Annotated in this window: 51 protein-coding genes; 37 read left to right on the top strand and 14 right to left on the bottom strand. The window is 45.9% G+C overall.

What is annotated here, in order from left to right; genetic code table 11:
• Positions 1-9: 9 nt before the first annotated feature.
• Positions 10-2,301: a polyphosphate kinase 1 gene (ppk1, locus tag CUS_RS18310; RefSeq protein ID WP_002853543.1), complete on the bottom strand. Its 2,292-nt coding sequence runs from the start codon at positions 2,299-2,301 to the stop codon at positions 10-12.
• Positions 2,302-2,412: 111 nt separating this feature from the next.
• Positions 2,413-3,903, bottom strand: coding sequence for a glycerol kinase GlpK (gene glpK / locus CUS_RS18305; protein WP_002853577.1), 1,491 nt, complete (start codon positions 3,901-3,903; stop codon positions 2,413-2,415).
• A gap of 305 nt (positions 3,904-4,208) precedes the next feature.
• On the opposite strand from glpK, the gene CUS_RS18300 reads away from it, so the two are divergent.
• From CUS_RS18300 to CUS_RS18225, 16 genes are all read left to right on the top strand, one after another.
• Positions 4,209-4,682, top strand: coding sequence for a TspO/MBR family protein (locus tag CUS_RS18300; protein WP_002853501.1), 474 nt, complete (start codon positions 4,209-4,211; stop codon positions 4,680-4,682).
• A 121-nt stretch (positions 4,683-4,803) separates the two neighbouring features.
• Positions 4,804-5,115: a DUF6440 family protein gene (locus tag CUS_RS20815; protein ID WP_227945497.1), complete on the top strand. Its 312-nt coding sequence runs from the start codon at positions 4,804-4,806 to the stop codon at positions 5,113-5,115.
• 196 nt (positions 5,116-5,311) lie between these two features.
• Positions 5,312-5,602 carry a Dabb family protein gene (locus tag CUS_RS18290; RefSeq protein WP_002853563.1) on the top strand — a complete coding sequence of 97 codons (291 nt, stop codon included), beginning with the start codon at positions 5,312-5,314 and terminating at the stop codon, positions 5,600-5,602.
• Positions 5,603-5,610: 8 nt separating this feature from the next.
• The gene (gene radA / locus CUS_RS18285; RefSeq protein ID WP_002853511.1) at positions 5,611-6,987 is read left to right on the top strand and encodes a DNA repair protein RadA; all 1,377 of its coding nucleotides are present in this window, start codon (positions 5,611-5,613) and stop codon (positions 6,985-6,987) included.
• 150 nt (positions 6,988-7,137) lie between these two features.
• Positions 7,138-7,449 carry a 50S ribosomal protein L21 gene (gene rplU, locus CUS_RS18280; protein WP_002853550.1) on the top strand — a complete coding sequence of 104 codons (312 nt, stop codon included), beginning with the start codon at positions 7,138-7,140 and terminating at the stop codon, positions 7,447-7,449.
• Between the two features lie 19 nt (positions 7,450-7,468).
• Positions 7,469-7,786: a ribosomal-processing cysteine protease Prp gene (locus CUS_RS18275; RefSeq protein ID WP_002853508.1), complete on the top strand. Its 318-nt coding sequence runs from the start codon at positions 7,469-7,471 to the stop codon at positions 7,784-7,786.
• Between the two features lie 30 nt (positions 7,787-7,816).
• A complete protein-coding gene (gene rpmA, locus CUS_RS18270) occupies positions 7,817-8,098 on the top strand; it encodes a 50S ribosomal protein L27 (protein ID WP_002853558.1) in 282 nt (93 codons plus the stop codon).
• Between the two features lie 102 nt (positions 8,099-8,200).
• Positions 8,201-8,944 carry a hypothetical protein gene (locus CUS_RS18265; protein ID WP_002853565.1) on the top strand — a complete coding sequence of 248 codons (744 nt, stop codon included), beginning with the start codon at positions 8,201-8,203 and terminating at the stop codon, positions 8,942-8,944.
• A gap of 17 nt (positions 8,945-8,961) precedes the next feature.
• Positions 8,962-9,693, top strand: coding sequence for a hypothetical protein (locus CUS_RS18260; protein ID WP_002853540.1), 732 nt, complete (start codon positions 8,962-8,964; stop codon positions 9,691-9,693).
• A 25-nt stretch (positions 9,694-9,718) separates the two neighbouring features.
• Complete coding sequence (locus tag CUS_RS18255; RefSeq protein ID WP_037277996.1) at positions 9,719-10,300, top strand: hypothetical protein; 582 nt, start codon at positions 9,719-9,721, stop codon at positions 10,298-10,300.
• A 15-nt stretch (positions 10,301-10,315) separates the two neighbouring features.
• Positions 10,316-11,593, top strand: coding sequence for a GTPase ObgE (gene obgE / locus CUS_RS18250; protein ID WP_002853561.1), 1,278 nt, complete (start codon positions 10,316-10,318; stop codon positions 11,591-11,593).
• Positions 11,594-11,604: 11 nt separating this feature from the next.
• Positions 11,605-12,030, top strand: coding sequence for a Mini-ribonuclease 3 (locus CUS_RS18245; RefSeq protein ID WP_002853505.1), 426 nt, complete (start codon positions 11,605-11,607; stop codon positions 12,028-12,030).
• A 6-nt stretch (positions 12,031-12,036) separates the two neighbouring features.
• Positions 12,037-12,780 carry a YebC/PmpR family DNA-binding transcriptional regulator gene (locus CUS_RS18240; protein WP_002853536.1) on the top strand — a complete coding sequence of 248 codons (744 nt, stop codon included), beginning with the start codon at positions 12,037-12,039 and terminating at the stop codon, positions 12,778-12,780.
• Positions 12,781-12,926: 146 nt separating this feature from the next.
• The gene (locus tag CUS_RS18235; protein WP_002853512.1) at positions 12,927-13,388 is read left to right on the top strand and encodes a hypothetical protein; all 462 of its coding nucleotides are present in this window, start codon (positions 12,927-12,929) and stop codon (positions 13,386-13,388) included.
• 105 nt (positions 13,389-13,493) lie between these two features.
• Positions 13,494-14,732, top strand: a complete 1,239-nt coding sequence (locus CUS_RS18230; RefSeq protein ID WP_002853574.1) for a hemolysin family protein — start codon at positions 13,494-13,496, stop codon at positions 14,730-14,732.
• Positions 14,733-15,227: a hypothetical protein gene (locus CUS_RS18225; RefSeq protein ID WP_002853538.1), complete on the top strand. Its 495-nt coding sequence runs from the start codon at positions 14,733-14,735 to the stop codon at positions 15,225-15,227. It begins immediately after the preceding gene.
• Positions 15,228-15,266: 39 nt separating this feature from the next.
• On the opposite strand, the gene CUS_RS18220 is transcribed toward CUS_RS18225, so the two are convergent.
• Positions 15,267-16,586: a transglutaminase domain-containing protein gene (locus CUS_RS18220; protein ID WP_100084632.1), complete on the bottom strand. Its 1,320-nt coding sequence runs from the start codon at positions 16,584-16,586 to the stop codon at positions 15,267-15,269.
• A 526-nt stretch (positions 16,587-17,112) separates the two neighbouring features.
• Between CUS_RS18220 and CUS_RS18215 the strand changes: the two genes are divergently transcribed.
• Positions 17,113-18,180 (top strand): branched-chain amino acid aminotransferase, encoded by a 1,068-nt coding sequence (locus CUS_RS18215; RefSeq protein ID WP_002853520.1) that lies wholly within the window; start codon positions 17,113-17,115, stop codon positions 18,178-18,180.
• Positions 18,181-18,720: 540 nt separating this feature from the next.
• On the opposite strand, the gene CUS_RS18210 is transcribed toward CUS_RS18215, so the two are convergent.
• Both CUS_RS18210 and mgtE read right to left on the bottom strand, forming a co-directional pair.
• Complete coding sequence (locus CUS_RS18210) at positions 18,721-19,446, bottom strand: hypothetical protein (RefSeq protein WP_002853514.1); 726 nt, start codon at positions 19,444-19,446, stop codon at positions 18,721-18,723.
• Between the two features lie 155 nt (positions 19,447-19,601).
• A complete protein-coding gene (gene mgtE / locus CUS_RS18205) occupies positions 19,602-20,969 on the bottom strand; it encodes a magnesium transporter (RefSeq protein ID WP_002853575.1) in 1,368 nt (455 codons plus the stop codon).
• Between the two features lie 258 nt (positions 20,970-21,227).
• Here mgtE and cdaA point away from each other — a divergent pair, with 258 nt between their 5' ends.
• From cdaA to CUS_RS18190, 3 genes are read left to right on the top strand one after another with little or no spacing between them, the layout of a single operon-like run.
• Positions 21,228-22,109 (top strand): diadenylate cyclase CdaA, encoded by an 882-nt coding sequence (cdaA, locus tag CUS_RS18200; RefSeq protein WP_037277994.1) that lies wholly within the window; start codon positions 21,228-21,230, stop codon positions 22,107-22,109.
• Positions 22,097-23,443, top strand: a complete 1,347-nt coding sequence (locus CUS_RS18195) for a CdaR family protein (RefSeq protein ID WP_002853567.1) — start codon at positions 22,097-22,099, stop codon at positions 23,441-23,443. The genes cdaA and CUS_RS18195 overlap by 13 nt, the downstream gene beginning before the upstream one ends.
• 53 nt (positions 23,444-23,496) lie before the next feature.
• Positions 23,497-25,086, top strand: a complete 1,590-nt coding sequence (locus CUS_RS18190) for an NAD(P)/FAD-dependent oxidoreductase (protein WP_002853506.1) — start codon at positions 23,497-23,499, stop codon at positions 25,084-25,086.
• A gap of 78 nt (positions 25,087-25,164) precedes the next feature.
• Here the strand turns inward: CUS_RS18190 and CUS_RS18185 are convergent, their stop codons facing one another.
• The 3 genes from CUS_RS18185 to CUS_RS18175 form a co-directional block, all read right to left on the bottom strand.
• On the bottom strand, positions 25,165-25,539 hold the full coding sequence (locus CUS_RS18185) for a metal-dependent transcriptional regulator (RefSeq protein WP_002853560.1): 375 nt from the start codon (positions 25,537-25,539) through the stop codon (positions 25,165-25,167).
• 307 nt (positions 25,540-25,846) lie between these two features.
• Positions 25,847-26,101, bottom strand: coding sequence for a hypothetical protein (locus CUS_RS18180; protein ID WP_002853584.1), 255 nt, complete (start codon positions 26,099-26,101; stop codon positions 25,847-25,849).
• A gap of 30 nt (positions 26,102-26,131) precedes the next feature.
• Positions 26,132-26,659, bottom strand: coding sequence for a helix-turn-helix domain-containing protein (locus tag CUS_RS18175; RefSeq protein WP_002853562.1), 528 nt, complete (start codon positions 26,657-26,659; stop codon positions 26,132-26,134).
• A 275-nt stretch (positions 26,660-26,934) separates the two neighbouring features.
• Between CUS_RS18175 and CUS_RS18170 the strand changes: the two genes are divergently transcribed.
• The 5 genes from CUS_RS18170 to CUS_RS18150 all read left to right on the top strand — a co-directional run bounded on the left by CUS_RS18170 (position 26,935) and on the right by CUS_RS18150 (position 32,405).
• Complete coding sequence (locus CUS_RS18170) at positions 26,935-27,678, top strand: hypothetical protein (protein WP_002853504.1); 744 nt, start codon at positions 26,935-26,937, stop codon at positions 27,676-27,678.
• A gap of 289 nt (positions 27,679-27,967) precedes the next feature.
• A complete protein-coding gene (locus CUS_RS18165; protein ID WP_002853587.1) occupies positions 27,968-28,918 on the top strand; it encodes a hypothetical protein in 951 nt (316 codons plus the stop codon).
• Between the two features lie 140 nt (positions 28,919-29,058).
• The gene (locus CUS_RS18160) at positions 29,059-30,519 is read left to right on the top strand and encodes a flotillin family protein (protein ID WP_002853522.1); all 1,461 of its coding nucleotides are present in this window, start codon (positions 29,059-29,061) and stop codon (positions 30,517-30,519) included.
• 242 nt (positions 30,520-30,761) lie between these two features.
• Positions 30,762-32,135: a transglutaminase domain-containing protein gene (locus CUS_RS18155; protein ID WP_002853582.1), complete on the top strand. Its 1,374-nt coding sequence runs from the start codon at positions 30,762-30,764 to the stop codon at positions 32,133-32,135.
• A gap of 42 nt (positions 32,136-32,177) precedes the next feature.
• Positions 32,178-32,405 (top strand): PF20097 family protein, encoded by a 228-nt coding sequence (locus CUS_RS18150; protein WP_002853510.1) that lies wholly within the window; start codon positions 32,178-32,180, stop codon positions 32,403-32,405.
• 55 nt (positions 32,406-32,460) lie between these two features.
• Here the strand turns inward: CUS_RS18150 and nrdG are convergent, their stop codons facing one another.
• The 3 genes from nrdG to CUS_RS18135 form a co-directional block, all read right to left on the bottom strand.
• A complete protein-coding gene (nrdG, locus tag CUS_RS18145; protein WP_002853545.1) occupies positions 32,461-32,982 on the bottom strand; it encodes an anaerobic ribonucleoside-triphosphate reductase activating protein in 522 nt (173 codons plus the stop codon).
• Positions 32,983-33,044: 62 nt separating this feature from the next.
• Positions 33,045-35,315, bottom strand: a complete 2,271-nt coding sequence (locus CUS_RS18140) for an anaerobic ribonucleoside triphosphate reductase (protein ID WP_002853552.1) — start codon at positions 35,313-35,315, stop codon at positions 33,045-33,047.
• Positions 35,316-35,765: 450 nt separating this feature from the next.
• Positions 35,766-35,945: a hypothetical protein gene (locus CUS_RS18135; RefSeq protein ID WP_002853509.1), complete on the bottom strand. Its 180-nt coding sequence runs from the start codon at positions 35,943-35,945 to the stop codon at positions 35,766-35,768.
• A 298-nt stretch (positions 35,946-36,243) separates the two neighbouring features.
• Between CUS_RS18135 and asnB the strand changes: the two genes are divergently transcribed.
• Positions 36,244-38,085 (top strand): asparagine synthase (glutamine-hydrolyzing), encoded by a 1,842-nt coding sequence (asnB, locus tag CUS_RS18130; protein WP_002853548.1) that lies wholly within the window; start codon positions 36,244-36,246, stop codon positions 38,083-38,085.
• On the opposite strand, the gene CUS_RS18125 is transcribed toward asnB, so the two are convergent.
• From CUS_RS18125 to CUS_RS18115, 3 genes are all read right to left on the bottom strand, one after another.
• A complete protein-coding gene (locus CUS_RS18125) occupies positions 38,042-38,545 on the bottom strand; it encodes a putative ABC transporter permease (protein WP_002853507.1) in 504 nt (167 codons plus the stop codon). The genes asnB and CUS_RS18125 overlap by 44 nt on opposite strands.
• A 91-nt stretch (positions 38,546-38,636) precedes the next feature.
• Entirely contained in the window at positions 38,637-38,849 is a 213-nt protein-coding gene (locus tag CUS_RS18120; RefSeq protein ID WP_002853528.1) for a hypothetical protein, read from the bottom strand.
• A 72-nt stretch (positions 38,850-38,921) separates the two neighbouring features.
• The gene (locus CUS_RS18115; protein ID WP_002853578.1) at positions 38,922-39,980 is read right to left on the bottom strand and encodes a hypothetical protein; all 1,059 of its coding nucleotides are present in this window, start codon (positions 39,978-39,980) and stop codon (positions 38,922-38,924) included.
• Positions 39,981-40,054: 74 nt separating this feature from the next.
• Between CUS_RS18115 and CUS_RS18110 the strand changes: the two genes are divergently transcribed.
• The 11 genes from CUS_RS18110 to CUS_RS18060 all read left to right on the top strand — a co-directional run bounded on the left by CUS_RS18110 (position 40,055) and on the right by CUS_RS18060 (position 49,182).
• Positions 40,055-40,354, top strand: a complete 300-nt coding sequence (locus CUS_RS18110; protein ID WP_002853579.1) for a YabP/YqfC family sporulation protein — start codon at positions 40,055-40,057, stop codon at positions 40,352-40,354.
• The gene (locus CUS_RS18105) at positions 40,335-41,573 is read left to right on the top strand and encodes a sporulation protein YqfD (RefSeq protein WP_002853526.1); all 1,239 of its coding nucleotides are present in this window, start codon (positions 40,335-40,337) and stop codon (positions 41,571-41,573) included. The genes CUS_RS18110 and CUS_RS18105 overlap by 20 nt, the downstream gene beginning before the upstream one ends.
• Before the next feature lie 91 nt (positions 41,574-41,664).
• Positions 41,665-42,642 carry a PhoH family protein gene (locus CUS_RS18100; RefSeq protein ID WP_002853572.1) on the top strand — a complete coding sequence of 326 codons (978 nt, stop codon included), beginning with the start codon at positions 41,665-41,667 and terminating at the stop codon, positions 42,640-42,642.
• Positions 42,629-43,141, top strand: coding sequence for an rRNA maturation RNase YbeY (gene ybeY / locus CUS_RS18095; RefSeq protein WP_002853570.1), 513 nt, complete (start codon positions 42,629-42,631; stop codon positions 43,139-43,141). Before CUS_RS18100 ends, ybeY begins: the two co-directional genes overlap by 14 nt.
• Positions 43,125-43,598: a diacylglycerol kinase family protein gene (locus CUS_RS18090; protein ID WP_002853539.1), complete on the top strand. Its 474-nt coding sequence runs from the start codon at positions 43,125-43,127 to the stop codon at positions 43,596-43,598. Before ybeY ends, CUS_RS18090 begins: the two co-directional genes overlap by 17 nt.
• Position 43,599: 1 nt before the next feature.
• The gene (locus CUS_RS18085) at positions 43,600-44,127 is read left to right on the top strand and encodes an NUDIX domain-containing protein (protein ID WP_002853559.1); all 528 of its coding nucleotides are present in this window, start codon (positions 43,600-43,602) and stop codon (positions 44,125-44,127) included.
• Positions 44,114-44,500, top strand: coding sequence for a hypothetical protein (locus CUS_RS18080; RefSeq protein WP_002853502.1), 387 nt, complete (start codon positions 44,114-44,116; stop codon positions 44,498-44,500). Before CUS_RS18085 ends, CUS_RS18080 begins: the two co-directional genes overlap by 14 nt.
• Positions 44,501-44,968, top strand: coding sequence for a GNAT family N-acetyltransferase (locus CUS_RS18075; protein WP_002853547.1), 468 nt, complete (start codon positions 44,501-44,503; stop codon positions 44,966-44,968).
• Position 44,969: 1 nt separating this feature from the next.
• The gene (gene era / locus CUS_RS18070; protein WP_002853573.1) at positions 44,970-45,866 is read left to right on the top strand and encodes a GTPase Era; all 897 of its coding nucleotides are present in this window, start codon (positions 44,970-44,972) and stop codon (positions 45,864-45,866) included.
• Positions 45,867-46,000: 134 nt separating this feature from the next.
• Positions 46,001-46,756 (top strand): DNA repair protein RecO, encoded by a 756-nt coding sequence (gene recO, locus CUS_RS18065; RefSeq protein WP_002853581.1) that lies wholly within the window; start codon positions 46,001-46,003, stop codon positions 46,754-46,756.
• A gap of 20 nt (positions 46,757-46,776) precedes the next feature.
• Positions 46,777-49,182: an endonuclease MutS2 gene (locus CUS_RS18060; protein WP_002853568.1), complete on the top strand. Its 2,406-nt coding sequence runs from the start codon at positions 46,777-46,779 to the stop codon at positions 49,180-49,182.
• Positions 49,183-49,203: the final 21 nt, after the last annotated feature.

The following is a 49,203-nucleotide window of genomic DNA, read 5'->3' as shown; positions in this document are numbered from 1 at the left end:
GTCATTGGGTCATTTTTTCTTTTTAACTTTTACTTTTACGACGGAATAACGCGATGAACCTTGACCAAAGACTTTTTTTTTTACAGGTTCTTCAACAGGTGTCGCATTCTGAACAGGCTCAGGCTTTTCTTCAACATTCGTCTGTGTCTGAGCGTTCTCTGTATTTTCCCGCACCTCCGTCTGCGCCTGTACGGGCTGAGTCACGGGTTCGGGAACAGGTTCTGCTTTCGGTTCAGGATTTGGCACAGGCTTAGACTTGGGCACATTGGCATACGCCTCAGCAAAAAGTCTGCTCTGTGCATCAACAAGAGGTTCTGACGCAGGAAGTCTGATATATGTACCGTCGGGCTGCATATCACGTGCCTTGACGTTATCTTTCATCTGCGTTTCAAACAGTTCAATAATGCGCTGTTTTATCTCATCGTTCAGCACAGGTGCTGCGACTTCCACGCGGCGGGTGGTGTTTCTTGTCATGTAATCGGCAGAAGAGATATACACATTTTTTCTGACACCGCTGCCGAATATATATATTCGGGCATGTTCGAGATACCTGCCCACTATCGAGCGAATGCGCACATTTTCGGTAACGCCCGGTATGCCTGCCACAAGACAGGATATACCTCTTATGACCATCTCGACCTTTACGCCTGCCTGCGAACATTCGATCATCTTATCGATCAGGACTTTGTCGGTCAGCGAATTGAGTTTCGCGCCCACATAGCCCTCGCCGCCCGCTTTTGCGACAGCTATCTCGTTATCCATCATTTCAAGCAAACGGTTTTGCAGACAGTGCGGCGCTACCAGCAGCAGCTTGCTGTCCTCGACAAGTTCACCTATGGAGAGTGCGCGGAACACTTCTTCCGCTTCATGTGCTATCTGCGTATTGGCAGTCATAAGGCAGAGGTCGGTATAAAGACAAGCTGTCTTTTCGTTATAGTTGCCTGTGCCTATCTGCGTGGTGTACTTTACTCCCTCTGAGGTCTTGCGGGTTATAAGGCACAGCTTTGAATGAACTTTCAGCCCCTTAGGACCGTACATTACACGACAGCCCGCTTCTTCGAGCTGTTTTGACCAGCCGATGTTATTTTCCTCGTCAAAACGCGCTCTCAGCTCCACCAGCACCGAAACTTCCTTGCCGTTTTCAGCGGCGGCACACAGAGCCTTTATGACCTTAGAATGCTTTGCCACACGGTAGAGCGTCATCTTTATGGAGACCACGCTTTCGTCCTTAGCGGCTTCATTCAGCATTCTTATAAAATGCTGTATAGTTTCGTAAGGGTAAGACAGGAACAAGTCGCGTTCATCGACCTGCTCTATCATCGGGCGGCTCTCGTCTATCATGCGCGAAAGCTGAGATGTCTGCGGCTCATAGAAAAGTTCTTTTTTATCTGCCGCCTTTTCAAACACAGCGAACACATATGACAGGTCAAGTGGAGTTTTCTCGACAAAGACCTGTTTTTTGGACAGTTCCAGTCTTGTGCAGAGTTCTTTCTGGAGAGGTTCGGACACCTGTTTTGAAAGCTGTAATCTCACCGCACAAAGGCGCTTTCTCTTGTTTATCAGCTCGGACATGTTCTGCCTGAAATCAAGTTCACGGTCAAAACTCTCATCAACATCAATATCGGCGTTGCGGGTTATGCGCATGAGGGTCTTTTCTTCGACTTTATAGCCTGAGAATATCTTATCTGTGTAGTGGAATATCAGCTCTTCCACCAGCACATAAGCTATGGAATCGTCCTGACGCGGCAGGAAGATCACCCGCTGGAATTTCTCACTGCACCCTATGATGCCCAGTGTGACACCGCTTTTAGAGGTCAGCTTTGCCGCCACGTATATGCTCTTGTTCGGCAAAAACGGGAACGGGTGGCGCTTGTCGATTATCAGCGGGCTGAGAAAAGGCTTTATCTCGTAAGCATAGTAAGCCTCCAAGAACTCCGCTTCCTGCATCGTCAGGCTCTTCATGCTCTTATGCTCTATATTTTTAGGTTCGAGCGCTTTGTGTATGGTCTTGAAGCTCTCGTCCTCCACCGCTATCAGTTCACGCACCCTTGTGAAGATAGCACTCAGCTGTTCTGAGGGCTTCATCTTCGACTTATTATCCTTGTGCGAGTCGTCCACCAGTGAAGCATCATACAGCGAACCCACCCTGACCATAAAGAACTCATCAAGGTTACTGCCGTATATCGACTGGAAAAGCAGTCTTTCAAGCAGCGGATTGCGCTCATCGCGGGCTTCTTCCAGCACACGCTCGTTAAATTTGAGCCATGAAAGCTCACGGTTATCATATACCCTGTTTTTCACGGTATTTTCTCCTATCATAAAATAAGCTATACCTATTATATTACATATTTCGGTGATTGTCAACCACCGCCGCAAACAAAAACAGCGTCCTGCGGGGGACGCTGTGATGTTCTATTTCATCAGACTCCTGCCCACTGCCTGTTTCCAGCCGTCTGTCAGGCGAGAACGTTCGCTTTCCTGCATGGCGGGGATAAACTCGCGGAATTTCTGCGATACGCGGTTAAGTTCTTCGCGGTTCTCCCAGAAGCCGCAGTGCAGTCCCGCAAGGAATGCCGCGCCTGTTGCGGTGGACTCCACATTGCGCGGGCGAATTATGCTCCTGCCCAGAATATCGGACTGGAACTGCATGAGGAAATCGTTCTGCGATGCGCCGCCGTCTACCTTGATAAGCCCCAGCGCTGAGGTGTCCTCTTCCATCGCCTTTATGACATCTGCCGTCTGGTAAGCGATGGCTTCCAGTGCCGCACGAACGATATGCGCTCTGCCCGCGCCCCTTGTCAGCCCGCAGATGACACCGCGCGCATCGCTGTCCCAGTAGGGCGTGCCCAGTCCAACAAATGCGGGGACGAAGTAGACTCCGCCGTTATCGGGGACGCTTTCGGCAAGGGCGGCTGTTTCTTCTGCCGAGTTAATAATGCAGAGTTCATCGCGAAGCCATTTCACCACAGCACCCGACACGAAAACTGAGCCTTCCAGCGCATAAGTGACTTTACCGCCGATGCCCCACGCGATAGTGGTCAGCAGACCGTTTTTGCTCTCGACACATTCATCGCCCGTATTCATAAGCAGGAAACCGCCTGTGCCGTAGGTGTTCTTGACATCGCCTTTGAGGTAACAGCACTGCCCGAAAAGCGCCGCCTGCTGGTCGCCCGCACAGCCGCATATGGGTATCTCAGCGCCAATGACATCGGCAGATGTTACCCCGAAATCGCCCGAAGAATTTCTCACCTCAGGGAGAATGCACTCGGGAATGCCCAGCAGACCCAGTATCTCTCTATCCCATTCAAGGGTGTGTATGTTGAAAAGCATCGTCCGTGAAGCGTTGGTGTAGTCGGTGGCATGCACCCTGCCGCCTGTCAAATTCCAGATGAGCCATGTGTCAACTGTGCCGAAAAGCAGTTCACCGCGCTGTGCCCTTTCGCGCACACCGTCAACATTGTCGAATATCCACTTTATCTTCGTCGCGGAAAAATAAGGGTCTATCAACAGACCTGTCTTACTGCGGAAGAACTTATCAAGTCCCTGTTCTTCAAAACGGTCGCAGGTATCGGCGGTGCGGCGGCACTGCCAGACTATCGCATTGTAGACAGGTTCGCCTGTTGACTTATCCCATATCATCGTAGTTTCACGCTGATTTGTAACGCCGATGGCGGCTATCTCGGATATGTCTTCACCGCCGGTTTTGAGAAATTCGATGCAGTCGCGCAAAGCGTGAAGCTGTGAATCGAGTATATCCTTAGGGTCATGCTCCACCCAGCCCGCTTTCGGGAATATCTGCGGAAATTCGTACTGCGCCGCAAAAACTTTAGCGCCGCTCCTGTCAAAAAGCACCGCACGCGATGATGTTGTGCCCTGATCTAAGGCAAGTATGTATTTATTCATGGAACATCGTCCTTTCATTTTAGATTATAATTATATATGCTTACCCCGCTGACACACCACAAAAAACAGCGGTCTAGCAAAACTTAAAGTGGTTGGCGGATATCTTTCCCCCGCCGCTGGCAGGGGAAAGATATCCTGCGATCAATTATCCTTTTGTTTACCGCATTTTCAGCCGGTGTGCTAAAGGGATAGTCATATAATTATATGATACTACCAAAATCGGTTATTGTCAAGATGAAATTTTGTTTAATGACTGCAATTCTTAAATCACATAAACAAACATATTATTTAGCGAGGTGATGAAAATGAAAAAATTCAGAGTGACCGAACTGCTTATCTCAATAGTCAGCGCAGAACTGGTCGGGGCGCTTTCCGCGCTGGTATCGGGCGGACAGTTCAGAGAATTCTTTGCGGCACTCGAAAAGCCGCCATTTGCTCCGCCTGCATGGCTTTTCCCTGTGGCATGGGCGATATTGTATGCGCTGATGGGCTACTCGGCATACCTTATTTATATTGCTGACAGCAATGGAAGAAACAAAGCGCTGAAAATTTACGCGGCACAGCTTTTCGTGAATTTCCTGTGGTCGCCCGTTTTCTTCGGTATGAAGAGTTTTATCGGCGGGCTGATCGTCATAATACTGCTCGATATAATGGTCGCAATGATGATATGTGCTTTCTCAAAAGTGCGTAAAAAATCAGCGCTGATAAATCTGCCGTATATGCTCTGGTGCATATATGCAACATATCTGACTGCGGGCATTTACATGCTTAACAGGTAAAATTTTCGGACATAAGCACAGCGCATTATGCCATAGTATTTCTGATGCAAAGTCAGGAGTGCTGTGGCTTTTTTCTTTGATATTGACAAAGAAGCAACGCTGTGCTATAATTTTTACTGACATGGAAAACAGGTTTGAATTTGTGGAAAAGAATGGGTCAGTGCAGGGTGCTCGTATAATTGTTGACAAAGAAACGGGTGTCCAATATTTATCGGCTCACCGGACTATAGCAATCCGCCTTAAAATTCAGACAAAATCCAGTCACAAAACCCATAAATCCCAGCTTTTGCGACCGGATTTTGTGAATTTAAAAAGTTGTATCGCTATAATGCAGGAGGACTCACTGTTCCGGTCGATAAGGACGGAAAACCTTTACTTGACCCCAAATATGCAAAGTGATAAATTCTTATCTAAGCCCCGAAGCACTTTGTAACGCTTCGGGGCAAAATTTCTGTATGGGTACCCGTCTTATCCTGTGAAGAACGCTTTTTTGAAAAAACAGGTGACAAATCTTCAAAAGTGTGCTATAATGTATAGGCTGTATTTGATGATATGACCGTCCCATTAACACAATTTTAGGAATGCGGGTATCACAAGTTTATAATGTACAGATTTCAGGAGGAATAAAAATGATAAGACATATATGTATGTTCAAGCTGAAAAACGAAAACAAGGACGCTTCGGTGAAAGAGTTCTGCGAGAGGGCTGAGAGCTTGAAAACTCTGCCCCAGCTGAAAAGATATGAGGTAGTCACCAACGACAAGCGCACACCTGACAGCAACTATGATGTTTCGCTGATATTCGACTTTGACAGCGTTGATGACCTGAACGCTTACCAGACATCGCCTACACACATCGAATTCGGCAAATTCGTTGCGACCGTCAAGGAAGAGAGAGCCTGCATAGATTACGAGTTCTGAGGCAGGATATGGCTAAGGTAAAAACTTCTTACGTATGCTCGAACTGCGGATACGAAACAAGCAAGTGGAACGGAAAATGCCCCGACTGCGGTGAGTGGAACACCTTTGAAGAGGTAGAACTTCAAGTTTCGGCAAGGACGGGCGGCAAGGCAAAGTCGGTGACTGTAAAAGATGTTTCCGACAGTATACTCAATATAAACTCGGTAGATGCCAGCCACAACGAGATACGCTACGACACGGGCATGCACGAACTGGACAGAGTGCTTGGAGGCGGTCTGGTAAAGGGTTCGCTGGTGTTGCTGGGCGGCGAGCCGGGAATCGGAAAATCGACTATGCTGTTGCAGATATGTCAGACAATGGGCGATGACCACACTATTCTTTATGTATCGGGCGAGGAATCCACAAGGCAGATAAAACTCAGGGCGAACAGGCTGGGTGTCAACAACGATAATCTCTACCTGCTGGCTGAAAATGATGCCGAGAGCATATGCGCCGCGATAACCAAAGAGAAACCTGAGATAGTCATAATCGACTCGATACAGACCATGAGCATAAGCGGGATAAGTTCTGCACAAGGCTCTGTAACACAGGTGCGCGAATGCACCAATCTCTTCATGCGCACAGCAAAAAGCGAAGAGATACCCATATTCATAGTGGGTCACGTAAACAAAGACGGTGCCATCGCGGGTCCTAAAGTCATGGAACATATCGTTGACTGCGTGCTGTATTTTGAGGGTCAGCGAAACCTGACCTACCGCATACTCAGGGCGGTCAAAAACCGTTTCGGCTCGACAAACGAGATAGGCGTTTTTGAAATGGCTGACAGCGGTCTTCTGGAGGTCGAAAACCCCTCTATGCTGATGCTTGAGGGCAGACCGGTCAATGTTTCGGGAAGCTGCGTCGCCTGCATAATGGAGGGTTCGCGCCCCATAATGGCTGAGGTGCAGGCACTTGTGTCAAAAAGCAGCTCATCACAGCCAAAGCGCACCGCAACGGGATTTGACTACTACAGAATGTCGATAATACTGGCAGTCCTAGAAAAACGGCTGGGATATTTCTTCGGGGGACTTGATGTTTTCATAAATATCGTCGGCGGTCTGAAACTGGACGATACGGCGGCTGACCTCACTGTGGCTATGGCGCTGTATTCAAGCGTTACAGATAAAGTGGTCGATGACAAGACGATAGCTTTCGGTGAGATAGGTCTGGGCGGAGAACTCAGAAACATCACCCACGCAGAACAGCGCATACAGGAAGCAGAAAGAATGGGATTTGAACGGTGCATACTCCCCTACTACACTGTAAAAAAGCTGAATACAGCAAAATACAATATGCAGATAATCGGCGCTAGGTCGATAAAGGAAGCATTTTCGCAGATAGGTTGATTGTAAAATTTTTGTGAAGCCATTCTAATCCCTTGACTTTTATATTGGATTATGGTATGATAATCATGCCGCATGTTCACGGGTCTGATAAGTGTGTCTGAAAACACCTCCGTGTGCAGCGAGTTCATGTAAAGGCAGGTGCATATTAAGATGTACGCAGTAATTGAAACAGGCGGAAAGCAGTATCAGGTAAAGGCAGGCGACGAGATCTTCGTTGAGAAGCTGGACGTAAACGCTGATGAGAACGTTACTTTTGACAAGGTAATGGCAGTTGGTTCTGATGCAGGCATCAAGGTCGGCGCTCCTTATGTTGAGGGTGCAACCGTATCCGCAAAGGTAGTCAAGAACGGCAAGTCCAAGAAGATCACAGTCTTCACTTACAAGCCCAAGAAGGGTGAGAAGAGGAAGATGGGTCACAGACAGCCCTACACTAAGGTAGTTATCGAAGCTATCAACGGTTAATTCGCAGGAGGCATCATTCATGATCGCCGCGGATTTCTACAAGAATTCGAGTGATATGCTGACAGGTTTCCGTGTTACAGGTCATGCAGGCATGGCTGATTTCGGCTATGATGTATGCTGTGCAAGTGTTTCGTCTGCTGTTATGATGACGGCGAATACCATCACAGAAGCATTCAAGATAGATGCAGATGTCGAGGTAGATGAAAACGAAATAAAGCTGACTGTCAAAAATGCAGGCAGCGATGCGGACAGGCTCATACTGGGGTTGTTTATCCATATGTATAATCTTAAGGATGAATTTCCCGGGCATATCAAGCTAAAAGTCAGCAACAGCTGACAACATCACATCAATGGAGGTGTAATTTCAATGATAAAGATCTCAATGCAGTTTTTCGCTCATAAGAAGGGTATGGGTTCTACCAAGAACGGTCGTGAATCCGAGTCTAAAAGACTGGGTGTGAAGAGAGCTGACGGTCAGTTTGTACTTGCCGGCAACATTCTCGTTCGCCAGAGAGGTACTCACATTCATCCAGGCGAGAACGTTAAGCGTGGTTCTGATGATACTCTGTTCGCTACAAGCAACGGTATCGTAAGATTTGAAAGAATGGGTAAGGACCGTAAGAAGGTTTCGGTTTATCCTCAGGCTTAATTACGCAGCGACAAGACCCTGAGCACCTTAGCTCGGGGTCTTTTTTAAAGAAAAAGAAAGATAGATACAAAGAACAAAAGACAATTTAACGGAGATACTATTATGAACATACATTCAGAACTCCACAGAAAACTGAGTCATTCATTTCTCAGGTACGGTATCATCATTCTGGCTGTGGTCGGTGGTATTTTCTTTTACAAAGACCACAACGGCTATAACGATGTTGCCAAAGTCAGGACTATCAAAAATTGCATAGTGACTACTTCGAGCACGAAAGAACCGTTCATGACAAAAAACACCTATTATTTAAGCATTTACACTCATGACGAAGTACCGACAGATACAGAAGAGGCAGACGGCGAAAAAAATGATGATAAAACCATGCTGTCTGTATGGGATCTCAGTAATGAAGAACCGATATTTCAGTGTACAACATCGCAGGCGCATTTCAAGCATTTTGTTAACTACGATGCTGAAGAGATCACCATATTCAAAAGCGAAGACGGTAAAGAGTTCCCTGTTTATGCAGCAAATGCTGATGAGGCAGAAGCTGAGCGGGAATTCAGGCATATCAAACCGCCGTATGGCTGGTACGCATTATACATCATTGGCGGAGTACTGGGCATCATATGCCTGTACAATTCCATCAGACTTGCAAAAGTCGCGGCTAATTACAGGAATGAAAACTATGAATTCAGCCCAGATCCCATGTGTACTGCGGGTGAGAGAGGCGCTTTCGCTATGATGGATCTCGCAAGACAAAGATCTGCTGATAAAACATCAAATGCAGATCTGCTCACCTCATTTCTGAGTAAAGATGCCAATGACTTCAAATGGCCTGACTGAACGTGGAGGGACATGATATGAATGAAGCGCAGAGAATAAACAACGATATCGGTCGTTCAAACACGCGGGCAGGTCTGATAGTGCTTGGGATAGTGCTGGCGGTCTTTCTTTATAACTCCTTAACGGGTTATGTAAAGGTAACAAAAGACGATACGTATGATAACTGCACAGTGAATACATGGCATGAACAGCACCGCAACAGCAAGGGCGGCACTTACAATGTCTATTATATGAAAATATATCAGGAGGTCAGCAAGCACGACGTCTTTGATTTCAGTGAACTCTACAAAAACGAAGACAAGCTGAGTGAAGATATATACGATCAAGCACAGACCATTGAGGAGAATGAACTGTTTTACGGACGAGTGCCTTATCTGTATTACAGCAAATTTAACGATTATAACTCAAATAAAGTCACAATGTTCAAGACAGATTGGGGCAGAAGTTTCCCTGTATACAAGCAGAATTGCAGTGCAGCTGAGGCTGAACGCGAATACAGAAGGCTTGATCCGCCGACATTGTGGTACACAGCCTACGGCGCAGGTATCCTGCTGGGATTGATACTTTTGAGCTGCGGAAAAAATGCTAAAAGAACAGCAAATAATTACAGTGATAATGTGCTGTATGAAAAAAAGCCTGATAATGTTGCAACAACGGAAGATGCCCTTGCGGCTATGGCTACAATGAGGATCAGACGGGAAAAAGCAGAAATGCGAAATTCTCGCAGAAACAACAGATTTCCGTTCTGACAGATTGGGCGAAAGGAACAGCATAATGGGAATAAAATTCAAGAGTTCACGCAGTTATCTGCTTAATGCGCTGTTTGCTGCTGTTTTTTGTGCGGCAATATTATTCTATCATGTTAATAATCCGAAAGTTACTAAAGTCGGTACTTATGAAGATTTTGAGGTCAATACGTGGACCGAAAGAGTTGATGACTATAACGATCATGACTCTTACACCAAATACATGATCAGCGTAAACTGTACGTTTTATGAGGACTTTGAACCTGATTTTACAGCTGAGGACAAAGATGTTTATACGGCATATGAGGAACAAAAAAATCAGGCAAAAAAGACTGAACGACTGTTCAAAGGCAGTGTTACTGAGCATGTTTTCGCGCAGTTTGAATATTACTCAAAAAGAAAGCTGACGCTGTATAAAACAAGTCAGGGTGAAGTCTTCCCTGTTTACAGCCCTGAGTGTGATGCTAAGGAAGCAAGCAGAGAGTACAGGCAGATGCACCCGACATATTTGTGGCTGTGTGCAGTGATCTTTTTAGAGGTATATATAGTGCTGCACACTTCGTTCGGGCTGGCAGCACTGCGTTATGAACATAAAATGAGAAGTATATAAAGGGAGGTCGGAGAAATGTTTGTCGATCAGGCAAAAATATATATCAAAGCGGGTGACGGCGGCGACGGCGCTGTTTCCTTCCACCGTGAAAAATATGTCGCCGCAGGAGGTCCCGACGGCGGTGACGGCGGCAAGGGCGGAGATGTTATCTTCAAGGTCGATGACAATATCTCTAACCTTATCGATTTCAGATATAAGAAAAAATATGTTGCAGAAAAGGGTCAGAACGGCGGCGCAAAAAATTCCTACGGAAGAAGCGCGGACGATCTGGTCATCAAGGTGCCGAGAGGCACTGTCATAAAGGACGCTGATACAGGCAGGATACTGGCTGATATGTCGGCTGACGAGCCTGTTGTGGTCGCTCACGGCGGCAAGGGCGGCAGAGGTAATGCGCACTTTGCAACTTCCACAAGGCAGATACCGAGATTTGCCAAGCCCGGTTTCAGAGGCGAAGAATTCAACGTTCAGCTGGAACTTAAACTGCTGGCTGATGTTGGTCTGGTGGGATTTCCGAATGTGGGCAAATCCACGCTGATATCTGTTGTATCGGCTGCTAAGCCGAAGATAGCCAACTACCACTTCACCACACTGACACCTGTGCTGGGTGTTGTTAAGGTCGGAGAGGAAAGAAGTTTCGTAATGGCGGATATACCCGGTCTTATCGAAGGTGCAAGCGAAGGTGTGGGTCTGGGTCATGAGTTTCTCAGGCATGTGGAGAGATGTCGGCTGATAGTTCATGTGGTCGATGTATCGGGCATCGAGGGGCGCGACCCCATAGAGGATTTTGAAGCCATCAACAAGGAACTTGCAAATTTCTCGGAAGAGTTGGCAGAAGCACCGCAGATAGTTGCGGCGAACAAATCCGATATGGCGACTGACGAGCAGAAGCAGAGATTCAAGGAGTATATCGACGATCTGGGACTTCCCTGCTACGAGATATCGGCTGCCACAACTCAGGGTACGCAGGAACTCATCTACGGCGTAAACGAAAAGCTGGCTGAACTGCCGCCTGTCAAGAGGTTTGAAGCACAGCCGCTCACCAAAGAAGAAGTCGAGAGGAAGAACACGAACAACCGAGAGTTCTCCATCACTGTTGAGGACGGCGTTTACTTCGTTGAAGCTGACTGGCTGTATGATATACTCAGAGTTGCGGATATGGACGACTATTCGTCACTGCAATACTTCCAGAACGTGCTGGTATCCAGCGGCATAATCAGAAAGCTGGAAGCTATGGGCATAAAAGAGGGCGACACTGTGGCAGTATTCGACTTTGAGTTTGAGTATATACCGTAAGGGTGATGCTGATGCAGATAAATATAACAGAGCGGGAAGCCAACCAGTACTCCCCTCTCGCGCTGGCTTTTCTGGGCGATTCGGTCTATGAACAGTTGGTGAGAGAGAGGATACTTCTGGCGGCGAACATGCCCGCAAACAAACTGCACAAGCTGGCTGTGAGCAGAGTTTGTGCGGAATACCAGTCGGAATGCGTTGAGATGCTGACTGAACAGGGTTCTTTTAACGAAAAGGAACTTGAGGTTTTCAAGCGAGGGCGCAACACTAAGGTCAATGCGCCAAAACATTCGACTATTGCCCAATACAGAAACGCCACAGGACTTGAATGCCTTTTCGGGTTCCTGTATCTTACGGCGCAGAATGAACGTATAGAAGAATTATTCGAAAAGTGCTGGGAACACGGCGCAGAAGAATTCAACAATAAAATCAAGGAGTGAAATAAAATGTCAGGACATTCAAAATGGGAAAACATTAAGAGGAAAAAAGGTGCTACCGATGCAGCAAGAGCCAAGATCTTCACTAAGATAGGCAGAGAGATCGCAGTAGTCGTTAAGATGGGCGGTCCCGATCCTTCCGGCAACGCGAAGCTGAGAGATCTTATCGCTAAGGCAAAGTCCAACAACGTGCCAAACGACAACATCGAGAGAATAATCAAGAAGGCTGCGGGCGACGGCGACAAGAACAACTACGAGTCGATGGTATACGAAGGCTACGGTCCCTGCGGTGTAGCTGTAATAGTTGAGTGCCTGACTGACAACAAGAACAGAACTGCGGCTGATGTGCGCAGCTACTTCAACAAGTTCGGCGGAAATATGGGCAGTACAGGCTGTGTATCCTACCTGTTCTCCGATGTCGGAACTGTTGTTATCGAAAACAACGGCGCTGATGAAGACAAGATAATGGACGATGTTTTTGAGGCCGGTGCTGACGACTTCAACGTTGAAGAAGATGTTATCGAGATAGCTTGCTCACCAAACTCTGTTGGTTCTGTAAGAGAAACCCTCGAAGGAATGGGCTACAAGGTACTTTCTGCTGAAGCTGACAAGATACCATCAACATACGTTACCATCACTGATGAAGACGCTATGAAGAAGATGGGTCTGCTGCTGGATAATCTGGAAGATAACGATGATGTTCAGAACGTTTTCCACAACTGGGAGAATATGCCTTCTGACGAGGAAGAATAATATCTCTGAAATAGCTTTAGATACCTCTCACTTTGCTGTGAGAGGTATTTTTTGTGGGAGCGGGTCATGAAAACCCGTTTATAGTATTGAATTTATTAAAGAAATGTGATATAATAAGTAAAATCACTTTTTAGGAGGACAACGAGATGCCTAAATTCTGTAACAGCTGCGGCACGACCAATAATGACAATATCACGAACTGCATCAATTGCGGCGCAGCACTTGATGACGGATCGTATATTCATCTTGGTGCGGATAATAACGCAAACAGCATAAACGGTATATACGAACCATCTTTCGGACAGAACGGATATGGTCAGCAATATGGTCAGAACTACTATCAGCCGTATCAGACACCATATTATCAGAATTATCCTGTGCCGAACGCAGACTTTTTCTCGCAGCCCACAACTACACTCGGCTGGGTCGGCTGGATAATAGTCACCAGAATTTTTCCGTTCATCGGCTGTCTGGTGATGTTTTTCATGACAAATGACAAGTCAGCCAAAAACTATGCCAAAGCAAATCTGGCGGTCACAGCAGTGGGCGCGATCATTCTGGCTATAATTTCCATCTTGTTTTTTTCAGACGGGTTGAATATCAATTAGTTGTTCAAGGAAATATTCAAACGTTGATGCACAACATACTTGCATTTTTTATTGATATATGGTATCATATTTGTATTACTGACTGAAAGGACGATCTGTTTTTATATGGACATAGCTTTGATAGCAGTATTGCTGATGCTTTCAGCGATCTGCTCGGCTACTGAAACTGCCTTTTCCTCATGCAACAGGATAAGGCTGAAAAAAATGGCTGACAGCGGCAGTAAAAGTGCAGCAAAAGCGCTGAACATCTGCGACAACTTTGACAAGGCACTGACCGCCATACTCATTGGCAACAATGTTGTAAACATTGCTTCATCAGCGCTGGCAACGGTGTTCTTCACCGAAAAGTTCGGCGCGGGCAGTGTAGGATTGGCGACTGCTGTTATGACAGTGCTGGTGCTTATCTTCGGTGAGATACTGCCTAAAAGCCTTGCAAAAGAAAGTGCGGAGAGTTTTTCTGTGTTCATGGCGGCACCGCTGGCGGCTTTCATGTTCATCATAACACCGCTTATATGGATATTCACAGGTATCAAACAGCTGGTCGTTAAGCTGGTCGGCTCAAAGAATGAAGCGCCGTCTGTCACTGAGGAAGAACTTAAATACATCATCGAAGAGATAGAAGATGAAGGCGTGCTTGAAGAGCAGGAGTCCGATCTGGTGCGCTCGGCTCTGGATTTTGATGAGATAACCATAAACAGCATTTTTGTACCGAGAGTCAGCGTGGCGGCTGTCGATGTTGAAGACGATATCGAGGAAATAAAAGATCTTTTCCTTAAGACCAAGTATTCAAGACTGCCTGTTTATGAAAAGGATATCGACCACATCATAGGCGTGATACATCAGGCTGATTTCTTTGAGATGTATGTTTCAAAAGGCAAAAAGGACATACGCAGGATACTCAATGAACCTATCTATATCACCGAAAGCAGAAAGATATCCGAAACGCTGAAGATAATGCAGAAAGAAAAGGTACACATGGCGGTGGTACTTGACCAGTACGGCGGCACTGCGGGCATCTGCACGCTTGAGGATATCATCGAAGAACTTGTGGGCGAGATATACGATGAGAGCGATGAAGAGGATACCTCTTTTATAAAGATCTCGGAGAATGAGTGCGAAGTTTCGGCTGAACTTTCGATATCGGATTTTCTCGAACGCTTCGGGCTTGAAGAAAATGCCATCGAAACCGAGCGGCATTCTGTCGGCGGCTGGATAATGGAACTGCTTGACAGGATACCCGAAGAGGGTGAGCGGATATTCTCGCCGCCTTTTGAGATGGAGATACACATGCAGGACGAACAGAAGATAGGCAGAGTAAAAATATCACTGACGGAGGAAAACTGAATGCCGATAACGATAAAAAAACCAAAGCTGAAACCGCTGGAAGAACGCTTCTGCAAAAGCACGATAGTGTGTGCGGTTATAGCTGTAGGGTTTGTGGCGATGCTGTTTATGTTTATGAACAGGATAATCGAAACAGGAAACAAATTTCTGACAACTGCTGTATTCTCAGTGTTTATACTGTATTTTCTCAGCTGTGTGATATGTGCGGTGATGGGTGCAGAAGCCTACCGAAAAGAGGACAGCATGAGTGCGCTCGGCAAGTGCATCATATACATAGTAAATATCATAATATGCCTGATGAACCTGAGATTTGCACTTATGCTGATACTTGCGGCTTTTGGACAAGAGGACACTGTAACAAGGCTAATAGGTTCACAGGGGCAGGAAGCATTCGTGAAAGCGCAGTATGTTCCCTGGTTCAGCTTACTGGTAGGTGCGATGGCAGATCTGATGATATGTGTTTTCAGTTCGCTTAAACTTATCAAAAACAAATAAAAGAACGCCTTTCGATATCTACGAAAGGCGTTTTGCATTTTATTTGGTTATATAGCCCTTGAAAGGCGCCATGAGTTTACGGTTCATGATATAGTGGGAGTTGTAAGCATATGGTGCAGTTTCGGAATATGTCGCACATACAAAGTACCAGTCGCCGTCTGTGCCGTAGTTATAGCTGTCCATAACATAATCAGTGCCGTTTATGGTGACCTCACACCAGAAGTGCTGCCATTTATTATCAAGTGAATTGCCGCGCCAGCCCTGTATGACCCTTGCATCATAGCCAAGATAACGCATTATTGCGCATATGGTGGAGTTGTACTGAATACACTGACCGACCTTGTAATTCAGGCAGTTGTCAACATGTGACCTGTTCCATATCTCACTGTACTGAGGTCCGTGAACACCGTCTGCATAGCTGATATTCTTGTTGAGCCACTGCACTGTGTAATCAAGAAACTCACCTGTAGTCATGTCAGAAGTGAAATGAGCGTCTACGAACTTTTTGATGGCAGCAAGGTCAGCATCAGATATGGTACGTACTGACTTACGATCTTCGGTATCCTGACGATCTATCTCCTCATAAGTTGTCTGTCCGGGGTTCAGCTTGGCGCTGTCAAGCCTGTCTATAAGATACTGACTGCTGCGGCGGTAAACAAAATCGGGTGCGGTCTTTACATCGACAGCATCGCTGTAATCGCCGTAAACGGTATTTCCGTCAGCATCTTTGGAGATAGCCCTTACCCTGACACTATACAGTGTTTCGGAAGTCAGCCCCTTGATATCGAACGATGTGGTATCGGCAGAACTTGTCTTACCTGCGACTTTCCATGCACCGCTGCCCTGCTTGAAGCTGACCTCGTAACCTGTGCCGGCAACTCGCGTCCAGACAACTGTGATATAGTTATTATCGGTCATATTATCGGTTATCTTCGGCTTTGAAGGAAGTGTTGCCGCAGAGATCTCATTGCTCCTGCCGCTCATTATGCGTTTTCCTCCGCTCATTTTATAAGCAACGACATAATACTTATATGATGAGCCTGAATTTACCTTTTTATCGGTATAACTTGCATTCAGATATGGTGCTGTGCCTATCTTCACCCATGCAGGCGCATTCTTGCTCCACCTGTAGATATAATAACCTGTCGCACCGCTCACCTTATCCCAGCTGATAGTTATAGAACTGTCGGTACTGGAATATCTGCTTTTAGCAGTAGGGGCTTTGCCATCTGCCACAGTTGAAGATGACGCAGCATTTGCAGAGATCTCTGCCGAGATGACAGAAGATATGCCCGAAACACCTGTGCCTAAAGTCATAAGCGCCATCAGGACTGCGGCTGTTTTATTCTTTATGCTCATAATTATCTCTCCTGTACAAAAATATATAACGTACATAAATATACACCTTATAATATACAACTTTTTCACATATTTGTCAAGCATTTTGATATTATTCCCTCCGAAACGTAGTTATGCACATATTATGGTGCAATTTTCGGTAAGTTATACCAATTTGATTTGTGGTTATCCCGCTGACACACCACAAAAACAGCGGCTATACAGAACTTAAGGTTCTTGGCGTATATTTTTCCCCCGCCTGCGGCGGGGGAAAAATATTGGGCGCTCAATTATCCTTTTGTTTACCGCATTTTTAGTTGGTGTGCTAAAGGGATAGTCACAATTTGATTTGCTCATAACCAAATTGCCGAATTAGTCATATAAAACTGCATTTTTATGATAAGCTCAGCGGAAAATTCGGATGACAAAACGTAAAAATGCAGGAAAAAAACTAAAATATTTCAAGAAATGTCGTTTTACCCCTTGAAAAATCAGATAAAAAGTATTATAATATAAGCAGATCAATTTTTAAGAAAGAAGGATCACTATGGAAATCAAAATCGAACTGACCAAGACCCCTAAGGCTAAGCCTACCGATGAAACCAAGCTGGGCTTTGGTCACGTATTCACTGACCACATGTTTGCTATGAACTATGACACAGGCAAGGGCTGGCATGATGCAAGGATCATTCCTTTTGACAACGTAACACTCTCCCCTGCTGCTATGTGCCTGCACTACGGTCAGGAGATCTTTGAGGGTCTTAAGGCATACAGAACTGCTGACGGCACTGTTCAGCTGTTCAGACCTGACGAGAACTACAAGAGAATGAACGTTTCTGCTGAGAGAATGGTAATACCTCAGATAGATGAAGAGTTCATGGTAGAAGCTACCAAGAAGCTGGTCTCAATAGAGAAGGACTGGGTACCTCATACCGATGGTGCTGCACTGTACATCAGACCTTTTATCTTCGCTACAGATCCTTTCGTAGGCGTAAGACCCGCTGACCACTATCTGTTCCTGATAATCCTTTCGCCGTCAGGCGCTTACTACTCCACAGGTCTTAACCCTGTTAAGATCTATGTTGAGCAGAAGTATGTAAGAGCAGTAAGAGGCGGTACAGGCTTTGCAAAGACTGCTGCTAACTACGCTATCTCCCTGAAGGGTCAGGATGAAGCTCACAATCAGGATTATGAGCAGGTTCTCTGGCTGGACGGCGTTGAGCAGAAGTACATCGAAGAAGTTGGTTCGATGAACATATTCTTCGTTATAGACGGCGAGGTAATTACACCTAAGCTGACAGGTTCCGTTCTGCCCGGTATCACCAGAAAGAGCGCACTGGAAGTATGTAAGAGCAAGGGCATACCATGCAGTGAGAGAAGAATAACCATCGAAGAGGTCGCTAAGGCATATGACGAGGGCAAGCTGGACGAGGTATTCGGCACAGGTACTGCCGCTGTCATCTCGCCTGTAGGTCACCTGAAGTGGGGCGACAAGGTAATGACCATCAACGACAACAAGATCGGCAAGATCTCCCAGATGCTTTATGATACCATGACAGGTATCCAGTGGGGCAAGATACCCGATACTTTCGGTTGGACAGTTAAGGTAGACTGATAACTGACAAGATAATAATACAGACCTCGAAAGGGATACTTTCGGGGTCTTTTTTTGTGACTATAAATTCTGATATGTATTGCCGAATATACGATCAGATCGGGATATATCTAAAAACAACTGCAATACAGCTGTCCATTTTTAAGAGGGTGAGCTATATTGCGGCTGCAGCAATTGTTTTATGTGGTTCTCCCGCTGACACACCACAAAAACAGCGGCTATACAGAACTTAGGGTTCTTGGCGTATATCTTTCCCCCGCCGCAGTCGGGGAAAGATATACAACGCTCAATTATCCTTTTGTTCACCGCATTTTTAGTTGGTGTGCTAAAGGGATAGTCATATAACATATTAAATATCCTTCCTGCATAAACAAAGCGAGCTGTCATTACATTACGACAACTCGCTTTTGTGACCCCACAGCCATATACGGACATTTCGGGTGCTATATTTTATATCTCTTGCTGACAGCATGCCATTAGGCTTTTTCTGATGATATATTATACCCCACAGAGCTTTATATAACAGGGATAGCCCAAAGTTCACACCTCATTGATGATAACGCTTTTGATACCTCGAACATTGTTTAGGGCGAGAAGTATGCCGTGAATGGCCTTCTTCTCATTTTTCGCCTGAACATTACCCAGATCGAGAAATATCTTTACCTTGTCATTGTCGGCAGTAATGCTTAAATAACCGCTGTATTCATCATCTGCAAGTCCAAGATCAAAGGACTCTACCGCATTCCTTACAGTCTCTGCCTTTTCTTCTCCCGCTGTATCATCGGCAAAGTAAACACTGTAATAGAAGCATTCACCCTCAATGCCTTCTGCGTGAGCGGTATAATCAAGAGCGAGCTTTGTGATACCCAGAATATCGTCCCAATAGCTTTCATCGAAAGTCTCCTGCATATCTGCCATATCGTCCTCTATATCATCATAGCTCATAAAATCGCCGTTATCGGTGATATATGCCGCCTTTATCCCCGATATGCCGTTCATGGCAGACATCACAGCCCCGAGTATCTCATCATGGCGTTCCTTTGGGAATTTTGAGAGCGGGAAATATACTGAAAATAAACCGCCGCAAAGTGAGACTCCCGGTCTCAGACCCTCAAATCTTTCGGATAATGACCTCACCTGTGCCTCGATCTCGTCATATTGTTCGCGTAAAAAATTGTCCTGCGGGAAAAAATGACAGATGGTATCTTTTTTCCCCACGCATTTAAATATCACCTCGAAATAAGTATCGTAATTATTAACTTTCATAATGACCTCCTAATTTGGATATATCTTTTTATGACTATCCCTTTAGCACACCAACTAAAAATGCGGTAAACAAAAGGATAATTGAGCGCCATACGCCAAGAAACTTAACTTCTGTATAGCCGCTGTTTTTGTGGTGTGTCAGCGGGATAACCACATTATTTTATATCGAATACCACCGTTGCCAGTGCAAAGAACATCAGCGTTGAACAGGTGTCAACAATGGTGGTGATGAGGGGTGCTGCCATGATAGCGGGGTCGAGTTTCAGCTTTTTTGCCGCCATCGGCAGCATCGCGGCTATCAGCTTTGACAGTATGACCGTCAGCAGTATAGCACCGCTGACCGTGAATGCCAGCTTGTAGCAGTCTACAGATGTGTCATTGTGATAGACAAGTATTATCCTGCCTGCATTGACTATCGAGAGGATAATGCCGCAGACCACCGCAACGCGAAGTTCCTTGAAAAGAACTTTAAAGAAATCACGCATGTTTATCTCGCCCAGTGCCATGCCGCGAATTACCAGCGTAGAGGTCTGCGAACCGCAGTTGCCGCCCGTACCGCTCAGCATAGAAAGAAACGATACCAGCACAGGCACCGCCGCAAATGCCGACTGATACTTGTTTACCACCGCACCTGTCAGCGTAGCGGAGAGCATAAGCACCAACAGCCACATTATTCGGTTTTTGGCGTGCTTCATGACTGAGGTCTTGAAATATGAATCCTCACTGGGGGCGACCGCTGCCATCTTTGAAAAGTCTTCAGTGGTCTCTACCTCAATGACGTCCATAGCATCATCGTAGGTTATGATGCCCACAAGACGCATATCCTTATCAACTACGGGCATTGCCGCAAAGTCGTACTTCGCCATTTTAGAAGCCACAAGTTCACGGTCTTCAAGGGTGCTGACAGAAATGATATTAGTTTCCATGATATCTTCTATCCTGTCAGTTTCATCAGCAGTTATAAGGTCAAGCAATGACAGAACACCTATAAGCACACGGCTCTCGGTAACGTACAGAGTGTACACAGTTTCTTTTACAACACCGATATGCCTTATCCATTCCAGAGCTTCCCTGACAGTATAGTCTTTTCTCAGGTAGACATATTCGGTGGTCATCACAGAACCCGCGCTGTCTTTCGGGTATTTGAGTATCTGATTTATCTGCTTGCGAGTTTCACTGTCAGCCGAACGAAGTATCCTCGCCACCACGTTAGCAGGCATCTCCTCAATGATATCAACGGTATCATCGACATACAGGTCATCGATGACCTCCTGCAGTTCCTTGTCGGTGAATGCGTTTATCAGCATCATCTGCATGTCGCTGTCCATATAGGAGAAAACATCTGCGGCAATATCCTTGTTGAGCAGACGGAAAAGCACTATCAGGTCGCGCTTGTCAGCCTCGTGGTCATCGTGAAATCTTTGCAGAAGTGAAGCAACATCTGCTTCGTTCATATCAATGAATATCTCACGTATGCGCTTGAAATTTCTGTCTGTCAAAAGCTGTAATACCTGTTCGTACATGATACCCCTCCTTCCCTGAAAAACAAAAGACGATACACTAATTATTATACGCTGAAACGCCCGATTTGTCAATAAAATCACTAACTTTGTTACCGTATTTTAACCGTGTGAGAAGTCTTGGGGGGTAAAAAAACGTTTGCCAAAACTTCTATAATTTGTATAAAAAAATTATTAGATGGGTATTGTACTTTTTTATGGATTATGATATAATAATATTGAATATAATTCTCATTCAAATCAACGTAAAGGGTGTGGAATATGCTTCCTACAATACAAGAAACTTTGAATTCTATCTGGGGCGTGTTTCTCAATATCCGCCTTAACGATATAGTTGATATAATCATACTCTGGTTTTTGATATATAACGGCATCAAGCTGATACGCGAAACGAGGGCGCAGCAGTTGACACAGGGCATCGCGGTACTGCTGGCATGCTATGCGCTGGCATATCTGTTCAATCTGAATACGATGCGCTTTCTGCTGAAACTGTGCTTCCAGTGGGGCTTTCTGGCGCTTATCATACTCTTCCAGCCTGAACTTCGGCGTATGCTCGAAAAAGTCGGCAGAACAAGGATAGCCGAACTGAGTTTTCTCAATCCCACCGATGCAACTGATGACGAGATGAAGTGGAACAATGCCATCGAAGCAATATGTGATGCAGCGCAGAACCTCTCTTCAAGCAAGACAGGTGCGCTGATAATCTGTGAGCGTAAGACAAAGCTGGGCGAACAGATAGCTACAGGTACGATACTCAACTGTACACCATCGGTGGCGGTATTCGGAAATATCTTTTACCCAAATACGCCGCTGCATGACGGTGCAGTCATAATGAGGGACGGCGTGATACTGGCGGCGGGCTGCTTTCTGCCTCGCCCGCAAAAAGACGAACTGATAAACAAACAGCTTGGTTCAAGGCACAGGGCTGCCATAGGTATGAGTGAGAACTCAGATGCGCTGGTAATAGTCGTTTCGGAAGAAACAGGTGCTATATCTGTAGCGGAAAACGGCGAGCTGACAAGGGGTTACTCGAAAGAGTCCCTAAAAAAACTGCTGACAAATTCGCTTATAACAGATAAGGATACTAATTCCATTAAGGAAAAATCTTTTGCAGGAAGGGTGATCTCGAGATGGAAGAAGTAAACGGAAAAAAGAACGAAAAGAACTCCAAAAGGATAAAACTGATAAAGGATAAAGGCACAGATTTCTCAATGCGGATACTCGCCTTTATCGTGGCAGTAATATCATGGTTCATAATGTCGATAACGCAGTTTCCGACCATCAACAAGACTATCACGGGTGTGCATGTCGATTTCAGCATGAACGGCACCACTGCTGAGGAAAAGGGTCTGACGGCACTGAATTACAAGGACATCACCGTTGATGTGGAGATAAAGGGCATGAACTATGAGATAGGTACCTATACCGAAAATGACCTTATTGCAACAGTCAATCTTGATGATGTTACAAAAGAGGGCAAGTACAGCCTTGATATCGATGTACGCAGCAGCCATTCGACAGACAGATGTACAGTGGTATCGGTATCACCCAGCAAGATAGATGTGGACTTCGACAGGATAACCCAGAAGACCATAGAGGTAACGCCCGAAGCACCGCTGATAACAGCACAGGAAGGCTATACACTCAAAGAAACTTCAGTTTCACCGAAGGAGATAACCGTTGAGGGTCCCAAAAACGAACTTGACCAGATAAGCAGAGTTACTGCAAGGATAGCAAAATCCAAAAAGCTGGGAGAGGACGAAACTATCGCGGCAGACGACATAGTCTTCTACGATGAGAACGACAAAAAAGTCGATATGAACAAGATAACAGTCAAGGACAGCGACAGCTTCAAGGTAAATTTTGTTATCTACAAGAAAAAACAGCTGAACTTAAAAGTGAATATCACAGGTGCGCCTGATGATTTTGATATTTCTTCACTTCCGATGATACTTTCGCAGGACAGCGTTTCGGTCATAACACCGCACCTTGACGAGCCTGAGAGCGAAGAGGTAACGCTTGGCAATATCGCACTGAGCAGTATAGATCTCAGCAAGACATTCAGCTTCAATATCCCGCTGGCAACGGGCGAAATAAACACAAGCGGTGACGATACGGTCATAGTCAGATTCGACGATAAAGGCTACAAGTCGGCAACATTCACGCTTGATGCTGACAATATAGAACTAAAGAGCGCACCGCAGAGTTTTGTAAGCGAGGTAGACAATGCAAGACTGCCGAATGTAGTGCTATACGGTCCGGAAGATGTCATTGACAGCCTGACTGACGAAGACATCCACGCAACCGTCCTGCTGAGCGATGTGAAAAGTACAGGTTCATACACAAAAGAAGCAAAGATATACGCTGAGGGTCAGGACAAGGTATGGAGTTTCGGAACTAATGAAGTACAGGTAACGGTAGCCGTACCAAAAACATCAGATGACAGCAGCGATGCAGATTCATCTGCGGCAGAATAATAACACGGCGGTTCGGCACAAGCTGTCGGACCGCTTTTTTGGAGGTAATAACTATGCCTGTCATAGTAAATCAGATAAAAGCACCGTTGGGTGCTGACAAAGATACAGTCATAAGGTCGGCAAGGAAAAGGCTGGGCGTTTCGGCGGCGGAGATAGTTTCGGCACACATTTACAAGACTTCTCTCGATGCGAGAAAGCGTGACGACATACATTATGTTCATTCGGTCATATTCTCACTGTCGGATCGCTCACTGGAAGAGAAACTTGCTGCTAAAGATGCCCGGCTGACTTACGCGGCGGGGAGCAGTTTTGAACCTGTTATCTCACAGAACAAGGCTGAGGGCAGAGTTGTCGTAACAGGCTTCGGACCTGCTGGTATGTTCTGTGCGCTGGCACTGGCTGAACAGGGTTACAGACCGCTGGTCATCGAACGGGGTGAAAGCATTGAACAGCGCGTTGAGAGCGTTGAACGCTTTATGAAATTCGGGACGCTGAATATCAGCTCGAACATACAGTTCGGTGAGGGCGGCGCAGGCACATTCTCTGACGGAAAACTGACGACACGAATAAAAGACCCGCTGTGCAGGTATGTTCTGGAACGAATGGTGGAATTTGGTGCGCCGGAAGAGATACTCACAAAGGCTAAGCCTCACATTGGAACAGACAAGCTGAGAAGTGTCGTAAAAGGCATCAGAGAGCGAATAATCAGTCTTGGCGGCGAAGTGAGGTTCAGCACCGAACTTAACGGCATCGAACTCGGTGACAGGCACATCGGACAAGTCAGCTTCACAGGCGGCAGTGAACAGACTTCTGCGCTGGTGCTGGCGATAGGTCATTCGGCAAGGGACACATTTGAGTTACTGCACAACAAAGGTATTTTCCTTGAAGCGAAGCCTTTCTCAGTGGGTGCAAGGATAGAACACAGACAGTCGGCAGTAGATGAAAGCCTGTACGGCAGTCATGCAGGCGACCCGATGCTCCCCAAAGGCGAATATCAGCTATCATACCGCGAGAACAGCGGACGGGCAGCTTACACTTTCTGCATGTGTCCCGGCGGATATGTAGTGCCTGCGGCATCGGAAGAGGGCGGCATAGTTACCAACGGAATGAGCGAGTTTGCACGAGATGGCAGAAATGCTAATTCCGCACTGGTGGTTTCGGTATCGCCTGAAGATTTCGGAAACAAACCGCTTGACGGCATGTATTTTGCACGACGGATAGAGCAGAACGCATACGCACAGTCAGGCGGCTACAAGGCATGTGCCACAAGTGTCGGAGGATTTCTTTCGGGAAAAGCTGACCTTGATACAAATATCGAACCCACCTATTCGCTGGGCATAACTGCTGCGGATTATGAAAAGATATTCCCGAAACAGGTGACTGACATGATGCGTACAGGGCTGAAAGTCTTTTCACGTAAGATGAAGTGTTTCGGTGACGGCAAGGCATTGCTCTGTGCGCCTGAAACGAGGACAAGTTCACCCGTTAGGATAACCAGAGATAAGGACAGGCTGACTTCCCTTTCCTGCGACAACCTTTACCCATGCGGTGAGGGTGCGGGCTATGCAGGCGGTATCATGAGTGCCGCAGTGGACGGTCTGAACACGGCACTTAAAATAATGGCAGAAATTGCACCGAATTAACAGTGAGCGCTTTTCTTGGAATATTGGAAAAACAGGCAAATAAAAATGGCGGAGCATCAGCTCCGCCATAGTTTTTTCTTAAATGATTCCCTGTTCGGTAATATATTTCTTAATTGCTGCAAAGGTTTCATCACTGAGGATATGCTCAACACGACAGGCATCTTTTGCGGCTGTCTTAGCATCAACACCTAATGATACAAACAGCCTTGAAAACAGCTTGTGCCGCTCATACATTTTCTCAGCGATGACCATACCCTTTTCGGTCAGAGTGATGTAGCCATCCTTATCCACAAGGATATATCCGTTTTCACGGAGATTTTTCATTGCGATGCTGACACTGGGCTTTGAAAACTCCAGTTCATTGACGATGTCGATACTTCTGACCTCGCCCTTACGCTCGCTTATCATAAGTATGCTTTCGAGATAATTCTCAGCAGATTCCTGAATTTTCATCGCGCACCTCCAATTTTGTTCTTATTATATTTTACCACATTTTATTATATTTTTCAAGTAGGTAAAGAGATTATTTATATTTTATATAATTATATCGGTTAGTCAAGACTAATGCGTTATATATACGACAAATAATCAAATAATTTTACATATATTCTATAGCAATCCGCCTTAAAATTCAGACAAAATCCAGTCACAAAACCCATAAATCCCAGCTTTTGCGACTGGATTTTGTGAATTTAAAAAGTTGGATTGCTATATGATATAAAGCGTTTCGGCAGATTTACCGAAACGTTTTTATTACACATCATCTTCCGCTAAGACCGCGCAGCGTTCTTCTGACTGTGCGAAACAGCATAAACAAGCCGAGTGCAGTACAGCATAAAGCAAGCAACACTGAGTACCTGAAACAGATGATACCGGACGCCAGCACTATCAGGCTGACTGCAAACATCAAAAGCATACGCAGGATCTTCAGCACCATTTTAACAGGTTGCGGCATACCAACTTTGTCTGTAAGTTCAAAAAGAACGGTATCTAAAATATCAAATAATAACTCCATTTTGTTATCTCCTGTCTTATCTGTCTTGGTCTACACCAGGCTGCTGTAATAAGCGCTCAGCTTGGCAGCAGCCTTTTTTATGACCGAGTCTGCACGCTCACCCGAACCGATATCGGCAAAAATGCCCTGCGTTGACAATTCTTTTGATTCACGCGCCAGTTCGACCGCCCGCTGATATGCGGTTATATCTTCATTTTCGGTGAGCTGTTCGGCAAGATGCAGACAAGCCCTTGCCTTAAGCGCTGTGAACTCGTCAACATAACCCGCAGGCGGGTCAGCACGGATAACTTCCTCATAAACACCTGCGGCGTAAAGATTTCTGAGTTCTATATAGCCCATCATGCCGCCGTCAGCCACGGGGGAACTGTCATACGCCTCTATCTGTATATCCAGCACCTTACAAAGATACTCCAGCGTTTTCACTGATGGCATTGCAGAGCCGCTCTCTATCTGGCTGAGCATGTTACGGGTTATAAAATCACCCACCACCTCATTCTGTGTCATCTTTTTGGCAAGGCGGGCTTCTTTTATTATGCGTCCTATATTTTTAGCGTCCATACGTTAGCCTCCTTTACTCCGTCAATTTGATTTACATATACTATACCACATATTTACGCGAATTGCAAGTGGTTAACAAAAAATTAACATTTATGTTTACTATTTCGAGAAAGCACAGCTTACCTTATTAAAGAATATCACATATGACCTCCCTATATGTTGACAGGCTAAAAATTATTTTCAAAAAACTATTGACAAAACGAAAAAGACAGTGTATAATGTAGTAAATCAGATTTACATAGCTGATTTACCAAAGTAAAAAGGAGGCGGTTAGTATGATGGAAAACTTTTCAGTCTGGTGGGACGGTCTGAGCGGGCTGCTGAAAGTGCTTTACTGCATAGCATTTCCCTCGACAATGCTGCTGCTTATACAAACACTGCTTGCCATGTTCGGCATACATCACGGCGGTCACGACATCAGTGATACTTCAGGACTGGATATGCACACCGACATCGGCGGGCATGACTTTAATATTAGTCACGACATCGGACACGACATCGGCGGACATCACAGCTTTGACATCCATCATGATTTGAGCGCACATCACGATGTTTCGGGACACGACAGCGGTGATTTCCACGACCATTCTTTCAACGACCATGTTACCGACAGTTCGATGCACTTCTTCACTTTGCAGACAGTAGTTGCATTCCTGACAGTGTTCAGCTGGTCATCAATAGTGCTGGTAGGGTCGAACGTTCACAAGGCGGTTGCGCTGACTGTAGGAACTCTGCTGGGAGTGATGACAATGGCAATTGTCGCAAAGATGGTACAGCTTTCAATGAAGCTGGCTGAGAACGGCACACTCGACCTGAGAAATGCCATTGGCGAGAGTGCAACGGTCTATATCCCCTGCCCGCCGAAAAATCAGGGCATGGGCAAGATAACGATGACATTGCAAGGTCAGATGATAGAGCTTGGCGCTTTCAACGAGGGCGATGAGATATTAAAGACAGGCACGCAGGTCGTTGTGGTAGATGTACGCGGCGATGATGTGATCGTTGAGAAAGACGCATAGCGGAAGATAGATACAAAAAGGCTAAGAACAAAAGAAAGAAACATAAAAAAGACAACAGCTTATGTGTAGGACAAAAGAAAGCAGACGACAAAACGTTCAAAAAAGACAAAAGAAAGAGACATAAAAGAAAGACAACAACTTATGTGTAGGACAAAAGAAAGCAGACAACAAAACGTTCAAAAAAGACAAAAGAAAGAGACATAAAGAAAGACAACAGCTTATGTGTAGGACAAAAGAAAGCAGACGACAAAACGGCTTTTGACCAGAAAAAAGAGAAGAGGTAACATTAATGAGAACAAAAGCAAAAGCCGCACTGATAGCCGCAGCAGCCATTGTGGGTGCTGCAGGCGGATTATGGCTTACATGGTGCAGAGGTATCAATTATGAGAAGAGATACAAGGATCTCTTTGACAAGACTTTCAAGGGAGATTACAAGATAACCGTTACTGAAAGCGGTTTTACATATAATCCCGAAGCGCCGCTGAAGCTCCCTTTCAGATACAAAATATATGATGTTGAATACAAGGATAAAAACGGCAAAGAAAGACATTTTGAAATTGACGGCAGAGCAGGTTATCAGATTTATTCTTCTATTGATGAAAGCTTTATCGAGTACATTAAAAACAGAAGCAAAAAATCTGACTATTATATAGCATCAGCCATTGCAGCTGATGGGTATGAAATTGCAAAAAATGATGTGTACAATAATATCGTTCCGAAATATTTTGATGCGAAATACGACCCTGAGGTTTCATCAATTAGAGCCTTAAGTGACGGATATAGCATCGCCGTATTCCCTTTTGATAGCAGTATTTTTTATTTCAGTAGTGATTACAATAACAAAGATAAAGTAACTGAGTTCTTATCTCCGGAAAACTGCCCCATACTATCAGATTTTGATTTCAGAGAGGCGGCGAAAAGCAAAACTTTTGAACTGGCAGTCCATATTGACATAACCGATGAGAGCAAATTTGATATGATCGATGAATTCACTGAAAAAGCAGAAGCCTTATGCAGCGAATATACGGCAGCTTCCGATCTCGGTGGAAATTACCACTACATGGTACGCACCAAAATCGGTGAGGGTGATGAAGTAAAAGTGATAGATCGCACTGATGTGTATGTCATAAACGGTGAGAAGGTTGACATAGACAAAAACGAAGACAGAGCAAGCCAAAAGTTCAGAGATATGATAGTTGAGAAATGCGGATATAACACAGAAAAAAGGAGCAAAACATGAGAAACATACTTCAAAAGTCCGTATACCGATATGAGTCGGACGGCAAGCAGTTTACAGGGGTCTACCGATGTAGCCGATAAAACGCAAAACAAATCACCTTCAATATAAACATATAACACATATGACAAAGGAGAATAACTATGGGATCAGAATCAGTAATCATTATTTGCATAATCGTGGCGGTGCTTTTTGCAGCACTGATGGCAATCCTTTCCAGGTACAGAAAATGCCCTTCAGATAAGGTGCTTGTTATATACGGTAAAGTCGGCACTGACAAGAACGGTCAGGCGAGAAGCGCAAGATGTATTCACGGCGGTGCGGCATTCATTATGCCTATTATACAGTCTTACGAATACATGGATCTGACACCCATTTCCATAAACGTTGATCTAAAAAACGCGCTGTCAAAGCAGAATATCCGTATCGATGTTCCTTCGAGATTTACAGTTGGTATATCCACCGAACCGGGTATCATGCAGAATGCAGCTGAAAGACTGCTTGGTCTGAAAATGATGGAGATACAGGAACTTGCAAAGGATATCATCTTCGGTCAGCTGAGGCTTATCATCGCCACAATGGACATCGAGGAGATAAACTCTGACAGAGATAAGTTCCTGCTGGCGGTATCAAACAACGTTGAGATCGAACTGAAAAAGATCGGTCTTAAGCTGATAAACGTAAACGTTACTGATATCACCGATGAATCGGGCTACCTTGAAGCACTCGGTAAGGAAGCAGCTGCAAAGGCTATCAACGACGCTAAGAAGAGCGTTGCCGAAAAGCACAGAGATGGTGAGATCGGTCAGTCGCATGCACAGAAAGAGCAGAGGATCGAAGTTGCTGCTGCTAACGCAGATGCCATCAAGGGTGAGAACGATGCTAAGGTAGCAGTTGCACAGTCTGAGGCTGAAAGAAGAGAAAGAGAAGCAGAATCGCTGCGTAAGGCTACCGCTGCTGAGGCTGTACAGGCAGCTAAGGCTAAGCAGGAAGCATACATCGCACAGCAGGAAGCCGAACTCACAAGAGCAGAACTGGAAAAGGCTACACAGAAGGCAGATGTTATCGTAAAGGCAGAGATCTCCAAGCAGCAAGCTGAGATCGAAGCTGAGGCACAGGCTGAGGTAACAAGACGCAAGGCTAAGGGTGAAGCTGACGCTATCTTCGCTAAGATGCAGGCTGAGGCTATGGGTAATCAGGAGATACTGACCAAGCAGGCAGAAGGTCTGAAGCAGATAGTTGCTGCGTCTGGCGGTGATGCTGATGCGGCTGTAAGACTGATAATCGCTGACAAGATGGAACAGCTGATAGCTATTCAGGTTGAAGCTATCAAGAATATCAAGATCGACAAGATCACCGTTTGGGACAGTGGTTCCAACGGCGGCGGAAATGGTTCGACTGCTGACTTCCTCAGCGGTCTGATGAAGAGCGTTCCTCCCCTCAACGACCTGTTTGAGCAGGCAGGCATGTCGCTGCCCGAATTTCTCGGCAAAGACATGAAGGACGCACTGGAAAAGACCCGCGAAGAAGCCATCAAGAGAGTGGCTGATGAAGCAGAGCAGATGAACTCCGAAGATGTGGAGATAATCGAGCCTGTCAAGTAAAAGTTAAAAGTATTTCCCTCGTGCTAAGCGGGGGAAATGCTTTGTATATAAAGATATGTGATTATCCTGCTGATACACCAAAATAAACGATGTTATATCGGGAATTGAATACAGTTGGCGGTTATCTTTCCCCCGCCTGCGGCGGGGGGAAAGATAACATCAACTCAGTTTTTCCTCATTGATAAAGGTATTTTGCAGTGGTGTGCTAAAGGGATAGTCATATAAAGATATGGGAGATAGATATGAAACTCGGTAAAACAGCAGCATTCATCACGGCACTGACGATCGCGGCGCTCTCTTTGACAGGGTGCGTGGAAGATAAAAAGCCCGCAGGCAGTCAGGCAAATACAGAAAACAAAACTGACAGCAGCGAGAGTTCAGCATATGACTTCGAGATCAAAGACCATCAGATAGAAGTAGATGGCAGGAAATATCAGGTGTTCGACAAGCAGGTGCGCTTCAACTATAAAGATACACCATATGAAGAATGGCTCAGCTATGTCAGCCCATACGATGAATACGTGCCGATGATGCTCGGCAGTGATGACGATGCAGAAAATGACAATATATTCATACGCGAACAGACCGTTGCTTTAGCCATAAGATATGCCTACGAACACGGCATCGAGGAAATAGAATTCCCTGTGGAATACGGTGATGCCGAGATATACTACGGCTGGGAATATGCGGGGCTGTGCTGTCCCAATATCCCTCTGGCGACAGGCAGCTGCGATGTAAAGCTGACTGAGGAAGGCTATTACAGGGTACATATCGCTGATTCGGTACTTAAGGCAGCTTCGCACACCGAAGAAACACTGGCTGCCGCAAAAGAGGTAGTTGACAGCATGCCTGAGGACTGTGTTACTGATGCTGACAAGGCGTACTACCTGTATGACTGGGTATGCAAAAATGTTGCATATGACAGTTTTCATGCTGACAGCACAATAAACGTAAACAATGAGCCACAGTCAGCATACGGCGCACTGGTAAAAAAGCGTGCTGTATGCGATGGAATAGCCTGCGCAGTTCAACTGCTGTTCAACATGGCAGACATCGAATGCGGAAAAGTATATGTTTATGCCACAGACCAAGATGACGATACGGCACATGTATGGAATTATGCAAAGATAGACGATGAAATATGGGATTTTGATGCCACATGGGATATCGAAAGATACTATGAAAACGAAAACGATACTGTAACAGAGGGCGAAACTGACGGAATGTATGAATGGTTCGGGGCTGACCGCTGTGCAAGAAGCAATGAATTTGACATGGCTGACGACTGTCTGTTCGGCATACCGACCACGAACACAGGATACACCGAGAACTCCCCTGCATTGAAAGTATTCGACTATGTGACAACTATAGATATGGAAAACGAAAAGGTGATAACATTCCACAACGGCAAACAGACAGATGAACCGGATATCGAAGAGTTGAGAAAGTGTCTTGAAGAGAAAGGCAGAGTTACGATGAAATATGACAATGAGTTGGTCATGCTGACAGATTTTTCGTTTATAGAAAAAGCCGACCCGATCTTTGAGGGCATCGATAACGATGACCTTATCGAAGAACTCAATGTTTATGCCAAATACATGATTTTATCGAAATAACAGCTTTTCCGTGAACAACGATACTATGAAAGGAACACTACAATGAAATGTCCATATTGCGAAAAAGAGATGAAAAAAGGCGTTTTATCAGGAGATGGCGGAACGAAAGTGAGATGGAAAGAGGGGAATAAAAAAGCCGATATATGGGATGCGTTATCATTTCAGTGTGAAGTAACAGCGATAAGATACAGCTTTTTCGGTTTCACGGCGGAAGCTTGGTTCTGTCACGATTGCAATAAAATGATAATTGAAACAGATGTGGTGAAATAAAACCATCTGCCTGCAAACAAGACCCGCACTCAACAAATGAGTGCGGGTCAAATTATTATAAATATTCCGTATCAGCTTCCACCGCACGCCCCTCTTTCAGTGAGCGCTGAACATCAATAAACCGCTGGTTGCTGCTGCCGCGAAATTTAAGTTCCAGAGAACGTTTGTTCTCTTCATACCTGCCGTCAACAAGATAGTCGAGCAGACTGAGAAGTTCTTTGCAGTCAGGATCAGTTTCAGATCTTTTCATCAGCTGTTCAAACGTATAGCCGGTATAGCTGATGATCCCCAGCTTTCTTTCATTAAAGCTGCGTATCTTTTTGGCAAGACAGACCAGTGGCTTACACTGACAGAAAGGTTCGCCGCCGCTGAAAGTCACGCCGTCAAGCAAAGGGTCTTTGATTATCTGCTCAAAAATGCGGTCGGTGTCATCAAGTCTGCCGCCGTCAGGATCATGCGTCTGAGGGTTATGGCAACCCTTACAGTTATGGGGACAGCCCTGAGTGAAAATAGTATACCGAAAGCCCGGACCGTCAACGATAGACTCTTCCGCCAGCCCTGCTATCCTTATTTCCATAGTACACCTCCAAAGGTGAAAACTATCTCCTGTACAACAAGTTGGACAGGAGATAATGTCAGTTATTCTTCTTTTTTATCAGCCGCAGAGCATTCCACCTTGATACGAGGTATCCTCTCTTTGGCAGACTTGCGGTGTTCGGCTTCGGTCCTGCCGCATCTTGGGCAGCGGTCACCGATTATGCCTGTGTATCCGCACTCCGGATCGCGGTCAACGGGGTGATTGATAGAACCGTAACCTATACCGACCTCTTTCATATATCTTACGACCTTCTCAAAGGCGCTGAGGTTATTGAGCGGGTCACCGTCAAGTTCGACATAGCTGATATGACCTGCGTTGGTAAGTTCATGATACGGTGCTTCGATAGCCAGCTTTTCAAAAGCATTTATCTTGTAGTAAACAGGTACATGGAAGGAGTTGGTATAATAATCCCTGTCGGTAACACCCGGAATATTACCGAATGCTTCTCTATCCATCTTGACAAATCTGCCCGAAAGACCCTCTGCAGGGGTAGCCAGAAGCGAGTAATTCATGCCTGTCGCCTCAGTTTCCTTATCCATGCGCTCACGCATATGTCTGATGATTTGCAGACCAAGTTCGCGCGACTCTTCACTTTCGCCATGATGCTTGCCTGTAAGCACCTTGAGGCACTCAGCAAGACCGATGAAACCGACCGAAAGTGTTCCGTGTTTGAGGACCTCACCGATGGTATCATTATAAGACAGCTTCTCGGAATCTATCCAAACGCCCTGACCCATCAGGAACGGGAAATTCTTGACCTTTTTGCTTGCCTGTATGCGATAGCGGTGCATAAGCTGGTCGATACAAAGCTGAAGTTCAGCATCAAGAAGCCTGTAAAATTCTTCGATGCTATAGTGTGCCTTTATACCCAGTCTGGGAAGGTTTATGGTAGTAAAGCTGAGGTTGCCTCTGCCTGTCACTATCTGTCTTTCGGGGTCGTAGGCGTTGCCGATGACTCTGGTACGGCAGCCCATGTAAGCTATCTCGGTATTGGGGTCGCCCTCTTTATAATACTGGAGATTATACGGAGCATCGATAAACGAAAAATTCGGGAACAGGCGCTTTGCGGATACGCGGCACGCCAGCTTGAAAAGGTCATAGTTGGGGTCAGATTGATTGAAGTTCACACCCTCTTTGACCTTGAAGATATGTATGGGAAAGATCGGAGTTTCGCCGTTGCCAAGACCCGCTTCCTCTGCCAGCAGGATATTCTTTATGACCATTCTGCCCTCAATAGAAGTGTCGGTGCCGTAGTTGATAGAACTGAACGGCGTCTGCGCACCTGCGCGGGAATTCATGGTATTGAGGTTATGCACCAGCGCCTCCATAGCCTGATAGGTAGCCCTGTCAGTTTCCTTGATGGCGTTTTTGAAAGCAAAATTCTGTATTTTCTTGACTACCTTTGCATCAGCGTAGGAAGAGAGCAGCTGAGCCTCTTCCTCCATATATCCGTTATCATTGGCAAGGGTCGGGACAAGCCCGCGCTTGCTGAGGAAATCGGCACATTTCTGGGCGATGTCGGGATTATCCGGAACATCAGCCAGCAGCGAAAGACCTCGTCTGATATTATCTCTGTAGCGATGGCGGAAAGTCTTCTTGACACCCTCAGCCATATCATAATCAAACTTCGGTATCGACTGACCGCCATGCTGGTCATTCTGGTTGGACTGGATCGCTATGCAGGCAAGCGCCGCATAGCTGGTGATATCGTTTGGTGTCCTCAGGTAGCCGTGACCTGTGGAGAAACCACCTGTGAACAGCTTTGTGAGGTCTATCTGGGTACAGGTCGTGGTAAGCGTATAGAAGTCCATATCATGGATATGGATATCACCGTTCTCGTGAGCCGCAGCATGCTCAGGTTCGAGCACATACATCTCATAGAACTCTTTAGCGCCGACCGAGCCGTATTTGAGCATGGTACCCATAGCGGTATCACCGTCGATATTGGCATTCTCGCGCTTAAGGTCACTGTCCTCAGCAGACTTGAAAGTAAGGTCTTCATAGACCTTCATAAGCCTTGTATCCATTTCACGCGCCTTTGTACGCATCGAACGATAGAGGATATAAGACTTGGCAGTGGCAGCATGCCCTTCTTCTATAAGGACTTTTTCAACACAGTCCTGAATCTCCTCAACGCTGGGGGTAATGACATTCTTCGCCATGAGCATATCAACGACTTTGCCCGATAGTTCGAGCGCAGTTTCGTAATCACTGCCTCCGACAGATTCAGCTGCCTTATAGATAGCCTGCGCTATCTTCTCTATATTAAAAGTAACTGTTCTTCCATCTCTCTTTTTTATTTTAACGATCATTGTGCTTCCTCCAGACTTTGCTTTTTAGACCACAACATCTTGTATTAAAAATGCGTCCGTATTCTAGTATATAGTATATTTCAGATAAAGTCAAGCGGGGTTACCGCCAAAATGAGCGCCTTATATTTGTTTATTTCGCACAATCCGGCAATTGGTTTCTTGTGCAAAACAATTACATTTTAATTAAAACATGGGGCATCTGATCTGCGGCATATTGGAATTATATGTTAATTAGCTAATATGACAAGTGAAATTGCTTGTCGGAACAAGGTTCGCGGAAGCCTGTTTTAAGGGAAAACAGACACACCACTATTCTGACAATAATATATCAAACAAAAAAGCAGGAGCAGAATTATTACAGAACTGTGACCAACAACTATGACAAGCACATCAACTTGTCATAGTGCCAATAAACAAAAATCCGCCCGCCAAACAAGCGAACGGAACATTTTACGACTGACTGCTGCTTTGATCGTGGGTGACGACAGGGACACCATACTCTTCTTCCAGCACATCTTCAAGAGTGGTATGCACCATGTAAGTCCCGAAAGATATCAGCATTATCAGCAGACCGATGACAAGTGCCAGAACAGGTCTGAACAGCTTGACCTTTTTCTTTTCACCACTCACTGAACACGCCTCCGCAACTCAAAGTATAATTATTATACACCATTTGAAATGATTTTGCAAGACCCCATGACAAATTATTCAAAAACTACCGTAAAAATCAGTGAACCAAAGCTATTTAGACAAATTTGTGCATCAATGTTTGTTTAAATTTACAAAATCACTATTGCAAATCGGATCGAGGGGGTGTATAATATGTTTTAAAGTAATGTTACACCCGCAATATAATGATGATACTTCGTTAGCCGAAGATTTCATCTGATAAATCAATACCGAAACTTTTATGAAATGAGGACAGATCATGTGTGGTATAGTAGGCTTTACTAACTCGATCACCAACGCTGATGATGTGCTGGGAAAGATGATGGACAGGATAAAGCATCGCGGACCCGATTCTGAGGGCAAATATATAGATGATAATATCGCTATGGGTTTCAGGCGGCTTTCAATAATCGACCTGAGCGATGTGGGCAGTCAGCCCATTTTCAATGAGGACAGGACGCTTGTGCTGACTTTCAACGGCGAGATATACAATTTTAAAGAACTGCGTGAACAATTAGTCAGGGCGGGACACCAATTCTACACCGCTACTGATTCCGAAGTGCTTATACACGGCTATGAAGAGTGGGGCGAAAGTCTTCTCGACAAGCTGAGAGGAATGTTTGCTTTTGTAATCTACAACACGGTTACGGGCGAACTGTTCGGCGCAAGAGATTTTTTCGGCATAAAGCCATTTTACTACGCCGAAATGGGCGGAACTTTTATGTGGGGGAGCGAGATAAAGAGTTTTCTTGACCACCCTGCATTCAAAAAAGAACTTAACACCGATGTACTGGAAACATATCTTACTTTCCAGTACTCCCCCACCGAAGACACTTTCTTTAAAGGTGTCAGGAAACTGCCTGCGGCACACTGCTTTACTTACAAGGACGGCAAACTGAAAGTACGCCGTTACTGGGAAGTAAAGTTCAACGCCGACAACTCGCCCGACCTTGAAGAATGGGTACAGAGGATATCAGATACCTTCAAAAATTCTGTTGATGCACACAAATTCGCTGATGTTGAGGTTGGTTCATTCCTTTCAAGCGGCGTAGATTCAAGCTATGTGGCGGCTGTTGCTGATGTTGACAAGACTTTCACCGTAGGTTTCGGTGAGGACGAAAAATACAACGAGATAGGCTATGCAAAGGAATTCTCAAAGTACATCGGCAAAGCGAATTACTCAAAGGTCATCACTCCCGAAGAATACTGGGACAATCTTAAAAAGATACAGTACCACATGGACGAACCGCTGGCTGACCCTGCGGCGATAGCGCTTTTCTTCGTATGCGGACTTGCGAGCGAACAGGTCAAGGCAGTGCTTTCGGGTGAGGGTGCCGATGAGATATTCGGCGGCTACAACATCTACCACAACCCGGATGACATGGCAGGTTATTTCAAACTTCCCCGCGCACTCAGAAAAGGTGTGGGCGCTGTGGCAGAAAAACTTCCCCACAAACACGGTGTCAATTATCTGATACGCGGTTCAAAAGACCTTGACGAGAGATTTATCGGCAACGCATATATCTTCTCGGAAAAAGAGCGTAAAGAGATACTCAGGATAAAGACAAACGCCCCTGATGCTATGGCTATAACAAAGCCTTTCTACGACAAAGTACGCGATCAGGATCAGGTGACACAGATGCAGTATCTCGACCTGCATCTGTGGATGACAGGCGATATTCTGCTTAAGGCAGACAAGATGTCGATGGCACATTCGCTGGAACTGAGAGTGCCGTTCCTTGACAGACGTGTGATGGAACTTGCACAGCAGATACCAAAAAAATACCGCGTCAACAAAGAGAATACCAAGTATGCCATGCGTATCGCGGCGCTGAAAGCATGTCCGCCGCAGACTGCCAACAAGAAAAAGCTGGGCTTCCCTGTACCCACAAGGGTATGGCTTAGGGAAGAAAAGTATTACAACATTGTCAAGAACAGCTTTACCTCACCTGTGGCAGAGAAATTCTTCAACACCAAAGCACTTGTTGAACTGCTTGATGCACACCGCGAAGAGAAATACGACTACTCACGCAAGATATGGACAGTTTTCACCTTCCTTATCTGGTATGATGTTTATTTCGGTGAGGGACTGAAAAACTGATTTTCTGAACTTTTCTGAACCGAATATATTTACGGGCAGACCTGTGCGGGTCTGCCCTTTTTGAAACTTCACACAATATGAACCTGCGCAGGAATCCATCTGCCGCCATTCCCAAAAACGAAAGCACCAGCCATGCCAGCGAATAGCGCAGGCAGATCTGACCGTCAAAATTGAAAGGCATACTGTGGTAATTCCAGATCTTCATGCCAAGATGACGGTTTAGTATCTCACCTGCCAGCAGTTCACCTGAGGTTATGAAAAACATTGATATGACAGCAGATGAAATGAGTCCGAGCCTGCCTGCGCGGCGCTCACCGTTAAGTTCGTGGATGACCACCATCGCAGCCGCCCCCAGCAGACCCATAGAGATATGGGAATAGCCGCGTTCGACCACCTCGACTGCACCGTAAGCCAGTGCACCGAAAGCAGCAACAGCAAACAGCTTCCAGAATCTTATCATTGCCGCACCCCCTGTCACACAGTAAAAGCATGGGCAGAAGATCAAGGATTTATGCAAATAAAAAAGGCGGGTAGTACCCGCCTTATCGGTATCAGATTATGTCATCTTCCTGATTTGGAATGTTCAGCTGCTTCTTGGGAATGCGCTTGATGGGGTCATAATCCCACTTCTTGCAGGCGTAATCGGCGTCTACAAGACCCTGCTTCTCACAAAGCACCTTATTACCCTCCTTAGAACGGTTACCGAACTTGCAGTATGAACATGAGGGAGTGATCTTGTTACCGAAGAAACTTTTTCTTGCCATTATCTATGCAACTCCTTTGCGAAAAAGATTGAAATTATATTGAGTTTCGATATTATTTACATTATAGCACACTCACTCTGAAAATACTAGAGTTTTCTTAAAATTCAGTAGAAAAATCATCAATATCAAACATATTGACGCAGCAAAATTGTTTATATTCAACAAAGACTTATTCACAGATATGGCAGAAACTGCCTTGTCTATCAGGTGCGGCTGAAGTATTTTGCAGAACACCGCTGACAGAACCGCTGCAAGAGGTCTTAGTTCAATAAAACTTAACAGGCTTAGTTCTTTGCTTTTAAGAGAAAACAGCTGTATCACGACACATATCCCGCCAAAGGAACACGCCGCGCATATGAGAGGCAGAAGTCCGTAAGGTGAACCGTTCAGTTCTGCAAGTGAGGTTATCTCGATGAATGACTTTACGATGGCGATACCGTTATTTGAAAGCCCGAAAATTCGCGATATCTCAGCAAAAAGTCCGCTTGCTTCCACAAGAGCCATGACTGCTGAAAAAAACACTACAGTCAGGCAGACAGCCGCCATAGATCTTCCTGCTGAGTTGATGGAACCAACCAGAAGAGAACATTTCTCAGACCTGTCTTTTCTGGGGGAAACATTCAGTTCAGAAAACCTGCACACTGCAAAAGCAAGACAGAGGTCTGCCAGAATAACAGACAGAAAAATGAGCACCCCCACCTGTCTGCTGCCGAAAACTGCAAGACCTATCGCACCGCTGTAGAAAGCAGGTCCTCCACAGTAGCAAAAGCTTGCGGCAAGTTTGGCAGAATGTGAGTCAAGTTCTCCACTGTCCAGCATGTCAGATACCAGCTTGACTCCGACAGGATATCCTGCTATAAAGCTGATGAGCATAGCTGCGAAGATACTTTCGGGCATCCTGAATATGTACCTTGAAACAAGGCTGAAAGGTTTTGCCAGAAGTGCCGCGCTGCCGCTTTCGGCAAGCATCGACGCAGCTGTCATAAATGCAAATAGCGATGGTATGAGAATATTAAGACAGCGCATGACAGCTTCTCTGACAGCGGCAGAAACTTCGGCGGGGTAAATGGCGAGTCCTGCGGTAAGGACTGTCAGTACTGTACACAACACAAGCGAACGTAAATATTTCATGGTCATTCCTCCCAAGACAAGTATATGCGGAGCAAAGCTGCAATATAATATACTTGTGAGGAGGGATATCGATCATGGGAAAGACTCCTGATATTAGTTTTTTTGGCAAAACGCGCGAACTGCTCTGCCTGAGTTCATACATAAAAATAGTTGATAACAGTTCGGCGCTGGTGGAAAATTGCAGGCAGATATCTGAATGCACAGAGGTCTGTGTGCGGCTGCTGACAGGCAGCTTTGAGATAGAATTCTGGGGCAGCGGGCTGAGTCTGAGTTCATATGCTGAGGGTTGTGTGGAAGTAAGGGGGCTGATAGAACAGGTCAGACTGGTATCGCGCGGTGTAAGGAGGCGGGATAATGACTCTGGGAAGCATTGAGTATGTCATCACCGGCGACAGCTTTGCAAAGCTGTTCCGTATGCTTACACGCGAGGGTCTTGTATACAGTGATATGAAACAGCTTTCGGGCGAGATCAGGATATGCGTTTCACTTGAATACTGCCTGCGATTCGAGCGCTGCTGCAAAGCTGCGGGATATCAGCCAAAGCGTACGGGCGTGCGCGGGATACTCCGCTTTTACAAAAAGCTGACCAAGCATCCGGGGATCATCTTCGGGACGATACTTTCAGCCCTGCTTATAGGATATTACTCGAACGTGATACTGCGCATAGACATAGACACCACTGACACTGCCCTGCGGGACAGGATAACTGATGTACTGAAGGAAGACGGTTTCACTGCCGGTGCTTATATACCCGAACTCGACCTTGTGCTTGAAGAACGATCGCTCAAACAGAAGATAGATGAAGCCGCATGGATAGGCATTTCGCGTACCGGTGCGGGGATATCGGTAGATGTAATAGAAGCTGTTGAGGCTGAAAAAGGGTTCAATGTGGGTATGCCATGCCATCTGGTGGCATGTGAGGACGGTGTTATCGAAGAGGTCGAACTGCTGGACGGTCAGTTGATGAAATGTATAGGCAGCGGTGTCACAAAGGGAGATATCGTGGTCAGCGGTAAGATAGTCAGCGAAAATTCCGAGTGGTCAGCCGACGGTGAACATGTCACAAGAAAGACAAGATATGTGAGAAGCATCGGCAAAGTGCGCGGCAGTTTCACACGAACTGTTGAGTTTGAACAGCCTTTTGATACAGAAGTAAAGTCGCTGACAGGAACAGAGAAAAAACTGCACTTCATCAACATTTTCAGCGCACAGATACCGATGTTTGCAAAAGTCCCCGATGGTTGGTACGAAACTGAGTATGAAAAGCAGGATTTTCCCGAGATAGGCGGATTCAGACTGCCTTTCGGTCACACCGAGATATGTCTTCGGGAATTTGATATGCGCAGTCAGCTGCTTAATGAAGAAGAAGCCTTTGCGCTTGCTGAGAAGTCAGCATACCGATATGAGCAGAATTTCCTAAAAAATTATGAACTAAAAAACAAGAATTGCCGCAAAGAGGTAAATAAAGACAGTGTAAGACTGACCGTGACCTACGAACTATACGGAGAAATCTGCAAAGAGAGCGACTTTTTCATACCCGCATACATACTTCCAACAGATGAAAATAGCCAAGAAAAAAAATGTGCAAGATAGTGAAAATAATTGATTTTTTTTGTTGCATTTACTTAAAAAATGTGGTATAATGATTTATGATAAAATGCTAAACTGAGCGGAGTGTAAATAAATGGCAGAAAAAACGATAACTGTTGACAGCATGGACACTATGCTGAGTCTTTTCGGCAGCTACGATGAAAATGTCAACCTGATACAAAGGGAATACAATGTCGTGGTGCTGGGGCGCGGAGAAGATATCAAAGTCACGGGGGACGAGCAGGGCGTGTTCAACGCATGTGAAGCCATCAACGGACTGATAACAATGATAAACAAAGGCGAAAAGCTGTCCGAACAGACCATCAGGTATGTTTTTGCTCTGGTGCGTGAGGGCAGACAGTATGAACTGCAAAACCTCAGTGATGACGGCATATGTGTCACCATAACAGGTAAAGTAATCAAACCGAAAACACTGGGTCAGAAAAGATATGTGGACTTTATCCGCAAAAACACCATCGTGCTCGGCATCGGTCCTGCCGGTACAGGCAAGACTTATCTTGCGGTGGCGATGGCTGTAAAGGCTTTCAAAGCACATGAGGTCGAGAAGATAATACTGACAAGACCTGCGGTGGAAGCAGGCGAAAAACTGGGCTTTCTGCCCGGTGACCTGCAAAACAAGGTAGACCCTTACCTCAGACCGCTGTATGATGCACTGTTTGAGATGCTGGGACCTGAGTCCTTTGCAAGACAGCAGGAACGCGGGTGCATCGAAGTAGCGCCGCTGGCTTATATGCGCGGTCGTACCCTCGACAACGCATTCATAATACTCGATGAAGCGCAAAACACAACAAATGAGCAGATGAAGATGTTCCTGACAAGACTTGGCTTCAATTCTAAGATAGTCATAACAGGTGATATCACACAGATAGACCTGCCTGACAACAGGCGCTCAGGTCTTATACAAGCGATGAACGTTCTCAAAGATGTTGAGGACATCAAGATAAACAGATTTTCGGACAAAGATGTTGTCCGCCACAAACTCGTGCAGGATATAATCCTGGCATACGAAAAATACTCGAAAAGGAATGGAAAAAACAATGGGCAAAGTTAAAGTTTTAATTTCTAATGAGCAGACTGAGGTCAAGATACCTGTAGGGATAAGAATGCTGGTAAGGCGCTGCTGCCATGCTGTGCTGGAATATGAGAGTTTCGGCAACGATGCTGAGGTATCGGTATCTTTCGTAAATGACAGCCAGATACACGAGTTGAACAAAGAACACCGCAATATCGACCGCTCTACAGATGTACTGAGTTTTCCTCTGGGTGAGGACGGCGTATATGATATCAATTACGAAACAGGTGCTTCTCTGCTGGGCGACATAGTCATCAGCCTTGAAACTGCCACAAAACAAGCACAGGTGTACGGTCATTCTCTGGAGCGTGAAGTCGGTTTCCTGACTGTTCACTCGATGCTGCACCTGCTGGGTTACGACCATGAAGAAAGCAGTTTGCAGGAGAGGATAATGCGTGAAAAGGAAGAAGCTATCCTTGAACAGCTGGGCATCTCGCGTGATGAGACTTTTGTTGAGGAGCATGAGCATAAAGAATAGCCTGAAAAAATTCGGAAAAGGCTTCGGCTATGCTTTCAGCGGTCTATGGCGGTGCATACGCACACAACGCAACATGCGTTTCCACATCGGGGCTGCGGGTGCTGTGGCGGCACTGGCTGCGATATGCAGCGTCAGCCGCAGTGAAGCGCTGGCGCTTATGCTGACAGTGGGCGGAGTTCTGGCGCTGGAAACTGTCAACACAGCGATAGAATATACCGTTGACCTGGCATGCAAAGGCGAACGCTCGGAGAAAGCCGGTGCAGCAAAAGACTGCGCGGCCGGAGCGGTACTGGTGTTCTGCTTTGGTGCTGTAGGCGTGGCATGCGCGGTCTTTCTGACTAGGATAAACGAGATATTCGCTTATTTTGCAGACAAGCCTGCGGCTGTCATCGCGGCGGCGGTCTATGCGGCATTGTGGTTTTGTTGGGTGTTCGTCTGCTTTAACGGAGAAAAGTGAAATGAAAGAACTGGAACTAAGCCTGAACGATAATGAGTGGGCACTCGACTACATCGACCATGACAGAATTATCGCACGAGCGATAGTTTTTGATGACGATGGCATGCTGTATTTTGTAAGGGCAGAACGAGATGATGAATTCGGAAAAGCTGCGCTTATAGAAACTTCGGGCGGCGGTGTAGAAGAAGGCGAGAGCCTTGAAACGGCAATATTGCGCGAACTCCGCGAGGAATTGGGCGCTCAGGCAGAGGTCGTTTGCAGGCTGGGCGTTGTGAGCGACTACTATAATCTCATACACCGACACAATATCAATAACTATTTCCTGTGCAGGGCTGTCAGCTTTGGCGAAAGAATGCTGACTGCGGAAGAGACCAACGATTTTCACCTTTCGATCCTGCGGCTCACTTTTGATGAAGCGGAAGCGGAGTATGAAAGATGCAGATGCTCAAAGGTGGGCAGGCTTATCGCTGAAAGAGAAGTCCCTGTGCTGAAACTGGCGAGGAAAATATCCGAAAATGAAAGTACTTAAAAGGATAGGCTTATGTGTGCTGATGCTGCCATTCGTTCTCGTTTGCCTTTATATTATTATCGAGATAGTCGGAGCATGCGTTAATCATATCAGCACAGGCAGGCAGACATCAGATCTGAAACGTACCCTGACAACAGTGGTGACAGATGCCGAAATAACTGACGAATACTCGTGGACAGGAAATACGGGAAACGGAAACCATGTTGACTGCGTTTCTGAGGTCACATTTTCGTCAGGGCTTGATGAGAATGACATTGAAAAGGCTTTAAAGCAAAATTATGATAGCTTTCAGCTGACTGTCAAAGAAAACGGCGACTATATGCTCAGGGTCGTGACTTTAGCACCTTTTTGGGATAATATCGAGGGACACTGAATGAAGATAATCAAGGCAGCGATAGATGATTTTGAAACTGTAAAACTGATAACACACGAAACTATCAAAGAGATATACCCCCACTACTACCCAAAAGGTGCAGTCGAATTTTTCCTGAAACATCACTGTGATGAAGCTATCATGGGCGACATCGCGTGCGGCAGATGCTTTCTTGCAGTAAATGAAAATGATGCCGCGTTAGGAACGGTGACTGTCAGCGAAGACGAGATAGACAGGCTGTTCGTACTTCCGAAATATCAGGGAATGGGCTGCGGGAGAGCGCTTCTGGACTTTGCAGAGGATATGATAAGCCGAAGCTATGATGAGGCAAAGCTATGCGTGTCGCTGGCGGCAAAGTCTATATATTTGAAAAGAGGGTACAAAGCGGTCGGCTATGAAGTCGTCTTATGTGACGGCGGCGACCGCTTGTGCTATGACATAATGACTAAGGGAGTAAAGGATATTTAAAATGACAAGAAATATTTTTGTTACAATAGCGGGCAGAGCAAATGCAGGCAAATCTTCTCTGCTGAATGCACTTGTGGGAGAGAAGATAGCTGCTGTCAGCGACAAACCTCAGACCACCCGCACCAAAATAACAGGTGTGCTGACAAAGGGTGAAACTCAGTTTGTTTTTATGGACACACCGGGTATGCACAAAGCTAAAAACAAACTTAGCGAACATATGGTGAACACTGTCAATGAGACCATTGCGGGCGTTGACATGATAATACTTATGTGCGACTGCACCAAGAAGATATCAGACAACGAAAAAAGCCTGATACAGAGTTTCAAAGGCGGCAGGAGCAAAGTGATACTGGCGCTTAACAAGATAGATCTTTTGGATAACAAGGAAGATGTCATCGCTAAACTGGCGGAATATTCGGCGCTGTATGATTTTGAAGAAGTCGTGCCGATAAGCGTTGCCGAAAATGACGGGCTTGATATCATCATGGATATACTCGAAAAGAATGCCGCTGAAGGTCCGCACTTCTTCCCCGACGACAAGTTCACAGATCAACCCGAAAAAGTGATAATGGCTGAGATGATACGCGAAAAGGCTCTGAAAAACCTGAACGATGAAGTGCCTCACGGTGTTGCTGTCACCATTGAACAGCTGGGTGAACGCGAGGACAGGAACGGCGAAGCCATACTCGATATCACAGCCACCATCTACTGCGAGAGGGAGTCCCACAAGGGCATAATCATAGGCAAAGGCGGCAATATGCTTAGAAAGATAGGACAGGACGCAAGAGCCGATCTGGAGGAGTTTTTCCAAATAAAAGTCAATTTGCAGTGCTGGGTCAAGGTAAAAGAAGGATGGCGTAACCGCGAAGGCATGATAAAGAATTTCGGACTTTCATAATGTATAAAAAGTGTGCTGTTGCAGATAATATCCTCAAAGGATGGTGGTCTGCATGGAACTGTGGGAGAAATTCTGTAAAAGCGGCAGGATAGAAGATTATCTTGCTTACGCAAAAGCTGAAAGGAATGGTGAAGATGACGACAGTAAAAGGTCTGGTGCTGAAAGAGATCGACAGCGGTGAATCAAGCAAGTCGATATGCGTGCTGACAGCCGAACTGGGCGTTATCTACATTTACGTGCGCGGCGGACGCAAGAGCGGCAAGACCGCTTCATCAACGCAGGCACTCAGCTATTCGACTTTATGCTTTGAAGAAAAAAGAAACGCAAAGGGACAGGTCAGCCGCTATCTCAACAGCAGCGAGCCTGTCAAGCTGTTTTATAATATAAGGCTGGATGCGAAAAAAGTTGCGCTGGCGGCATATTTTTCCGAAATGCTGATATACTGCGGAACTGAGGGTGAAGACCACACTGAGGTGCTCAGACTGGCGCTGAACAGTCTGCATTTTCTGAATGAAGATAAAATGGATCCCGAACTTCTTAAATGCGTATTTGAGTTCAGGCTGCTTTGCGAGATAGGGCTAAGACCCGGTTTAGTTGGCTGTGCAAATTGCTTTAGTTACGAGAGCGAACCGATGTATTTTGACTTTGACCGTAATTGCCTTGAATGTGCTGACTGTTGTCAAGATGCCGAAAACCGTGGGCTTATGGCGCTGGATAAGACCATGCTGTATTTGGTGAGGTTCATAGCGCTGACCGACTACGAGAGGCTTTTCTATTTCAAGATCAGTGACAGATATCTGGAAAAACTGAACTTTTTCACAGAAAGGTTCATAGCCTGCCATTTCAAACACAGGTTCAGCACACTGGAATTCTATAAGATGATGAAATAAGTGAGGAAACATACATAAATATGAATACAGATAATTTAAACTGCGATATACTGGAACTTGACAAGGTGTTGGAAATGCTTTCGGCACTGTGTTCAAGCAAGGACAGCCGCGCTGCTGCACTGGCTGTCACGCCGTCAGATGACCTTTACACGGTAAAGACTGAGGTCGGAAAGACGGCAAGTGCGCTGGAGATGTCCATAAAATACGGCACTCCCGGATTTTACAGCATAAATAACGTTTCTGCCAGTCTTAACAGGGCAAAAGCGGGAGGTACGCTCTCACTGGGGGAACTGCTGGAGATAAAGAAAGTTCTTGGACAGACCAACGAACTTACACGCTGGTTTGAACAGGCTGAGGACAAAAGCACTCCCCTTTCATACCTGTTTGAACAGCTTTTCCCGAACAAGTCACTGTGGCAGAGATTGGAAACTGCCATTCTTGACAGCGAGAACCTTTCTGACGATGCCAGCCCCGAACTTCGTTCTATAAGGAACAAGATAGCAAAGGCAGGTCTGAAAATACGCGAAACTCTTGATAAGATGATAAAGTCGCCGTCAACTCAGAAGTATTTGCAGGAGTCGATAGTCACAATGCGTGACGGGCGCTTCGTTGTGCCTGTAAAGACTGAGTTCAAGGGGAATGTGGGCGGTCTGGTACATGGCACTTCCGCAACAGGTTCAACGCTGTTCATAGAACCTATATCGGTCGTTGAAGCAAACAACGATATACGCATACTACAAGGAAAAGAACAGGACGAGATACACCGCATACTGACTGAATTCTCGAAAGAATGTGCTATGATGCAGCCGCAGATAGAATCAAGCTATGATGCGGCGGTGAAACTTGACCTGTACTTTGCAAAGGCAAATCTCGGTGCGAAGATGAGGGCTGTCAACCCCGAAATATCTGATGACGGCGTTATCGTGCTGAACAAGGCGCGTCACCCGCTGATAGATGAAAACAAGGTAGTGCCGATAAATTTCAGTTCAGGCGAAAGCTACAACGTGCTGGTCATAACAGGTCCCAACACGGGCGGTAAGACTGTCACGCTGAAAACAGTTGGTCTGCTGACACTGATGACCATGTGCGGTCTGCTGATACCCGCATCTGACGGGTGCAGGATATCTGTATACAAGAAGATACTTGCCGATATAGGTGACAGACAATCGATAGAGCAGAGTCTTTCCACATTCTCTTCGCACATGGGCAATGTAAGAGAGATACTTGAAAAGGCTGACAGCGAGAGTCTTGTGCTGATAGACGAGTTGGGTTCGGGCACTGACCCTGTTGAGGGTGCGGCGCTGGCTGTTTCGATAATAGAGCGGCTCAGGCAGTTCGGTGCAACTGTAGTGACCACTACTCACTATCAGGAAATAAAGCTGTACGCTCTTGATACCGACGGTGTGGAGAACGCTTCCTGTGAGTTTGATGTTGAAACGATGAAGCCAACCTACAAGCTGGTGATAGGTTCACCCGGTAAGTCTAACGCTTTTGCCATCTCGAAAAATCTGGGTATCGACGATGATATAATCGCTTATGCGGAGGGTCTTATCTCAGAGGACAACAGGCGCTTTGAAACGATTATCGACAATCTTGAAAGGGCACGCATACAGCTGGAAGAGAACAACAGGCTTGCCGAAAAGTACCGTGCAGAAGCAGAAAAGCTGAGAAATGAACTTGAAGAACAGCGCAAAAAGTTCTACGATGAAAAGGAGAACGAACTTGAAAAAGCAAGGCGTCAGGCGAGCGACATAGTAAACCGCGTACAGCGCGAATCTCAGGCATTGGTGGACGAACTCGACCAACTCCGCAAAGAAAAGGAGAAAAGTGGATTCACCCAGAAAGCCATTGACGCAAGGCATAAGCAGAAGTCAACGATGAACAAGCTGTACAAGGAAGCCAATCCCGTTTCCGAGCAGGCAGATGATGATTATGTTCTGCCAAGACCGCTGAAAAAGGGTGACACGGTGCTGATAACCGACACAAAGCGCAACGGCATAGTTGTCACACCGCCCGATGACAAGGGCATGTGCTTCGTGCAGGCAGGCATCATGAAGACCAAGATAGATGTAAAAAAGCTGAGGCTTGTTGAGAAGAAACAGCCTGTCAAGACACCTCAGCCACAGAAGAAAAAGCCGAGAGGCGTTTCGACAAAAGGTGTTGAGAACCGCATGACAAGGCGCTTCTCCACCGAGCTTGACATACGTGGCTACGCCAGCGACGAGGGTGTACACGAGATGGACAGCTTCATCGACAACTGCGTAATGTCGGGTGTCAGCATGGTAACTGTTATACACGGTATAGGCACAGGCGTGCTGAAAAACGCCATCAGGAACCATCTGCGCAGACACCCGTCAGTAAAGTCATTCAGACCGGGTGTTTACGGTGAGGGCGAAGACGGCGTAACTGTCATAGAACTGAAGTAAAAAAAACGTTCCGTACCATAT

This window comes from Hominimerdicola alba 8, assembly GCF_000178155.2.
Lineage (GTDB): Bacteria > Bacillota > Clostridia > Oscillospirales > Ruminococcaceae > Hominimerdicola > Hominimerdicola alba_C.
Note: the sequence above shows the minus strand (reverse complement) of the source record. Positions and strands in the feature narration are given on the sequence as shown.

Coding starts and splice junctions, on each gene's coding strand:
- era (WP_002853573.1), top strand. CDS start 44,970: ATGACAAGAAATATTTTTGTTACAATAGCGGGCAGAGCAAATGCAGGC.
- CUS_RS18225 (WP_002853538.1), top strand. CDS start 14,733: ATGCCGATAACGATAAAAAAACCAAAGCTGAAACCGCTGGAAGAACGC.
- obgE (WP_002853561.1), top strand. CDS start 10,316: ATGTTTGTCGATCAGGCAAAAATATATATCAAAGCGGGTGACGGCGGC.
- CUS_RS18060 (WP_002853568.1), top strand. CDS start 46,777: ATGAATACAGATAATTTAAACTGCGATATACTGGAACTTGACAAGGTG.
- CUS_RS18215 (WP_002853520.1), top strand. CDS start 17,113: ATGGAAATCAAAATCGAACTGACCAAGACCCCTAAGGCTAAGCCTACC.
- CUS_RS18230 (WP_002853574.1), top strand. CDS start 13,494: ATGGACATAGCTTTGATAGCAGTATTGCTGATGCTTTCAGCGATCTGC.
- CUS_RS18110 (WP_002853579.1), top strand. CDS start 40,055: ATGGGAAAGACTCCTGATATTAGTTTTTTTGGCAAAACGCGCGAACTG.
- radA (WP_002853511.1), top strand. CDS start 5,611: ATGGCTAAGGTAAAAACTTCTTACGTATGCTCGAACTGCGGATACGAA.
- CUS_RS18245 (WP_002853505.1), top strand. CDS start 11,605: ATGCAGATAAATATAACAGAGCGGGAAGCCAACCAGTACTCCCCTCTC.
- asnB (WP_002853548.1), top strand. CDS start 36,244: ATGTGTGGTATAGTAGGCTTTACTAACTCGATCACCAACGCTGATGAT.
- CUS_RS18255 (WP_037277996.1), top strand. CDS start 9,719: ATGGGAATAAAATTCAAGAGTTCACGCAGTTATCTGCTTAATGCGCTG.
- rplU (WP_002853550.1), top strand. CDS start 7,138: ATGTACGCAGTAATTGAAACAGGCGGAAAGCAGTATCAGGTAAAGGCA.
- mgtE (WP_002853575.1), bottom strand. CDS start 20,969: ATGTACGAACAGGTATTACAGCTTTTGACAGACAGAAATTTCAAGCGC.
- glpK (WP_002853577.1), bottom strand. CDS start 3,903: ATGAATAAATACATACTTGCCTTAGATCAGGGCACAACATCATCGCGT.
- CUS_RS18085 (WP_002853559.1), top strand. CDS start 43,600: ATGAAAGAACTGGAACTAAGCCTGAACGATAATGAGTGGGCACTCGAC.
- CUS_RS18275 (WP_002853508.1), top strand. CDS start 7,469: ATGATCGCCGCGGATTTCTACAAGAATTCGAGTGATATGCTGACAGGT.
- CUS_RS18075 (WP_002853547.1), top strand. CDS start 44,501: ATGAAGATAATCAAGGCAGCGATAGATGATTTTGAAACTGTAAAACTG.
- CUS_RS18195 (WP_002853567.1), top strand. CDS start 22,097: ATGGAAGAAGTAAACGGAAAAAAGAACGAAAAGAACTCCAAAAGGATA.
- nrdG (WP_002853545.1), bottom strand. CDS start 32,982: ATGGAAATAAGGATAGCAGGGCTGGCGGAAGAGTCTATCGTTGACGGT.
- CUS_RS18180 (WP_002853584.1), bottom strand. CDS start 26,101: ATGGAGTTATTATTTGATATTTTAGATACCGTTCTTTTTGAACTTACA.
- CUS_RS18190 (WP_002853506.1), top strand. CDS start 23,497: ATGCCTGTCATAGTAAATCAGATAAAAGCACCGTTGGGTGCTGACAAA.
- CUS_RS18290 (WP_002853563.1), top strand. CDS start 5,312: ATGATAAGACATATATGTATGTTCAAGCTGAAAAACGAAAACAAGGAC.
- CUS_RS18220 (WP_100084632.1), bottom strand. CDS start 16,586: ATGAGCATAAAGAATAAAACAGCCGCAGTCCTGATGGCGCTTATGACT.
- CUS_RS18100 (WP_002853572.1), top strand. CDS start 41,665: ATGGCAGAAAAAACGATAACTGTTGACAGCATGGACACTATGCTGAGT.
- CUS_RS18140 (WP_002853552.1), bottom strand. CDS start 35,315: ATGATCGTTAAAATAAAAAAGAGAGATGGAAGAACAGTTACTTTTAAT.
- ybeY (WP_002853570.1), top strand. CDS start 42,629: ATGGGCAAAGTTAAAGTTTTAATTTCTAATGAGCAGACTGAGGTCAAG.
- CUS_RS18160 (WP_002853522.1), top strand. CDS start 29,059: ATGGGATCAGAATCAGTAATCATTATTTGCATAATCGTGGCGGTGCTT.
- CUS_RS18155 (WP_002853582.1), top strand. CDS start 30,762: ATGAAACTCGGTAAAACAGCAGCATTCATCACGGCACTGACGATCGCG.
- CUS_RS18125 (WP_002853507.1), bottom strand. CDS start 38,545: ATGATAAGATTCTGGAAGCTGTTTGCTGTTGCTGCTTTCGGTGCACTG.
- cdaA (WP_037277994.1), top strand. CDS start 21,228: ATGCTTCCTACAATACAAGAAACTTTGAATTCTATCTGGGGCGTGTTT.
- CUS_RS18170 (WP_002853504.1), top strand. CDS start 26,935: ATGATGGAAAACTTTTCAGTCTGGTGGGACGGTCTGAGCGGGCTGCTG.
- rpmA (WP_002853558.1), top strand. CDS start 7,817: ATGATAAAGATCTCAATGCAGTTTTTCGCTCATAAGAAGGGTATGGGT.
- CUS_RS18150 (WP_002853510.1), top strand. CDS start 32,178: ATGAAATGTCCATATTGCGAAAAAGAGATGAAAAAAGGCGTTTTATCA.
- CUS_RS18080 (WP_002853502.1), top strand. CDS start 44,114: ATGAAAGTACTTAAAAGGATAGGCTTATGTGTGCTGATGCTGCCATTC.
- CUS_RS18235 (WP_002853512.1), top strand. CDS start 12,927: ATGCCTAAATTCTGTAACAGCTGCGGCACGACCAATAATGACAATATC.
- CUS_RS20815 (WP_227945497.1), top strand. CDS start 4,804: ATGGAAAACAGGTTTGAATTTGTGGAAAAGAATGGGTCAGTGCAGGGT.
- CUS_RS18120 (WP_002853528.1), bottom strand. CDS start 38,849: ATGGCAAGAAAAAGTTTCTTCGGTAACAAGATCACTCCCTCATGTTCA.
- CUS_RS18260 (WP_002853540.1), top strand. CDS start 8,962: ATGAATGAAGCGCAGAGAATAAACAACGATATCGGTCGTTCAAACACG.
- CUS_RS18185 (WP_002853560.1), bottom strand. CDS start 25,539: ATGAAAATTCAGGAATCTGCTGAGAATTATCTCGAAAGCATACTTATG.
- CUS_RS18090 (WP_002853539.1), top strand. CDS start 43,125: ATGAGCATAAAGAATAGCCTGAAAAAATTCGGAAAAGGCTTCGGCTAT.
- CUS_RS18165 (WP_002853587.1), top strand. CDS start 27,968: ATGAGAACAAAAGCAAAAGCCGCACTGATAGCCGCAGCAGCCATTGTG.
- CUS_RS18115 (WP_002853578.1), bottom strand. CDS start 39,980: ATGAAATATTTACGTTCGCTTGTGTTGTGTACAGTACTGACAGTCCTT.
- CUS_RS18175 (WP_002853562.1), bottom strand. CDS start 26,659: ATGGACGCTAAAAATATAGGACGCATAATAAAAGAAGCCCGCCTTGCC.
- CUS_RS18300 (WP_002853501.1), top strand. CDS start 4,209: ATGAAAAAATTCAGAGTGACCGAACTGCTTATCTCAATAGTCAGCGCA.
- CUS_RS18240 (WP_002853536.1), top strand. CDS start 12,037: ATGTCAGGACATTCAAAATGGGAAAACATTAAGAGGAAAAAAGGTGCT.
- CUS_RS18265 (WP_002853565.1), top strand. CDS start 8,201: ATGAACATACATTCAGAACTCCACAGAAAACTGAGTCATTCATTTCTC.
- CUS_RS18105 (WP_002853526.1), top strand. CDS start 40,335: ATGACTCTGGGAAGCATTGAGTATGTCATCACCGGCGACAGCTTTGCA.
- CUS_RS18210 (WP_002853514.1), bottom strand. CDS start 19,446: ATGAAAGTTAATAATTACGATACTTATTTCGAGGTGATATTTAAATGC.
- recO (WP_002853581.1), top strand. CDS start 46,001: ATGACGACAGTAAAAGGTCTGGTGCTGAAAGAGATCGACAGCGGTGAA.